The organism is Citrobacter sp. CK180 (genome assembly GCF_030333655.1).
Taxonomy (GTDB): Bacteria; Pseudomonadota; Gammaproteobacteria; order Enterobacterales; family Enterobacteriaceae; genus Citrobacter_B; species Citrobacter_B koseri.
Genome location: NZ_JAOWFM010000040.1, coordinates 1 through 57671 on the forward strand (window position 1 = coordinate 1; position 57671 = coordinate 57671).

Sequence of the window (57671 nt, forward strand, 5' to 3'; positions counted from 1 at the left end):
ACTCTTCAATTTAAGTTTGATGCTCGTGAATTAAACTTCGTAATGAATTACGTGTTCACTCAGAGACTTGGTATTCATTTATTGTCCGAAGACATTAAGAATCCATGTCACTTTGAGTGCCCACACAGATTGTCTGATAAATTGTTAAAGAGCAGTTGCAACGCGGCTTTCAGCTCACCGTTGCGAGGTGACGTATAATACGTTTTCCTCATTCAGAGTCAAGTGCTTATTTTCACTTTTCTCTGCCGGCGTTCATCGCTGAACCCCGCTGACCCGGCGGCCTGTGTGCCGTTGTTCCGTGTCAGTGGAGGCGCATTATAGGGAGTTATTCCGGCCTGACAAGGGGAAATTTAAAATTATTTTCCGACTGCTTTCTTTTTAAGCAAAACCACCTCAAACCGCCAGTTTTTCGAGCGTTTCGAAACCGTAACGCTGTAAAACGGGTATTAATTGCTCGGTCTCTGGCGTCATTGCCATGCAGAAAGCAATATTAGCCTCCGCTGATTTGGCATCCGGCGCTTCATGCTCTAACAACCAGGCTGTGCGACGCGCAATCGCCGCCCCGGAATCCACCAGCCTTGTCCCTTCAGGAAGGACCTGCAACAGTTCTTCCTGTAATAGAGGGAAATGGGTACATCCCAGAACAACCGTGTCGGGCGGTTCCGGCATCCGCAGCCAGGGTCTCAGGATACGGCGTAGTTCTTCCAGCGATACGGGTTCACCGTGCAGTTTGGCTTCCGCCAGCTCCACCAGTTCTGCCGATCCCAACATCGCTATCTGACATTCATTCGCAAATCGCGCTATCAACTCATGGGTATAAGGGCGTTTTACCGTGCCACGCGTTGCCAGCAACCCGACGATGCCGTTGGCGGTCAGCCTCGCTGCGGGTTTAATCGCAGGTACGACGCCCACAACCGGGAACGCGAATTTTTCACGCAATGCAGGAAGAGAAACCGTGCTGGCCGTATTACAGGCGATTACCGCAAGTGAGAGAGGATAACGCTGCTGCACTGCGGTAACGATCTCGACGACGCGCTCGACAATAAACGCTTCGCTCTTTTCCCCGTAAGGAAACGCGACGTTATCGAAAGCATATATATAGTGGAGATTCGGCAGGAGATGCCGAATCTCATCGTAGACCGACAACCCACCGACGCCGGAATCAAACACCAGCACGGTGGGACGTGGATCAGAAGGTGTAGCTGCCAGACAAGTAGTACTCTCGTCCTGCAGTTTGGTAGCCATAAGCTGTCTCGTAATCTTTATCGAACAGGTTGGCGATTTTACCACGAACTGTCAGGCGATCGGTGATCGGATACGATGCAGAAACATCAACAGTGCTATAGCTCGGCAAGATTTGCTGGGTGTTATTGTACTGGGAGGTGTTGTTATCGTAGCGCTTGCCGTAATACTGCCACGATACATCCATATCGACGTTAAACATCGTCCAGTCCAGTTGATACTTCGCCTGGCGCTTCGAGCGTCGGGCTAACACTTCACCGTTGTCGTCATTACGCGGATCGACATATTGCAACGTAACACGATGGCTAAAGATGCCGGTATCAAAGCTGCCCGTCCATTCCACGCCTTTAATGGTTGCCGCATCAATATTGTCATACTCACCCTGGTAGGTGTTTGGATCAAAGTAGTAAGTGATCAGGTTAGTAATCTTGTAATGGTAGGCAGACAGGCGCCAGTCCAGCGGACCAGTGAGCCCTTCCAGCCCGGCCTCCCACTGTTTAGACTCTTCCGGTTTCAGGTTAGGATTCGCGTTGATGCCAAAACGGGTAGAACCAAACTGCTGCCCCAGAGATGGAGACAGGAACCCGGTACCATAGCCGATAGTTACTCGATAGTTGTCGATAAACTCCCATCCAGCCGTCGTCTGCCAGGTGCCATGCCAGCCAAACTGTTTATCATGATCTTCACGCCCTGAAGCCTCCAGCGTTACATCGCCGAATTGTTGCTGACCGGTCAGGTATAAACCGGTGTTATCGCGTTTATATGTGTCCGACATCACGGTATCGGATGAGGTCAAACGCTGCTGCTGCCAGTCTACGCCCGCGCTAACGGAACCGTGCCCCACGATAAGGTTATTACCCCATTGCAGGTTACGCTGGGTCATGCGATCGAGCGTCGTACCGTCATGATAGCGACCATAAATACTGCTGTAGTTATAGTCCTTCACCTTCTGGTAGCTGGCGAGAAGTTGTGAAGAGTAAATCCCGGAGTTGAATTTCAGACCTGCGTCCCAGCTCTGATTGTAGAGTTGCGATTCATCAGCACTGTAGGCCGGAATAGACGGCGGGCTTCCCAGATCGTAATCAGAGTTGTTGGTATAACTGTGACCACGGAAAAAACCATCGAAATTATCATTAAATTTATGTTCGAGGCTGCCCCAGAATGCCTTGCTGCGAAAACCATCGCGGTCGCGATCGTGATCCCAGGTTGAGCCGGGCTGTACGTTAAAGCCTTTATTGCCCTCATAAGAACCCGCTACCGTGGCGACAGTGTCGCCAAAGCGATGGCGCAACGTACCGTCATATTGCTGATAACCTTTTGAACCAACACCCGCAGTAATTTTTGACTGTTCTTGATCGGAGTGCGTAATAACGTTAATGACCCCACCCATTGCGCCGGAACCATAAATCGCGGAACGTGGTCCACGAATGTATTCCACGCGTTGCACCAGCGATATTGGAATCTGATTCAGATCGGGGTTATTCGTAATGCCAGGGCGGGTCATGGGAACACCATCGACCAGAACCAATACCTGTTTGGCTTCCGTACCACGAATAAACAAAGAAGAAGACTGCCCCATGCCGCCGTTTTGATTGATATCAACGCCCGGCAGGCGGCGCATCACATCATTCAAATTCTTCGCTTGCCAGCGGTCGATATCCTCACGCGTCACAACATCAGCAGGCGCCAGTACGGTATTAACAGGTTGTTGAAAACGATTTGCGGTGACGATCAGGGTGTCTGGGTTAGTATCCTGCGCCCAGCCAGAAAATGCCGTGACGGAGAGCGCCGTCAGCAGCGAAGATTTTTTAATCATTGTAAAGCATCCACAATATAAGAAGGATGCCGCAGGCTTCATCGATAGTACGCGATGATGAACACCAGATGCGACGTTAGCCGGCAGGTCTTCGGGCTTGGAAGGTTATCCTCAGGATACAAGAGATGATGACTTCCCGCCGGGTGGCAGTGTCTGCTTATGCTCTCATCTCACCTTTCCTTACCGCTGCGCGTCAGCTCCAGATTCGCACTGGATTCCCTATTAACTCACAGGACCGGCTCACGGATGCTACATTCTGTAACAATCTACGTCCAGACCGCATATCACAATATCGGAAATCATCAATGACTGGACATCTGATGAGCAATCCCTACAATCCCCGCGTACTTTTATTTTTCAGGATGCATCATGACCCCCGAACACCTTCCGACAGAACAGTATGACGCGCAGCTAGCCGAAAAAGTGGTGCGCTTGCAGAGTATGATGGCGCCGTTTTCTGACCTGGTCCCGGAAGTGTTTCGCTCGCCAGTCAGCCATTATCGGATGCGCGCCGAATTTCGCCTGTGGCATGACGGCGACGACCTGTATCACATCATTTTTGATCAGCAGACGAAAAGCCGTATCCGCGTCGACAGCTTCCCGGCGGCCAGCGAGCTGATTAACCAGCTGATGACGGCGATGATTGAAGGCGTGCGCCATAATCGCGTCCTGCGCCATAAGCTGTTCCAGATTGATTACCTCACCACGATGAGCAATCAGGCGGTGGTTTCGCTGCTGTACCATAAAAAGCTGGATGATGAGTGGCGCCAGGAAGCGGAAACGCTGCGGGATGCGCTGCGAGCGCAAAACCTGAATGTGCATCTGATTGGCCGGGCGACCAAAACCAAAATCGAGCTGGATCAGGATTACATTGACGAACGTCTGCCCGTGGCGGGAAAAGAGATGATCTACCGTCAGGTAGAGAACAGCTTCACGCAGCCCAATGCCGCAATGAATATTCAGATGCTGGAGTGGGCGCTGGATGCAACCAAAGCGTCGAAAGGCGACCTGCTTGAACTGTACTGCGGCAACGGCAACTTCTCATTGGCTCTGGCGCGTAACTTCGACCGGGTGCTGGCAACGGAAATCGCCAAACCGTCAGTCGCCGCAGCGCAGTACAACATTGCCGCTAACCATATTGATAACGTGCAGATTATCCGTATGGCCGCCGAAGAGTTTACGCAGGCGATGAACGGAGTACGCGAGTTTAACCGTTTGCAGGGCATCGACCTGAAGAGCTATCAGTGTGAAACGATTTTTGTCGATCCGCCGCGTAGCGGGCTGGACAGTGAAACCGAGAAAATGGTGCAGGCATATCCGCGTATTTTGTACATCTCCTGCAACCCGGAGACGCTGTGTAAGAACCTGGAAACATTAAGCCAGACGCACAATGTGTCACGTCTGGCTCTGTTCGATCAGTTCCCGTATACGCACCATATGGAATGCGGCGTGTTACTCACTGCCAGGTAAAACGTAGGCCGGATAAAGTGGTTACGCCGCCATCCGGCGATATGCCCGGTGGCGCTGCGCTTGCCGGGCCTACAAATCATCGTAGGCAGGATAAGGCGTTTACGCCGCCATCCGGCGATATGCCCGGTGGCGCTGCGCTTACCGGGCCTACAAATCATCGTAGGCCGGATAAGGCGTTTACGCCGCCATCCGGCATTATTCCGCGACTTCCTGCTTGCGGTTACGCATCTTAAAGCCAATCCAGAACACAAGAATCACCGACAGCACCGCCGGGAAGAAGTTAGAACCGATATCCGGGTATTCCGCACGTACCACGGTGCTGTACAACAACACGCCGAGGATAAAACAGGCGGCAGCCAGCCCCGGCAAGCCGACAGGCATAGTGCGGTTTTGATAACGTTGATGCAGGCAATAAACCGCCAGCACCAGCGCGATAATCGGGAATACAGAAAACGGCACGATGGAGCTAAACAGCGCCGCGAATGTGCCATTGATCGATAAGCCAGCGACCAGCGCCAGCAACAGCGTACCTTTATCTTGACCTGACTGTTTCATTGCTCGTCCTTCACATTACTCGGAGTGATGTGCCATCTTCTCTTGTTCACGGCGGTACCAGTAATATGCCCCTTTCGCAATCATGCGCAGTTGCAGTACCAGCCGCTCTTCCAGCTGTCGGCGTTGTTCCGCACCAACATCCAGCGCCTCGGCACCTGCACTAAACACAATCGTCACCATCGCTTCGGCTTGCGCTTCAGTGAACGCGCGCGGCATATGGTTTTCGAGTTCCAGATAGTCCGCAAGTTCCGCGATGAAATGCTGAATCTCACGCGCGACTGCGGCGCGAAACGCGGCCGAGGTGCCGGAACGTTCACGCAATAATAAACGGAAGGCGTTAGGATTGTTGCCGATGAACTCCATAAATGTGGAGACCGAGGTACGGATCACACTGCCGCCTTTGGCAATACGCTGACGCGCCTGGCGCATCAGTTGGCGCAGCATTAAACCGCTCTCATCCACCATCGTCAGGCCAAGCTCATCCACATCGCGGAAATGGCGATAAAATGAGGTTGGCGCAATGCCCGCTTCACGCGCTACTTCGCGTAAACTGAGACTGGCGAAACTCCGTTCGGCGCTCAGTTGACTGAATGCGGCTTCTACCAGCGAACGCCGGGTTTTTTCTTTTTGTTGCGCTCTAACGCCCATCACGATGTCTGAATCCTTCCATATGCCTTATCTGGCACTATACCAGAGAACAAACTTAATCTGTTTGTTCAGCTTTGTGAATGATTGTTTACAGGCTGTTTGTGCTCCAGCTCCACAAAAAAGCACAACGATAATTGGGTTAAAGGCGCGCGAATGTTATCATCGTGTTTATTTTATGTATAAAAACAGGTGAGTAATACCATGCCACATTCCTGGGATTATGATGCAATCGTCATAGGTTCAGGCCCCGGCGGCGAAGGCGCTGCAATGGGTCTGGTTAAGCAAGGAGCGCGCGTCGCCGTTATTGAGCGTTATCACAACGTTGGCGGCGGTTGTACCCACTGGGGCACCATCCCGTCGAAAGCGCTCCGCCATGCCGTCAGCCGTATCATCGAATTCAACCAGAACCCCCTCTACAGCGACCACTCCCGACTACTTCGTTCTTCCTTTGCCGATATTCTCAACCATGCCGATAACGTCATTAATCAACAAACGCGCATGCGGCAGGGCTTTTATGAGCGCAACCACTGTGAAATATTGCAGGGTAATGCGCATTTTGTTGACGAAAACACCCTCGCGCTGGAGTGCCACGACGGCACGGTCGAAACCCTGACGGCGGAGAAATTCGTGATTGCCTGCGGGTCGCGTCCTTATCACCCGGCCGACGTTGATTTCGCGCATCCACGTATTTACGACAGCGACTCAATCCTTAGCCTGCATCACGAACCTCGTCACGTCATCATCTATGGCGCCGGGGTGATCGGCTGCGAATATGCGTCAATCTTCCGGGGAATGGATGTCAAGGTCGATTTGATTAACACCCGCGACCGTCTGCTGGCGTTTCTTGATCAGGAGATGTCCGACTCTCTCTCTTACCACTTCTGGAACAGCGGCGTGGTTATTCGCCATAACGAAGAGTACGAGAAGATTGAAGGCTGCGACGACGGCGTCATTATGCACCTGAAATCCGGTAAAAAGCTGAAGGCCGACTGTCTGCTGTACGCCAACGGACGCACCGGTAACACCGATTCACTGGCGCTGGGAAATATCGGTCTGGAAACCGACAGCCGTGGGCAACTCAAGGTCAACAGCATGTACCAGACCGCACTGCCGCACATTTACGCAGTGGGCGATGTGATTGGCTATCCGAGTCTGGCTTCCGCCGCTTACGACCAGGGTCGAATTGCCGCGCAGGCGCTGGTGAAAGGCGAAGCGACCGCCCATCTTATTGAAGATATCCCTACCGGGATTTACACCATCCCGGAAATCAGCTCCGTCGGCAAAACCGAGCAGCAATTGACGGCGATGAAAGTGCCTTACGAAGTCGGACGTGCGCAGTTTAAGCACCTGGCGCGCGCGCAAATCGTCGGGATGAACGTGGGAACGCTGAAGATCCTGTTCCATCGGGAAACAAAAGAGATTCTGGGGATTCACTGCTTTGGCGAACGCGCGGCCGAAATTATTCACATCGGCCAGGCGATTATGGAACAGAAAGGCGGCGGTAACACCATTGAGTACTTCGTTAACACCACCTTTAACTACCCGACAATGGCGGAAGCCTATCGGGTAGCGGCGCTAAACGGCTTAAACCGCCTGTTTTAACGCTTTGTCGAAATGGCCATCCATCTCCGCACGGATGGCCTCCGCCAGTTGCTCATAGCGACTGCGCAGCGGCGATCCCGGACGATAAACCAACCCAACCGTACGCTTAGGCTCCGGCTTAATGCACGGCAGGTAGACTACGCCATCACGCTTACGCTCCTGCGGAACCGCCAGCGCAGGCAGTAAGGTAATACCGCTCCCCGCCGCAACCATGTTGCGCAGCGTTTCCAGACTGGTCGCCCGGAAATGGGTGTCTTCATCCGCGCCCGCCTCGAAGCAGAAGCCCATCGCCTGATCGCGCAGGCAGTGCCCGTCTTCCAGCATCAGCAGTTTTTCACCCGCCAGATCGGACATCGGCACACGATCGCGATTCGCCCACGGGTGATCCTCATAGATCGCCAGCATCATGGGTTCATCAAACAGCGGCACTTCGATAAACGCCTCGCTCTCTTTCACCAGCGCCAGGATCACGCAGTCAAGCTTGCCGCTGTCCAGTTGCGCCAGCAGCTGGTGCGTCTGCGCTTCATGCAGATACATTTCCAGCTTCGGGAAGGTCTGATGCAGCATCGGAATAATATGCGGCAGCAGGTAAGGGCCAACCGTTGGGATCAGGCCGATATGCAATGGGCCAGACATCGTCTCACCTTGCTGGCTTGCCATCTCCTTGAGCACTTTGACCTCACGCAGCACGGTGCGCGCCTGATCCACCAGCAGTAAACCCGCTTGGGTGAACAGAACTTTACGACTCGTACGCTCCAGCAGCATTACGCCCAGTTCATCTTCCAGCTTACGGATTTGCCCGCTGAGCGTCGGCTGGCTGACGTGACAGGAGTCCGCCGCACGCCGGAAATGGCGGTGTTCGGCTAATGCCACCAGGTATTCAAGATCACGAATATTCATTATTCATCCTCCGTCGCCACGATAGTTCATGGCGATAGGTAGCATAGCAACGAACGATTATCCCTATCAAGCTTTCTGTCTAATAATACATCACAGAAACGGAGCGGTACCTCTTTAACCCTTGAAGTCACCGCCCGTTCAAAGAGTTTTTCTCAACTCGAAATAACTAAAGCCAACGTGAACTTTTGCGGACCCTATGGTCCGCTTTTTTTTGCATAAATAAGCCCGACGTAATGCCAGGCTCTGATGACTGTTGCCGGATGGCGACGGTTCACAATTTTTTGTAGGCCGGATAAGGCGTCATCCGGCACAACGCCAGTTACGCCAGACGCGCCTTCGCGTAGTCGATCGCCTGCGCAACCTGCTGCGGTGAAACACCGCCTTTCGCCGCACGTTTATCCAGGCATGATTGCAGCGACAGAATCGGATACACATCATCGCCAATCACAACGCTAAATTTTTGCAGGTCAGCCAGCGACAGATCTTCCAGCGGTTTTCCCTGTCGAATCGCTTCCACCACCGTTTCGCCCACAATATGGTGCGCTTCACGGAACGGCACGCCTTTGGCAACCAGATAATCCGCCAGCTCAGTCGCATTCGCATAGCCCTGCTGCGCCGCTTCCTGGCAGCGCGGACGTTTTACCTGAATGCCATCCAGCACCAGCGCCGCCATGTGCAGGCAGTCCAGCCAGGTATCGAGCGCATCAAACAGCCCTTCTTTGTCTTCCTGCATGTCTTTGTTGTACGCCAGCGGCAGGCCTTTCAGCGTCATCATCATCGCCGTTAACGCCCCCTGCACACGGCCGCACTTGCCACGGATCAGTTCCAGCGCATCCGGGTTTTTCTTCTGCGGCATCAGCGATGAACCTGACGTCACGCGATCGGAGAGTTCCACGAAGCCCGCTTCACCGGTATTAAAGAAAATCAGATCTTCCGCAAAGCGCGACAGGTGAACCATGCCGATAGACGCGTCGGACAGCAGTTCCAGCACATGGTCACGATCGGACACGCTGTCCAGACTGTTACGCGTCGCCGAGGCAAAGCCCAGCCAGCCTGCCAGCTGTTCACGGTCGATTTCATACGCCGTACCCGCCAGCGCGCCGCAGCCTAACGGGCTGACGTCCAGACGCTTGAGCGCATCCTGCAAGCGGCTCTCATCACGCGCCAGCATTTCCACATACGCCAGGCACCAGTGGGCAAACGTCACCGGCTGCGCGCGTTGCAGATGGGTGTACCCTGGCATGACGGCATCCTGATTATTCTGCGCCGTCTCTACCAGCGCGCTTTGTAACTGACGGTTAGCAGACAGCAGCTCGGTGACCGTATCTTTGCACCATAGCTTCAGGTCGGTCGCAACCTGGTCGTTACGACTGCGCCCGGTGTGCAGCTTTTTACCCAACTGGCCGACTTTATCGATCAGTTTGCCTTCCACCCAGCTGTGAATATCTTCCGCGTCGCTTTCCAGAATCTGCTGCGGATTCACCCGAACCTCTTCCAGCAGCGCGCTCAGCGCCTCTTCCAGTTGCAGTTGCTCATCCGCAGTCAACACCCCAACCGTGACCAGAGCTTTGGACCAGGCCACAGAGCCGACGATATCCTGCTCGGCCAGGCGGTAATCAAAGCGCAATGAGTCATTAAACTGTTTGAACCGTTGATCCGCTGCCTGTGTAAAACGCCCACCCCAAAGTGCCATAACATGCTTCCTTAATATCTTGAATTTCAATGCCGGATGGCGCTTAGCTTATCCGGCCTACAGGTTCGGTTCACCCAGGCCCGATAAGGCGTGGCCGCCATCGGGCACAAAATAGTTTAAGCCAGAATACGCGTACCGATCGGCGTACCGTTAAACAACGCCGGAAGCTGCTCGGCATGACGCCAGGAGGCGATATCCACCGGGCGCCCCAGCGTGCGGGCGGCGTCCAGCGCCGCGTTCACCTTCACAATCATGCCGTCGGTAATGATACCTTGATCGATCAGCTGTTCCGCTTTGGCCGCCGTCATCTCGGCAATGCGCTGACCTTTGCCATCCAGAATACCGCTTACATCAGAAAGCAGGATCAGATCCGCCCCCAGCGTTGCCGCCAGCGCCGTCGCCGCCTGATCGGCATTGACGTTCATCAGTTGCCCTTCTTCGGTCACGCCAATGGAACTGACCACCGGCAAGAAGCCGCCTTCCAGCAGCGTGTTAATCAGCTTAGGCGAACCCGGCTGCGCCAGTCCAACGTGGCCCAGCTCTTCATCGAGTTGAGTCACTTTTACGCTATCGCCGTCGCCGAGATACAGGCCAACGGACGCGATATGGTGTTTTTTCGCCCACGCCAGCAAGGTTTTATTGGCGGTTCCCGCCAGCGCGCCGGTGATGATGTCGATCTGATCGGCGGGCGTCACGCGCAGGCCATTTTTCTTTTTCACCGGCAAATTTAACTGTTTCATCAGCTCATCCACAACGCAGCCGCCGCCGTGCACGATAATCAGCGGACGCTGATGCGACTCGCGGTAATTGACCAGCGCAGTAAACAGACGCTCCAGCGCCTCTTCGCTATCCAGTAATACGCCGCCCAGCTTGATAATTAATGGATTCATCATTGCACCCTTAAATAAGAGACTGCGTTTCAGCAAAGCCGAAACGGATATTTGCGCACTGCACTGCCTGCGCCGCTGCGCCTTTCAACAGGTTATCTTCGGTCGCCACCACGATCAGGTGCTCGCCCTGAACGGCAAAACCAATATCGCAGAACGGCAGCCCGACCACATTCTTCAGCGCCGGAACGCCCTTGTCATATAGCCGCACCAGCGGCTTGTCGCCATACGCCTGCTGCAACGCTTGCGCCACCTGAGTATGGGTAACGCCAGCTTTCAGGCGGCAGGTGATCGTTTCCAGAATTCCGCGCGGGAAGTTCCCCAGATGCGGCGTGAAAATAACCTCTGCCCCCAGATGGGTGGCGATTTCCGGCTGATGACGATGGGTAAAGACGCCATACGGTTGCAGGCTGACTTCACAGAAACTGTTCGAAAGCGCCGCCTTACGCCCGGCGCCGCTCACGCCGCTGGTTGCGTTAATGACCGGCCACTGGTTGAGATCCAGCAGGCCTGCGTCAATCAGCGGTTTTAACGACAATTGCGCCGCCGTCGGATAGCATCCCGGCACCGCAATCAGATTCGCTTCTTTTAGCTTGCCCGCGCTCCACTCCGCCAGGCCATACACCGCCTGTTCCAGCAGCTCAGGGTGCTGATGGGTAAAGCCATAATATTTTTCGTAGAAGGCGCTATCATTAACCCGAAACGCACCGGAGAGATCAAACACAACGCAGCCCGCATTCAGGAACTGCGGGGCCAGGTCGTGGCTCACTTCATGCGCGGTGGCGAGAAACACCACATCCACCCCGCCGCTGAACTCGCTAATATCAGACATTGGCTGCAATGGCAGATCGACAATGCCTTTTAACTGCGGATGTAAATCAGAGATTAGCTTTCCTGCATCATTGCTTTGCGCTGAGACGGTTAAAGCGGTTATGGTCATATCAGGATGACGATTTACATAGGTCACAAGCTCTGCGCCAGCGTAACCGCTGGCACCCACAATCAGCGTATTCAACATCGGGGCTGTTCACCTTCTTATGTCTGGTTGCCTGGTTAAGCCGTAACAACTTCACCTTACAGTTGGTGGGTTTTCTTACGCTCAACGTTAATGTATTTTTATTCACAAATAATGCATGAATATTGATACTATCATGACCCGAGGTGTGTCAACAATGAAAAACACTTTACCGCCATTTATCGAGATTTACCGCGCTCTGATTGCCACACCGTCGATTAGCGCTACCGAAGAAGCGCTCGATCAAAGTAATGCGTCTTTAATCACTCTGCTGGCAGACTGGTTTAAAGATCTGGGCTTCAAGGTTGAGGTTCAGGCAGTCCCCGGTACGCGCAATAAATTCAATATGCTGGCAAGCACCGGACAGGGTGCTGGCGGTTTGTTGCTGGCGGGCCATACCGATACCGTTCCCTTTGACGACGGACGCTGGACGCGCGATCCGTTCACGCTGACCGAGCACGATAACAAGCTCTACGGGCTGGGTACGGCGGATATGAAAGGCTTCTTTGCTTTTATCCTCGATGCCCTGCGTGACGTGGATGTGACGACGCTGAAAAAACCGCTGTATATTCTGGCTACCGCTGATGAAGAGACCAGCATGGCGGGCGCGCGCTATTTTGCTGAAACCACCGCCCTGCGCCCGGACTGCGCGATCATCGGTGAACCAACGTCCCTGCAACCGGTGCGCGCGCACAAAGGCCACATTTCAAACGCCATCCGCATTCTGGGGCAATCGGGCCACTCCAGCGATCCGGCGCGCGGGGTTAACGCCATTGAGCTGATGCACGACGCCATTGGCCGCATCATGCAGCTGCGCGATGACCTGAAAGAACGTTATCACTACGCGGCGTTTACCGTTCCTTATCCGACATTAAACCTGGGCCACATTCACGGTGGCGACGCCGCGAACCGTATCTGCGCCTGTTGCGAGTTGCATATGGATATTCGCCCGCTGCCGGGCATGACGCTGAACGATCTCAACGGATTGCTCAACGATGCGCTGGCGCCCGTGAGCGAACGCTGGCCGGGCCGTCTGACGGTGTCCGAACTGCATCCGCCGATTCCCGGCTACGAATGTCCGCCTGACCATCAACTGGTGGAAGTGGTCGAGAAACTGCTGGGCGCGCAAACCGAAGTGGTGAACTACTGCACCGAAGCGCCGTTTATCCAGACCTTGTGCCCGACGCTGGTGCTTGGCCCGGGTTCGATTAATCAGGCGCACCAGCCGGATGAATATCTGGAAACGCGTTTTATCAAGCCAACCCGCGAGCTGATTACGCAGGTTGTCCATCATTTCTGCTGGCATTAACTGCTTATCACCTCGCTAACCCTTTAGTGGTAAGCGAGGTGATTTATTAACATTTCCATAAGCAACGCTTATTTGATTCGATGTGAATTAAATTACGTAAATTCCCGTCATTTATTCGTTTGCTGAACCGATTTCGCAGCAATTGACGTCAGGTGTTTTACGTGGCTTTATAAAGATAAGAAGTGATGTAAAAAATTAAAGTCCGAAAGATTTCACGTTGCAGCCAACGCCGCTGTGACGCGAAAGATACAGGACATATTCAAAACAGATGGGGTGTCTGGGATCATATGAACGAACAATATTCCGCGTTGCGTAGTAATGTCAGTATGCTCGGCAAAGTGCTGGGAGAAACCATCAAGGATGCGCTGGGAGAGAACATTCTTGATCGCGTAGAAACAATCCGTAAGCTGTCTAAATCATCTCGCGCTGGCAATGAAGCGAATCGCCAGGAGTTGCTCACCACGCTACAGAATCTGTCCAACGACGAGCTGCTGCCTGTTGCCCGCGCGTTTAGTCAGTTCCTGAACCTGGCCAATACCGCCGAGCAGTACCACAGCATTTCGCCGCAGGGCGAAGCTGCCAGCAACCCGGAAGTGATTGCCCGCACCCTGCGTAAACTGAAAGATCAACCCAATCTCGACGAAGCCACCATCAAAAACGCGGTGGAGTCGTTATCTCTGGAACTGGTACTGACCGCACACCCTACCGAGATCACTCGCCGCACGCTGATTCACAAAATGGGCGAAGTCAACGCCTGTCTGAAGCAGCTCGATAACAAAGAGATCGCGGATTACGAACGTAATCAGCTCATGCGCCGTCTGCGCCAGCTGATCGCCCAGTCCTGGCATACGGATGAAATCCGTAAAAACCGCCCAAGTCCGGTCGACGAAGCCAAATGGGGCTTTGCGGTGGTTGAAAACAGCCTGTGGGAAGGGGTGCCAAATTATCTACGTGAGTTGAACGAACAACTGGAAGAGCATCTGGGCTACAAACTGCCGGTGGATTTTGTTCCGGTGCGTTTCACCTCCTGGATGGGCGGCGACCGTGACGGCAACCCGAACGTAACGGCTGATGTCACCCGCCACGTTCTCCTGTTGAGCCGCTGGAAAGCCACCGATCTGTTCCTGAAAGATATTCAGGTTCTGATTTCTGAGCTGTCGATGGTTGACGCCACGCCGGAACTGCTGGCGCTGGTCGGCGAAGAAGGCGCATCAGAACCTTACCGCTACCTGATGAAAAGCCTGCGTTCCCGCCTGATGGCAACGCAAGCCTGGCTGGAAGCGCGTCTGAAAGGCGAGAAACTGCCGAAACCCGCTGGCCTGCTGACGCAAAACGAGCAGTTGTGGGAGCCGCTGTACGCCTGTTATCAGTCTCTGCAAGCGTGCGGCATGGGCATCATCGCCAATGGCGAACTGCTTGATACCCTGCGCCGGGTGAAATGCTTTGGCGTGCCGCTGGTGCGCATCGATATTCGCCAGGAGAGCACCCGCCATACCGAAGCGCTAGGCGAGCTGACGCGTTATCTGGGCATCGGCGATTATGAAAGCTGGTCCGAAGCCGATAAACAGGCTTTCCTGATCCGCGAACTCAACTCCAAGCGTCCGCTGCTGCCTCGTCAGTGGGAACCGAGCGACGACACCCGCGAAGTGCTTGAGACCTGTCAAGTGATTGCCGAAGCGCCGCTGGGTTCCATCGCCGCTTACGTTATCTCTATGGCGAAAACGCCGTCCGACGTGCTGGCCGTGCATCTGTTGTTGAAAGAAGCCGGAATTAGCTTTGCCATGCCGGTTGCGCCGCTGTTCGAAACGCTGGACGACCTGAACAACGCCGACGCGGTAATGACCCAGTTGCTGAATATCGACTGGTATCGCGGCTTTATTCAGGGCAAACAGATGGTCATGATTGGCTACTCTGACTCGGCGAAAGACGCAGGCGTAATGGCCGCCTCCTGGGCGCAGTATCAGGCTCAGGACGCGCTGATCAAAACCTGTGAAAAAGCCGGAATTGAACTGACGCTGTTCCACGGTCGCGGCGGTTCCATTGGCCGTGGCGGCGCGCCTGCTCATGCGGCACTGCTTTCCCAACCGCCGGGCAGTCTGAAAGGCGGCCTGCGCGTGACCGAACAGGGTGAGATGATCCGCTTTAAGTACGGCCTGCCTGAAGTCACCATCAGCAGCCTGTCTCTGTACACCGGCGCGATTCTGGAAGCCAACCTGCTGCCGCCGCCGGAGCCGAAAAATTCGTGGCGTCATATCATGGACGAGCTGTCCGTGATCTCCTGCGACCTGTATCGCGGCTATGTCCGTGAGAATAAAGACTTCGTCCCGTACTTCCGTTCCGCAACGCCAGAACAGGAACTGGGCAAATTGCCGCTCGGTTCGCGCCCGGCAAAACGTCGCCCGACAGGTGGGGTTGAATCCCTGCGCGCCATTCCCTGGATCTTCGCCTGGACGCAAAACCGCCTGATGCTCCCGGCCTGGCTGGGTGCGGGCACCGCGCTGCAAAAAGTTGTTGAAGATGGCAAGCAAAGCGAACTGGAGGCTATGTGCCGCGACTGGCCGTTCTTCTCCACGCGCCTCGGCATGCTGGAGATGGTGTTCTCTAAAGCCGACCTGTGGCTGGCGGAATACTACGATCAACGCCTGGTCAAAAAAGCGCTGTGGCCACTGGGTGAAGAGTTACGCAACCTGCTGGCAGAGGACATCAAAGTGGTGCTGGCGATTGCCAACGATTCCCATCTGATGGCCGACCTGCCGTGGATTGCCGAGTCTATCCAGTTAAGGAATGTGTATACCGACCCGCTGAACGTATTGCAGGCGGAGCTTTTACACCGTTCCCGTCTTGCAGAAGAGCAAGGTAAAGATCCAGACCCGCGCGTCGAACAGGCGCTGATGGTCACGATTGCGGGCGTGGCTGCGGGGATGCGTAATACCGGCTAACCCACACGCATCGTCATATCCCCTCTCGCCCGCCCGGGCGAGAGGGCTTTGAAATATTTCTGTAATAATCGCCTGTTTTTCAATATATTCCTGCCTGCGTTTTGTTCACTCTGCTGAATACGCCATCAACAAGAATAGGTCACTGGCATCGCCATACTTAAGGTTCTCTTAATGATTTGTCGCTACGTTGGCGACTCGAATAAAAACAGGCTTCATATATGTTCTTCACACACACATCTGCTAAACCTTCGTTTAGCTGGAAAGCCCTTGGCTGGGCGCTACTCTATTTTTGGTTCTTCTCTACATTACTTCAGGCCGTTATTTGCATCAGCGGCTATAGCGGCACCAACGGGCTGCGTGATTCACTGCTTTTCAGTTCGCTCTGGCTGATCCCGGTATTTTTATTTCCCCGTCATACCCGCGCGATTGCCGCCGCTATTGGCGTTGTACTCTGGGCCTCTTCGCTGGCGGCGCTCAGTTATTATGTCATTTACGGGCAGGAATTCTCGCAAAGCGTTCTGTATGTCATGTTTGAAACAAACGCGAACGAAGCCAGCGAGTACTTGAGCCAGTATTTCAGTCTGAAGATTATCCTTATCGCCCTGGCCTATACCGCCGTGGCAATCCTGCTGTGGACGCGTTTAAAGCCAATATATATTCCCGCGCCGTGGCGCTGGTTAGTCTCCTTTGCATTGTTATACGGCCTTATTCTGCATCCGATCGCCGTCGGGACGTTTATCAAGCATAAGCCGTTTGAGCAGACATTAGGCGGCCTCGCCTCGCGTATGGAACCCGCTGCGCCGTGGCAGTTTATCAATGGCTATTATCAATATAATCAGCAACTCACGTCGCTGAATAGCCTGCTTAACGAGAACAACGCGCTGCCTCCGTTAACGAATTTTAAAGATAACTCCGGTGATGCGCCGCGTACGTTAGTGCTGGTTATCGGCGAGTCAACCCAGCGTGGTCGCATGAGTCTGTACGGTTATCCGCGTGAAACCACGCCAGAGCTGGACGCGTTGCATAAAAGCGATCCGGGTCTGACCGTATTCAATAACGTCGTCACCTCCCGGCCATACACGATTGAAATTCTGCAACAGGCGCTGACCTTCGCCAATGAAAAGAACCCGGATCTGTATCTGACGAAACCGTCGCTGATGAACATGATGAAACAGGCAGGTTATAAGACGTTCTGGATCACCAATCAGCAGACGATGACCGCGCGTAATACGATGCTGACCGTATTCTCGAAACAGACCGACAAGCAGTTTTATATGAATCAACAACGTACTCAAAGCGCGCGGGAATATGACACCAACGTTCTGGCGCCCTTTAAAGACGTAATGGCCGACCCGGCACCGAAGAAATTTATTATCGTTCACCTGCTGGGAACACATATCAAATACAAATTCCGCTACCCGGAGAATCAGGGAAAATTTGACGGTCAAACCGATCATATCCCTGCGGGCGTGAGCGAAGACGAACAGGATATTTATAACGATTACGATAACGCGAATCTGTATAACGACCATGTCGTCGCCAGCCTGATTAAGGACTATAAAGCGACTGACCCGAACGGTTTTCTGCTCTACTTCTCCGATCACGGTGAAGAAGTGTATGACACGCCGCCGCACAAAACGCAGGGACGTAACGAAGACAACCCTACGCGTCATATGTATACGGTGCCGTTCCTGTTATGGACGTCAGAAAAGTGGCAGGCCGCACACCCGCGCGATCTCTCGGCGTATGTTGACCGCAAGTACAGCAGCTCTGAACTTATCCATACCTGGTCCGACTTAGCGGGGCTGACCTACGACGGGTTCGACCCGACGCGCTCCATCACCAGCCCGCAGTTTAAGGCGATCACGCGCTGGATTAGCAACCCGTATAAGAAAAACGCGTTGATTGATTACGATACCCTGCCTTACGGGGATCATGTCGGGAATCAGTAACGGCATCGCCGGATGGCGCTGACGCTTATCCGGCCTGCAAAATGCATAACCCGCGTACCGCCATCCGGCAATTATCGCTTGAGGCGGTTTACGTTCAACGTTACTGTTTCCTCTGTCTGCGCTCTGCAAGGTATCAACATGTATCACGACGTCAGCCACCTTCTCTCCCGTCTGATTAACGGCCCTATGGCGCTGCGGCAGGTTTTTTTCGCCAATACCAGCGGTACGGCGCCCGAACTGGCGTATCAGGTTGATTTTCCACGCCTGGAGATGGTGCTGGAGGGAGAGTTCACCGATACAGGCATCCCGGCCGCGCCCGTGACACTCATCGCTGGCGACGTTCTGTATGTTCCGGCAGGCAGCTGGAACTTCCCGCAGTGGCAAACGCCCGTCACCACGCTCAGCATCCTGTTCGGCAAGCAGCAATTAGGTTTCAGCGTTGTTCACTGGGACGGCAAACAATATCAGAATCTTGCAAAGCAGCATGTCGCACGTCGAGGTCCACGTATTGGCTCCTTCCTGCTGCAAACGCTCAATGAAATGCAGATGCAGCCGCAGGAACAGCAGACGGCCCGATTAATTGTCGCCAGCCTGTTGAGCCACTGCCGCGACCTGCTGGGTAGCCAAATCCAGACGGCGTCACGGAGTCAGGCGCTTTTTGAAGCGATTCGCAGCTATATCGATGAGCGTTACGCTTCCCCGCTCACCCGCGAATCGGTGGCGCAGGCGTTTTATATTTCGCCAAACTACCTTTCTCATCTGTTTCAAAAAACAGGCGCTATCGGCTTTAACGAATATCTGAATCACACTCGGCTGGAACACGCGAAAACGCTGCTGAAGGGTTACGATCTGAAAGTCAAAGAAGTGGCTCACACCTGTGGATTTGTCGACAGCAACTATTTCTGCCGCCTGTTTCGTAAAAATACGGAGCGTTCGCCGTCAGAATATCGTCGGCAGTACCACAGCCAGTTGACGGAAAAGAAGGCTACTCCAGAATAAGATGCGTATGCTGCGGCGCAGTGAGCAGTTTACGCACGGCGCTCATCACCCGCTGAGGTTCGCGAAGAAAGGCGTTAATTCCTGACTGAACATACCGACTCTGAACAAAACGCTCCGCGCCCGCCAGTTCAATATCCGTAATCAGCAACACAACATCTGCCCGGTTGATATCCTCCTCCGTTAAGCGATTTTCCGTGCCCAGCGCCCCCTGGGTTTCAATTTTAATGTTCCATTTTTCCTGCTGGCAGAGCTTCTCCAGGCGTTCGGCAGCCATATAGGTATGCGCCACGCCGCTGACGCAGGCGGTAACGGCAACCAGATAGCGTACAGTTGAGACTGTCATATTAACCTCCCACAGTGACCAGAAACCCGGCTCGCTCTGCCAACGCCTGCATTTCCGCCACCTCTTGCGGCGAGGGTACAGGCACATCTTTCATTGCCCACGCCTGCCCAAGCAGACGGTATTTCGCTTCACCATACTGATGAAACGGTAGCAGGTGCACCTGATTAATCCCTGACGATAGCAACACTGCCAACGCACGCTGCATATTCTCAACGTTGAGCGTGTAGCCCGGAATCAACGGCAAACGGGGGATGACCGTAATCCCCTCGTTTACCAGTAAACGCAGGTTATCCAGCACGCGTGGTAAATTCATTTTGACCACCTCATGCGCCCGGCGCGGCTCCATAATCTTTAAATCAAACAGCACTTCATCACACGCTTTAGCCAGCGGTAGCAACCGACTGGCAGGCGCATCGCCTGCGGTTTCAATCGCGCAGGAAATGCCGAAACGTCGCAGACGTTGCAAAAACCGTGTGGCAAACGCCGCCTGCATTAATACTTCACCGCCAGAAAGCGTGACGCCGCCGCCGGAGGTGCGAAAAAAGAGTTCGTCTTTCATCACCTCGCGTTCCAGTTCATCCAGCGTAATATCGCGCCCGATACGTTCAAACGCCCCGGAAGGGCATTCATCCGCATCACGCAAGCAGGGCAAGCAATGCAGACATTTACTCTCCCGCCGCACCGTTTCGATGCGTGGCGAAATAGACTCTGGATTGGCGCACCACGGACAGGTATGCGGGCAGCCTTTAAAAAAGACCACCGTACGAATTCCCTGCCCGTCATTCAACGAATAACGCTGAATGTTGAAAATACGTGCGACATCATCAGCGCTCGTTTCCAGATTCTTACAGCTGATGCGCGGTGCGGCGAATGATGTCATCCTGGATCTCCTTCGACAGCTCGACAAAGAAGGCACTGTAACCCGCCACGCGCACCACCAGCCCGGCGAAATCCTGCGGGCGCAATTGCGCTTCACGCAACGTATCCGCATTCAACACGTTAAACTGAATATGCTGTAGCTTAAGCTGGGTAAAGGCGCGCAGAAAATCCGCCAGTTTGCGCAAGCCGGCCTCACCTTCCAGCGTCGCGGGCGTAAACTTCACGTTGAGCAGCGTACCGTTAGAAAGCAGCGTGTTATCCAGTTTACTTACTGATTTCAGCACCGCCGTCGGCCCCTGCATATCCTGGCCGAGCATTGGCGACAACCCGCCGTCTGCCAGCTGTTCCCCGGCAAAACGGCCATCCGGCGTCGCCCCCACCACCGAACCCAGCGGCACATGCGCGGAGACGGTGTATGAACCCGGTGTAAATTGCCCACCGCGCGGGTTCTGGTATTTCTCCACCTCTTTACAGTAATGGCGCAGCAGTTCAGCGCTGATGTTATCCACATCATCAATATCATTACCGTATTTCTCGAAGCGGTTAATCAGCCGGGCACGAATTCGCTCACCTTCCGGCGTCGCAAAGTTCGCCTTTAACACCGCCAGCAGCTCATCGAAACGTAAACGTTGCTGATCAAATACCAGCCCTTTTAACGCGTGCAGGGAGTCGCTCAGATTAGCAATGCCAATCCCCTGTACGCCAGAGAAGTTATAACGCGCGCCGCCATCGGTAATATCACGGCCTTTATCCAGGCAGTCGCTGATAAACGAGGAAAGCAGCGGTACCGGCGCCCAGTCACGGTGGCCGATATCGCAAATATTACTGCCTTCCACCATCAGCGTAATGTAATGGCTGATTTTGGCGCGAATATGCGCCAACAGATCTTCGTACGTCAGCGTGCGGTTTCCTTCATTCTCATACAGGCTGATTTCCATCACTTTCAGCAGGTTGAACATGGCGATGTCATGCAGGCCGTAGGTTCTGCCCGGAATCGACAGCTCCACACACCCCACTACCGCGTAATCACGGGCGTCCTCCAGCGAAACACCCCGGTTCAGGAACGCGGGCACAACCACTTCATCATTAAAGATCTGCGGAATACCGGTGCCGAGGCGAATCGTCTCCGCCGTTTTCATCAGGAAGGGCGTGTCAATCAGCGCATTGGTACGCACGCCAAGGTTCGGCTGCGGCAGTTGCACATTCTGGTACGCATCAAGACAGAGAAAAGAGAGCACGTTCACCGCACTGCGTCCGTTCTCCGTCAATCCCCCAAGCAATGCGGTGTAACCGGTCGGGAATCCGGCGAAATAGCGTGCGCTGCTGGTCGAGCGTAACAGCACGATGTCGTTACATTTTACCCACAGCGATTCGAGGAGTTCTTTTAAAAATGCCGGGTCTTCGCCCTGGGTCAGCGATGCCTGATAAAACGGCAGCATATACTGGTCAAAACGCCCCAGCGAGAGCGAGCTGGCGTTAGACTCATATTGCAGAATGATGTTCATGTACCAGAACAGCTGGCACGCCTGCCAGAAGGTTTGCGGCTTGTGCTGCATATTATGTCGGGAGTTCGCGGCAATGGTGAGCAACTCCTGACGCCGACGCGCATCCAGGCAGCTTTCCGCCATTTTCTCCGCCAGCATCGCGTAACGCAGAATGTGGCCTTGCGAAGCCTCCAGCAGCAGCAACGCCGCCTGGTAAAAGTGATTGTCCGGCTGCTGCTGGCAGTGTTGCCGCACTTGCGCCACCAGTTCACCCAGACCGTGATTCAACAGCCGCGGGTAATCAATAATAATGTGCCCCTGCCCTTTATCCGTCTGGTTAACGCTAAAAATCTGCGTGCTGACGGCGGCTTTCACGTCATCGGTCATCTGGCCGTTGATGAAATCCTTCATCGACCGTTTTTCCCAGTACGGGAACAGCACCTCGCGGTAGAGGCGCTTATCGTCCTCGCTGATGTCAAAACGGTCCTGCGGACGCGTCGGGAACTGATCTAACTCGTTAAGTAACCAGTACGGGTCCATTTCCGGCGACATAATCCCCGCCCGCGGTTTCACCGTGCGGTTCCCGGCAATCAACTCCTCATCACGAATCGAAATTTCAACATGCTCAAGGATATACGCCGTCGCTTTAGCACGACGCAATATGACCGGCTCTCCCTCTGTCTGCTGATAGCTGGTGGTATACAGCTGCGCGCGCTCAAGCGAAATTTCACGGTTATTCTGGAAAAGTGCGGCTTTAAGGCGCTGGGTACGATTCGTCATGAGGAACTCCTGTAGGCAAGCTTGTTGCCGGATGGCGGCGTGAGCGCCTTATCCGGCCTACGGGGATTAACATCGTAGGCCCGATAAGCTTGCGCCATCGGGCATTCTAACGTTAAGCGATTTGCGAAAGATGCGCGTCAATTTTGTTCATAATGGCATCGGCGCGTTTTACCGCATCGCTGATGTTGACGCGAACAATGGTTTTACCCGCAAAGCGTTCCTCGAACTTGATGCCGATATCTTTGGTCAGAATCACCATATCCGCATCCGCCACATCCGCCGCAGTCAGTTCGTTTTCCAGACCAATCGAGCCCTGGGTCTCAACTTTGACTTCCCAACCTTTTGCTTTGGCCGCGCTTTCCAGCGCTTCGGCCGCCATATAGGTGTGTGCGACACCAGAAGGACATGCTGTTACTGCGATAATCTTCGTCATGGCTCATTCCTCACTTAATTCATCTCAAACTCTAAATCCAGGTCGTCTTCTTTCTCATCAACCTGAGACACTTTCTTACGCGCCAGACTTTTCAGCACGTTAACGCAGATTGCCGTCACTACCGCCCCGACAGCGACTGCCGCGATATAACCCAGTTTCCCTTCCACAACCGGCAGAACAATCAGCCCGCCCCAGCCGGCATAACACTGCGCGCCAAACAGCGCAGCCGTTACCGCGCCACAGGCAGAGCCAACCATAATGGACGGGATCACTCGCAACGGATCGGCGGCGGCGAAGGGTATCGCGCCTTCTGTGACCCCAACGCAGCCCATTACCAGCGCGGCTTTACCGGCTTCACGTTCTTCAGAAGAGAAGTTTTTACGACCAACCAGCGTTGCCAGGCCCAGACCCAGCGGCGGAACGCAGATACCCACCGCAGCAATCGCCACCACGCTGTATACGCCCTGCGCCACGCAAATCAGCATGAAGGCGTAGGCCACTTTGTTAATCGGGCCGCCCATATCGAAGGCCAGCATCAGCCCCATGATGACCGCCAGCAGCACGATGCTGCCCTGCTGCATTCCTTGCAGCCATTGGGTCAGGCTGGTGGTTAACGCGCCAACCGGTTCGCCCAGCCCCCACATCATGATGCCTGCGGTAATGAAGGTGCCGACGATAGGGATAACGAAGATAGGCATCACCGAGCGCAATACCTTATGCACCGGGATTTTCTTCAGATAATGCACGACGATACCGCCGATAATCCCGGCGATGAGCGCGCCAAAGAACCCGGCGCCAAAGCTGTTGCCCACCCAGGCGCCGATCGCGCAAGGCGCCAGCGCGGAACGTTCAGCAATGGAGTAACCGATATAGGCGGCGAGAAAAGGCACCATCAGCGTCAGCCCTGCGACGCCAATATCAAAAAGCTTCTTGAGATTAGGATCGGTCGCGGCATCGGGAACAGCGCCTTTGCCATACAGCATGACGGAAACCGCCAGCAAGATCCCACCCGCTACGACGAAGGGGATCATATGCGAAACACCGGTCATCAGATGTTGACGGGTGTTTTTCAGGATCTGCACCAACTCTTTCATAAGTCGCTCCCGGGCCGCTTCAGGCCCCTATCCATAACGTTGTTGTGGCAAACAATAGGCAATCCAACGCGGCGCAGACAGTGGATAAAAAGGCCATTTACTGGATTTTTGTAATATCAGTACAAAAATGCGATCCGCCTCATAACTTATCAAACCTCAGAAATAAGATGCCGTATTCCGACTTGTGAAGTGTCTCGCAATTTGACGTGTATGTTACATTTGTCCAGCGTTTGGCAGTTTTGTCACATGGCACTATGCGGCAACGCCCTTTTATCCTGTAGCCAGAGAATCGTTATGGGAGAAAGGCAATGGCCCTGATTGTGGAATTTACCTGTGAGCTGCCCAATGGCGTACACGCCCGCCCGGCAAGCCACGTTGAGACGCTGTGCAACACCTTTACCTCACACATTGAGTGGCATAACCTGCGCACCGACCGTAAAGGCAACGCCAAAAGCGCGCTGGCGCTGATTGGCACCGACACGCTGGCAGGCGACGCCTGTCAGTTATTGATTTCAGGTACGGACGAACAGGATGCCCACCAGCGCCTGAGCCAATGGCTGCGCGATGAATTCCCCCTTTGCGATGCGCCTCTGGCGGAGATCAAAAACAGTGAGCTGGAGCCGCTTCCGGCATCGCTGACAAACCTGAACCCGCTGTTTTTTCGCGCCCGCGCCGTCTGCACCGGCAGCGCGGGCGGCGTTCTGACGCAGCTCTCCTCGCTGGATCTCAATACGCTCGGCGAACTTCCTGCTGCCAGTGATATAGAGACCGAGCAATCTGCGCTGGATAACGGCTTAACGCTGCTGATAAAGAATATTGCGTTCCGCCAGCTCGGCAGCGACGGCGCCACCAGCGCGATTCTGGAAGCCCACCGTTCGCTGGCAGGCGACACCTCCCTGCGCCAACATTTGCTGGCAGGCGTTGCGCGCGGTTTAAGCTGTGCGCAGGCGATAGTCGAAAGCGCCGGACACTTTTGTGATGAGTTTGCCCGTTCCAGCAGCCGCTATTTACAGGAACGCGCGCTGGACGTACGCGACGTCTGCTTCCAGCTCCTGCAACAAATTTATGGCGAACAACGCTTCCCGGCGCCAGGCAAACTGACCCAACCCACCGTCTGTATGGCCGATGAACTCACCCCAAGCCAGTTCCTCGAACTGGACAAAACGTTCCTCAAAGGCTTGTTGTTAAAAAGCGGCGGTACGACTTCGCACACGGTTATTCTTGCCCGCTCATTCAACATTCCCACGCTGGTTGGCGTGGATATTGAGGCGCTAACGCCGTGGCTGCACCAGACGGTCTATATCGACGGCAACGCCGGTGCGATTGTCGTTGCGCCAGATGAACCCGTCACCCGTTACTACCAACAGGAAGCCCGTGTGCAGGACGCTTTACGCGAGCAACAGCGTATCTGGCTGACCCAACAAGCGCGCACTGCCGACGGTATCCGTATGGAAGTGGCCGCCAACATTGCGCACTCCGTCGAAGCGCAAGCGGCATTCGGCAACGGCGCGGAAGCGGTTGGTCTGTTCCGTACAGAAATGCTGTATATGGACAGAACCAGCGCACCTTGCGAGAACGAGCTGTACAACATTTTTTGCCAGGCGCTGGAGTCCGCACAGGGCCGTAGCATTATTGTGCGCACGATGGATATCGGCGGTGACAAGCCCGTTGATTATCTGAACATTCCTGCGGAAGCCAACCCGTTCCTCGGCTATCGCGCCGTACGTATTTATGAAGAGTACGCCACGCTGTTTACCACGCAGCTGCGATCGATCCTCCGCGCTTCCGCACACGGCAGCCTGAAAATCATGATCCCGATGATCTCCTCAATGGAAGAGATCCTGTGGGTCAAAGAGAAGCTGGCGGAGGCTAAACAGCAGTTACGCAACGAGCACGTCCCGTTTGATGAGAAGATCCCCCTCGGCATCATGCTGGAAGTGCCATCGGTGATGTTCATCATCGACCAGTGCTGTGAAGAGATTGATTTCTTCAGTATTGGCAGCAATGACCTGACGCAATATCTGCTGGCGGTCGATCGCGACAACGCCAAAGTCACCCGTCACTACAACAGCCTGAATCCGGCCTTCCTGCGCGCGCTGGATTTCGCCGTACAGGCGGTACATCGTCAGGGGAAATGGATTGGCCTGTGCGGCGAACTCGGCGCGAAAGGGTCAGTGTTGCCGCTGCTGGTCGGTCTGGGGCTGGACGAGATCAGCATGAGCGCCCCGTCAATTCCTGCCGCTAAAGCGCGGATGGCGCAGCTCGACAGTCGTGCCTGCCGCCAGTTGCTGAATCAGGCGATGGCCTGTCGCACCTCGCTGGAAGTGGAACATCTGCTGGCGCAATTCCGCATGTCCCAACAGGACGCACCGCTGGTCACCGCCCAGTGCATCACGCTTGATAGCGACTGGCGCAGCAAAGAAGAGGTGATCAAGGGGATGACCGACAACCTGCTGCTGGCAAGCCGCTGTCGCTACCCGCGCAAGCTGGAGGCCGACCTGTGGGCGCGTGAAGCCGTGTTCTCCACCGGGTTAGGGTTTAGCTTCGCCATTCCACACAGCAAATCTGAACACATTGAGCAGTCCACCATCAGCGTAGCGCGTCTGAAAGCGCCGGTACGCTGGGGCGATGACGATGCGCAGTTCATCATCATGCTGACACTCAACAAACACGCCGCAGGCGACCAGCATATGCGCATTTTCTCACGCCTGGCCCGCCGCATTATGCACGAAGAATTCCGCAACGCGCTGGTCAACGCCGCATCTGCCGAGGCAATTGCCAGCCTGTTGCAACATGAACTTGAACTCTAAGAGGGAGCAAAATGGAACTCTATCTGGATACCGCGAACGTCGCGGAAGTCGAACGTCTGGCGCGCATCTTCCCTGTTGCTGGCGTCACCACCAACCCAAGCATTGTGGCGGCGAGTAAAGAATCCATCTGGGATGTACTGCCTCGCCTGCAAAAAGCCATCGGCGAAGAGGGAACGCTATTTGCCCAGACGATGAGCCGCGATGCGCAAGGAATGGTGGAAGAAGCCAAACGCCTGAGCAATGCCATTCCCGGTATTGTGGTGAAGATTCCGGTCACTGCCGAAGGTCTGGCGGCGATCAAACAGCTCAAAAAAGAAGGTATTACGACGCTGGGAACGGCTGTCTACAGCGCAGCGCAGGGCTTGCTGGCGGCGCTGGCAGGCGCAAAATACGTCGCCCCGTATGTCAATCGGGTTGATGCCCAGGGCGGCGACGGCATCCGTATGGTGCAGGAACTGCAAACCTTGCTGGAGATGCATGCGCCGGGCAGCATAGTACTGGCCGCCAGCTTTAAAACGCCGCGTCAGGCGCTGGATTGCTTACTCGCAGGATGCGAAGCAATCACCCTTCCTTTAGATGTAGCTCAACAAATGCTCAATACCCCTGCGGTAGAGTCAGCTATAGGGAAGTTTGAGCAAGACTGGAATAACGCATTTGGCCACATCAACCTGTGAGGGAAATAAAGTATGGACCACATTATTCAATCTCCTGGTAAATACATCCAGGGTGCAGATGTCATCACACGTCTTGGAGAATATCTCAAACCCCTGGCCGAACGCTGGCTGGTGGTCGGAGACAAGTTTGTCTTAAATTTTGCCCAGTCCGCGCTGGAGAAAAGCTTCCAGGATGCCGGACTGGCTCTGGAAATCGCGCCATTTGGCGGCGAATGTTCGCAAAATGAAATCGATCGTCTGCGTATCGTCGCAGATAAAGCGCAGTGCGGCGCCGTTCTCGGCATCGGCGGCGGCAAAACGCTGGATACCGCGAAAGCGCTGGCCCACTTTATGGATGTCCCGGTCGCTATCGCGCCGACCATCGCCTCTACCGATGCCCCCTGTAGCGCGCTTTCCGTGATCTACACCGATGCAGGCGAGTTTGAACGCTATCTGATGCTGCCGCGTAACCCGAATATGGTGATTGTTGATACCAAAATCGTCGCGGGCGCGCCCGCGCGTCTGCTGGCTGCCGGTATCGGCGATGCGCTGGCGACCTGGTTTGAAGCGCGCGCCTGTTCACGCAGCGGCGCGACCACGATGGCGGGCGGCAAGTGTACACAGGCGGCGCTCGCGCTGGCGGAGTTGTGCTATAACACGCTGATCGAAGAGGGTGAAAAGGCCATGCTGGCGGCTGAGCAGCATGTCGTCACGCCGGCGCTGGAACGCGTGATTGAAGCCAACACTTACCTGAGCGGCGTCGGTTTTGAAAGCGGCGGTCTGGCGGCGGCGCATGCCATACATAACGGCCTGACGGCGATTCCAGACGCGCATCACTACTATCACGGTGAGAAAGTGGCGTTCGGCACGCTGACGCAACTGGTACTGGAAAACGCGCCGGTTGAAGAGATCGAAACCGCTGCGGCGTTGTGCCATTCCGTTGGCCTGCCGATCACGCTGGCGCAACTGGATATTAAGCAGGACATTCCGGCGAAGATGCGCACGGTGGCGGAAGCCTCCTGCGCAGAAGGCGAAACCATTCACAACATGCCTGGCGGCGCCACGCCGGATCAGGTTTACGCCGCCCTGCTGGTTGCCGACCAGTACGGTCAGCGTTTCCTGCAAGAGTGGGAATAACGGTCAGGAGAGACAAAAAGCCCGCAGATCGTGCGGGCTTTTTTTATTTGCCGGATGGCGCTGACGCTTATCCGGCCTACACATTTTACTGAGATGGCTTACAGCAAATCGAAACGATCCAGGTTCATCACTTTCACCCATGCTGCGACGAAATCCTTCACAAATTTCTCACGCGCATCGCTGCTGGCGTAAACTTCTGCCAGGGCACGCAGTACCGAGTTAGAACCGAATACCAGGTCTGCGCGGGTAGCCGTGAATTTCACCTCACCACTCAGGCGATCGCGGCCTTCGAACAGCTCTTTCGATTCGTCCGCCGCTTTCCACTCGTTACGCATATCCAGCAGATTCACAAAGAAATCATTGCTGAGTACGCCCGGACGGTCGGTAAACACGCCATTCTGGCTGCCATCAAAGTTAGCGCCCAGAACGCGCATCCCACCCACCAGCGCCGTCATCTCCGGCGCGGTCAGCGTCAGTTGCTGCGCTTTATCAATCAGCAGTGACTCGGTGGTCGACACATCAAGCCGTGCGCGATAGTTACGGAAGCCGTCTGCGATCGGTTCGAGAAGCTCAAACATCTCGATATCCGTCTGATCCTGACGTGCATCCACACGGCCCGGCGCGAACGGCACACTGATGCTGACGCCCGCCGCACTTGCTGCCTGCTCCACACCGACGACGCCCGCAAGGACGATGATATCGGCCAGAGATGCCTTCCCGGACGATTTCTGAATCTCTTCCAGAACCGGCAGAACGCGCGCCGCAGCGGCGTTCACATCCCAGTCTCGCTGCGGCGCTAAAGCCAGGCGAGCGCCGTTGGCGCCGCCACGTTTATCGCCGCCACGGAAGGTTGACGCAGATGCCCATGCAACCGACACCAGTTCGCTGACGGAAAGCCCGGACGCGGCAATCGCGGCCTTCAGGTTGACGATGTCTTCCTGGCTCGGATTAAATACCGGCTGCGGCAGCGGGTCCTGCCAAATCAGATCTTCTTTCGGTACTTCCGGCCCGATATAGCGCGCTTTTGGCCCCATATCCCTGTGCGTCAGTTTGAACCATGCGCGGGCGAATGCTTCGTTAAACGCCTGCGGATCGTTGAGGAAACGACGGGAAATTTTCTCGAATTCTGGATCGAAACGCAGCGTCAGGTCAGTCACCAGCATGGTGGGTTTACGTTTCTTCGACGGATCGAACGGATCGGGAATGATTTCTGGCGCATCAACCGCTTCGAACTGGATCGCGCCCGCCGGGCTGCGCGTCTGCACCCACTCGTATTTGAACAGGTTTTCGAAGAAGTAATTACTCCACTGGGTCGGCGTCTGCGACCAGACCACTTCCAGGCCCGAGGTAATCGCATCGCCGCCTACGCCGCTGCCGTAGTCACTGCTCCAGCCCAGCCCCTGCAATTCAATCGGCGCGGCTTCTGGATCAACGCCAACATGGGACGCCGCCGCCGCACCGTGGGTTTTACCCAGCGTGTGACCGCCGCCAATCAGCGCCACGGTTTCTTCGTCGTTCATGCCCATATTGCCGAACGTCGCGCGGATAGCCGCAGCGGCGGAAAGCGGTTCACCGCTGTGATCCGGCCCTTCCGGGTTAACGTAGATAAGCCCCATTTCGGTAGCGCCTAACGGCGCTTTCGCCAGCGCTTCGGGATGACGGTGCGTCAGCCAGGCTTTCTCATCCCCCCAGTTCACATCAAGATCCGGTTCCCACACATCTTCACGCCCGGCACCAAAACCGAACGTACGGAAACCGGAGTTCTCCAGCGCTACGTTACCCGCCAGAATAAACAGGTCGGCCCAGGAGATTTTCTGGCCATATTTCTGCTTGACAGGCCACAGCAGACGACGCGCCTTATCCAGGCTGACGTTGTCCGGCCAGGAGTTCAGCGGTGCAAAACGCTGCTGCCCGCGTCCGGCGCCGCCGCGCCCGTCGACGGAACGATAAGTGCCCGCACCATGCCATGCCATACGAATAAACAGACCGGCATAGCTGCCCCAGTCCGCAGGCCACCACGGCTGAGAATCGGACAGGAGAGCTTTAAGATCCCCTTTCAGGGCGGAATAGTCGAGTTTGCTAAATTCTTTGCGGTAGTCGAAGTCCTCACCCAGCGGGTTCGAACGGTTGGAGTGCTGATTCAAAAGATCTACACGGAGTTGGTTAGGCCACCAGTCGTGGCTGCTGGTGCCAGCACCCGCGCTACGGTCGTGGCTGCCCTGATGGAAAGGGCACTTCCCGGTAGACAATGAATTATGGGTATCGTCAGACATGCTCATCTATATGCTCCCTCTACAGTGTTATCGTTACGATATACATCACCAACGATAAGATATAGTTGAAATAACCCACAGATTCGATAGCTAATATCTTTTAAATTTATGTATCAGGCGTCAGATCAAAATGTGCATAAAAAAGCCCTCCGAAGAGGGCTAATCATGTTACAGGCCGGGCCGCACACCCAACGTGTGGCAAATGGCGTAACTCATTTCAGCGCGGTTCAGGGTGTAGAAGTGGAAATCTTTCACGCCTTCACGGCTTAAGATCTTCACCATGTCCATCGCGATATTCGCCCCAACCAGCTTGCGGGTTTCCGCATCGTCATCCAGGCCGTCAAACATCTGTGACATCCACGCCGGAATGCGCACGTTAGTCATATCAGCGAATTTCTTCGCCTGCTTAAAGTTGGAGACCGGCAGAATGCCCGGAATAATTTCGACATCAATACCCGCAGAGACGCAGCGATCGCGAAAACGCAGGTAGCTTTCCACATCGAAGAAAAACTGGGTAATTGCGCGGTTAGCGCCAGCATCGACTTTGCGTTTCAGGTTGAGCAGATCCGCCTGCGCGCTTTTCGCTTCCGGGTGGACTTCCGGGTAAGCGGCGACGGAGATATCAAAATCGGCAACCTCTTTCAGTAAGCTGACCAGGTCAGCGGCATACATATCCGGCTTGCCGCTCCCCGGCGGCAGGTCGCCGCGCAGGGCAACAATATGGCGGATACCGTTATTCCAGTAATCCTGGGCAATGGTACGCAGTTCATCGCGGGTGGCGTCGATGCAGGTCAGGTGCGGCGCGGCTTCCAGGCCCGTACGCTCTTTAATGCCTTTGATGATGCTGTGCGTACGGTCGCGCTCACCGGAGTTGGCACCGTAGGTCACGGAGACAAACTTCGGTTTCAGGCTGCTCAGTCGATCGATAGAGTTCCACAGGGTTTGCTCCATTTCACTGGTGCGCGGCGGGAAAAACTCGAACGAAACATTAATCTGACCCTGAACTTCCGCCAGGCTCTGATTCAGGGCTTCCCGCTGGTTGGCGTGAAAAAAGCTCATACCTTACCTCATCAATCGCATGTCATTATATGTTGTGTTGTGAACATCTATCCGTTTAGACGTCTGGATGTAAAAATGACCGAAAAGTGGGATGCCGTCAACAGAAAAATCACTGTTAAAGGTGAGGAATACTCAGACAACGTGAAAAAAATTCAAATCAGTCCGAAATAATGAAGGATTGCATCGCAAGTGTATTTAACCACCGCAACCGTACAGCGTTCTCAGGCAGCATCACCAGCCCGGCACGAATACGTAATTCAGTGTCGCTAAGTGCACGGAATATCACGCCCTGGCGCTGAATAGCGGCAAACGAGCCCGGGAGCAAACTCAGGCCATCACCGTGGGCGATTCGCGCGAGCAGCACATCATGTTCCAGCGGTTCTTCAAGGCAGGAGGGGGCGTAACCAGCGCGACGGAAAATGTGCCGGGTGTAGTCAAAAAAGGCCGGATTACGTTCCCGTTTGAACCAGAACAGCGGGCGGTGGTTAAGCGCAGCTAAGGAGAGCGACGTCAGGCTCGCTTCCGGCCAGACGGAGGGTAATGCGGCAATCAACGGTTCTTGCCAGTCGAGCGGCGTGACGGTTAACCCTGTGGCCTCAAGCGGCAGCGCCACCAGCGCCGCATCCAGTTTCCCCCGACGTACCTGACGTACCAGTTCAGGCGAACCATGACGCACAATATGCAGCCTCTCCACACGCGTATTCAGCTGCGCCTCCAGGGGGGCAAAAATCCCCTGCTCAAACGCGGTGCTCAGCCCTAAACGCAGCGATTGCGCGCCGGTTTGCGCCAGTTGATTCAGCGCAGCATACGTTTTGTCCTGCTGCGCCAGCAGCGGGCGGACGATTTCCAGCGCGCGCAGACCCTCATCCGTCAGCGTGAGTCCACGAGTATGACGGACAAAAAGCGTCACCCCCAGACGTTCTTCAAGCTGGCGAATATGGCGGCTCAGCGGCGGTTGCGACATAAACAGTCGCTGTGCCGCGCGGCTCATATTGTTCTCTTCCGCCACCACGGCAAAGTAGCGTAGCAGGCGGATATCCAGAGAGTGCAGAGGGGATGTTGTCATACCGAAAAGGTATCACGGAAACGGTATTATCCAAATCATTCCGCGCCCCCTATCCTCACGCCACAGACTCCAGACAAACGAGGAATACACTATGCATTCAGAACGCTTTATTACCGGTCAGAAAATGCTGCAACAGGTGGATGGCAAGGGTGGCGATGCGGTGATCGAAAGTTTGCAAGACGTTGCGCCAGATTTTGCCCGCTATCTGATCGAATTTCCGTTTGGCGATATCTATTCCCGGCCAGGGCTGGATTTACGCAGTCGGGAAATCGCAACCGTCGCCGCGTTAACCGCGCTGGGCAACGCCACGCCGCAGTTGAAGGTACATATTGCCGCCGCGCGACATGTGGGGTTAACGCAGGAGGAAATTATCGAAGTGATAATGCAGATGGCGGTTTATGCCGGTTTCCCGGCTGCGCTGAACGGTCTGTTCGCCGCAAAAGAGGTGTTTGCAACTCGGTGAAGCACCGGGTGGCGGCGTTGCCTTATCCGGCCTACATATTCCGTAGACCAGATAAACGCAGCGCCATCCGGCAACAAACACTACAGCAGCTGCGCCAGGCGGTTGATATCCGACTGAATCGCCCCGGCGGTGACGTCACGACCGGCTCCCGGCCCGCGGATCACCAGCGGATTGTCGCGATACCAGCGGCTTTCGATGGCAAAGACGTTATCGCACGGCAGCAGCGCCGCCAGCGGATGTTCCGGGCGCACCGCTTCAACGCCAACGCGCGCTTTACCGTTGGCGTCGAAACGCGCCACGTAGCGCAGCACCAGCCCCATTTCACGAGCGGCTTCCAGACGCTGTACCATCTGCTCATTCAGCTCATCGCCATTTTCAAAGAAGTGATCGACAGATCCCTCTTCGCAGTGTGTGGGCACCAGCGATTCAACGCGCACCTGGTCCGGTTCGATGTCGTAACCCGCTTCACGCGCCAGAATCACCAGCTTGCGCATCACATCTTTACCAGAAAGGTCAACACGCGGGTCCGGCTCGGTCAGCCCCTGCTGCCAGGCCTGATCCACCAGATCGGTAAACGGTATGGAACCGTCAAATTGCAGGAACAGCCACGACAGCGTGCCGGAGAAGATCCCGCTGATCGACAGAATGGCATCGCCGCTGTCAATCAGATCGCGCACCGTATAGTTGATCGGCAGGCCCGCGCCGACGGTCGCGTTATACAGCCAGTGACGCCCGGTTTTTTCGAACGCGTCGTGGATCTGGCGATATTTATCGCTGGTGCTCGCCCCCGCCAGTTTATTGGCGCTGATGACGTGGAAACCGTGGCTGGCGAAATCAAGATACTGATCGGCCAGTTGCTCGCTGGCGGTGACATCCAGCACCACCAGATCGTCATACGGGTGAGCGCGCATCCACAGGAACAGCGACTCTTCATCCTGCTCAATCGCTTCGTCATTGAAGAACGCCAGCGCACGGCTGGCATCCAGCCCTTCGTAGTTCAGCAGGCTGCGACGGCTATCCACCACGCCCGCCAGGACAAATTCAAACCCGGTACGCGCGGAGAGCGTGCTCTGCTCGCGGGCAAACAGTTCCAGCCAGCGGGAACCGATGTTGCCTTTGCCGAACAGCACCAGGCCGATGCGTTTTTCCGCGCGGAAAATAGACTGGTGCAGCCCCTGAATCAGGCTTTCGGTCGGGCCGGTGCGCAGTACGGCCACCAGGCTAATCCCCTCTTCCGACTGCCAGGTAAATTCAACCGGCTGGCCTTTCAGCTGTTGCCAGAAGCGGTGGCAGTGCAGCGGGTTACGGGTGACGCCAGCGCCAACCATCGCGACCAGCGCCAGCCCCTGACGCAGGCGCAATTCGCCCGGCAGCCCCGCTTCATCAAGAATTTTTAATGCGCTATCAGCGACTTCAGAGGTGTAGCAGAATTGCAGCAGATGGCGATCGTTATGCACGCCAACCGCCAGCGGACGCACCTGCGCCCGTTTCAGAATCTGGTCGACGTCTCTCCAGGCCAGTTTAAAGTCCTGGCTGGCGGGCACCTGAAACTCAATCAGGCAAACGTCATCATGGCTGGTGACGATACGCGCCCCGGTGCCGGACGCCAGCACGCGTTCAATGCGCGTGGACCCCTGATCCGGCGTGTAGCTACAGCGCAACTGCAAATCGATATCGCTGCCGGAAACCGGCTGTAGGGTACGGGCATGCAGAACCGGCGCGGCCAGACGCGCCAGCTCGCTGGCTTCATCCAGACGCAGCAGCGGCAGCAGGCAGGCATCTTTCACTTTACGCGGGTCGGCGCTGTAAACCCCGGCCACATCGCTCCAGATGGTGACGCGGGAAACCCCCGCCAGCGCGCCAATTTGCGTGGCGGAATAGTCAGAACCGTTACGGCCCAGCAGCACCGTCTCGCCCGCATTGCTGCGACTGATAAAACCGGTAACGACCAGACGTTTGCCTGGATGCTGCACCAGCAACTGTTGCAGTAACGGGTAAGAGAGACCTTCATCTACCTGCGGCTGCGCGGCGCGTTCAGCGCGTAAAAACTCACGCGCGTCCAGCCATGCCGACGCCAGTCCTTGCTCATTCAGCACTGCGGACATCAGACGCGCAGACCAGATTTCACCATGCCCGACGACTTCGGCATAAACGGCATCGGTCACGCCGCTGTCGAGCAGCGCGGCAAGACGCTCCAGATCGCTAATGAAAGCGCTGATCAGGCCATCCGCAACGTCAGCGGGAAGCAGCCCGCTGATCAGATCGCTCTGATAGCGGCGTAACGTCTGTTGCACCTGATGCGCGGAGAGGCGGTCGGTCTGGCTTAACTTCAGCCAGCTAATCAACTGGTTGGTGGTACTACCGGCGGCGGAAACAACCATCATATCGTCAGGCTGCGAGTACTCCGCCATAATGCCTGCGACACGCAGATAACATTTCACGTCTGCCAGACTACTGCCACCAAATTTATGCAGTTGACGACCCTTCGCCCCTGCCTGCGCAATCACACTCATGTTTACCCCTTGTTTGCAGCCCGGAAGCCATTTTCCAGGTCGGCAATTAAATCTTCGCCATCTTCAATACCGGTGGAGATACGCAGCAGCGTCTCTGAAATTCCGGCGGCAGCACGCGCTTCTGGCGACATGCCTGCATGTGTCATCGTTGCGGCGTGGGAGATCAGGCTTTCAACACCCCCTAAGGATTCCGCCAGCGTAAACAATGACAGCCCGCCCAGGAAACGACGCAGCGTCTGCTCATCGCCATCCAGTTCAAAACTCAACATTGCGCCAAAGCCTTTTTGCTGGCGCGCGGCAATCTCGTGCCCTTGATTATCCGGCAGCGACGGATGGTACAGTTTTTTCACCAGCGGCTGGGTTTGCAGATAGTCCACAATGGCCTGGGCATTGCGCTGAGCCACGTCCATTCGCGGCACCAGAGTACGCAGCCCACGTAGCAGCAGATAGCTATCAAACGCGCCGCCGGTGACGCCAATATTATTGGCCCACCATGCCAGTTCGGTGACAATCTCTGGATCTTTCGCAATCACCACGCCAGCCACCACATCCGAATGGCCGTTTAAATATTTCGTGCATGAATGCAACACCAGATCGGCGCCCAACGCCAGCGGATTTTGCAGCGCAGGGCTTAAAAACGTGTTGTCCACAACGCTCACCGCGCCCGCTTCTCGCGACAGCTGGCAGATTTTCGCAATATCCACCACGCGTAACAACGGATTACTGGGGCTTTCCACCAGCACCAGCTTCGGTTTTTCCGCCAGCGCCGCTTTCAGCGCCTGCTCATCGCCTTGATCGACAAACAGCACGCGATAACAGCCCCGCTTCGCCAGGCTGTCAAACAGGCGATAGCTACCGCCGTAGCAGTCGTGCGGCGCCACCAGCAGATCGCCCGGCTTCAGGAACACGGTCGTCACCAGCAGAATGGCCGACATCCCGGTATTGGTCAGCACCGCGCCCGTACCGCCCTCCAGCTCCGCCAGCGCGCGCTGAACCACATCACGCGTCGGATTTCCACGTCGCGAATAGTCATGGGCGCGAGGTTCATTAAAACCGGTGAAGTTATAGGTGCTGGAAAGGTGAATCGGCGGGACAACGCAACCGTACTGCTCGTCGTCATTTAACCCGCTACGCACTGCGATGGTGGCCTGTTTACGCGTCATGTTGAGAAGTTCCTGGGCTGAATCGGTGAAAAGTCAGGCACCAGAGTAAACATTGTTACAATAGACGTCAATACATCTGGACATCTAAACTTCTTTGCGTATAGATTGAGCAAACTGGAAATAGCCGTTAAAATTATATGCATTAGCGCACATCTACAGACGCTTAACCCGTGTCACGATATCGCCTGTACGGTAAACTATGCGGGATTACGGCCAGGCACGACGATTCTGGCCCTTAACTAATGACGAGAAGATTAAAGGTATCTCATGGCTGAATGGAGCGGCGAATATATCAGCCCATACGCTGAGCACGGTAAGAAGAGTGAGCAAGTCAAAAAGATTACGGTTTCCATTCCTCTGAAGGTGTTAAAAATCCTCACCGATGAACGCACGCGTCGTCAGGTGAACAACCTGCGTCACGCCACCAACAGCGAACTGCTGTGTGAAGCGTTTCTGCATGCCTTTACCGGGCAACCATTGCCGAACGATGAAGACTTGCGTAAAGAGCGCAGTGATGAAATACCGGAAGAGGCCAAAATCATCATGCGTGAACTGGGGATCGACCCGGATACGTGGGAGTATTGATTTTTTTGCCGGATAGCGGCGGAAGGATTCAGTACCGCAGGTACTGATAAGCGTCAACGCCATCAGGCAAAGACAAAAAAAGCGCCTTTCGGCGCTTTTTTCTTTGACAGCAATAACTTATTTGCTGCCCGGGATGCTGAAACGCTTGTTGAAGCGGTCAACACGGCCACCGGTAGCAACATCACGCTGTTTGCCAGTGTAGAACGGGTGGCATTTACCGCACACGTCCAGGTTCAGGTCGTGACCTGCAGTAGAGCGGATTTTGATGACATTACCGCAAGAGCAGTTTGCAGTAATTTCTTCGTATTTCGGGTGAATATCTTTTTTCATGGGGAAACCTCGGTTTAAGGCCGCGTCGCTCTTCCAGCCCTAACGCCAGACACCACGCGATGTTGATAGTATAGGTCGATGATACAAATGTGTATCAAAGGCGGCGAATCATACAGAATTTGACCAGCGTATGCAAACTGATCCGCGCTCCCTCATCACAATGTGTATACTAACCCGCCAGAATTCAAGTCAGCCAGGATGATTACATGCCCGTCGCGCACGTTGCCTTGCCCGTTCCGCTACCCCGCACCTTTGACTATCTCTTGCCAGAAGGCATGACCGTCAAAGCCGGGTGTCGGGTGCGCGTGCCGTTTGGCAAACAGCAGGAACGCGTCGGGATTGTGGTGTCGGTCAGCGAGCAAAGCGAACTGCCGCTTAACGAACTGAAAGCGGTCGTTGAGGTACTGGACAGCGAGCCGGTCTTTTCACCCTCCGTCTGGCGTTTGCTGCTTTGGGCGGCGGATTACTACCACCATCCAATGGGTGACGTTCTGTTTCACGCTCTGCCGATTTTGCTGCGCCAGGGGAAACCCGCCAGCAACGCGCCGATGTGGTACTGGTTTGCCACCGAAGACGGCCACGCTATCGATCTCAATAGCCTGAAGCGTTCGCCTAAACAGCAACAGGCGCTGGCCGCGCTGCGGCAGGGGAAAATCTGGCGCGACCAGGTGGCGGATCTTGAATTTAATGACGCGGCGCTCCAGGCGCTGCGTAAAAAAGGACTGTGCGAGCTGGCGAGCGAAACGCCCGGCTTTAGCGACTGGCGCACCCATTACGCCGTCTGTGGCGATCGGCTGCGTCTCAATACCGAACAGGCCACCGCCGTTGGCGCCATCCACAGCGCGTCGGACAGCTTTTCTGCCTGGCTGCTGGCAGGCGTTACGGGTTCCGGTAAAACAGAGGTCTATCTCAGCGTACTGGAAAACGTCCTCGCTCAGGGCAAACAGGCGCTGGTGATGGTGCCGGAAATTGGCCTGACGCCGCAAACCATCGCCCGCTTTCGCGAGCGCTTCAACGCCCCCGTCGAAGTTCTGCACTCCGGGTTAAATGACAGCGAACGTCTCTCAGCCTGGCTGAAAGCCAAAAACGGCGAGGCGGCGATTGTCATCGGCACCCGCTCATCGTTGTTTACGCCGTTTAAAAACCTCGGCGTCATTGTGATCGACGAAGAGCATGACAGCTCCTATAAGCAGCAGGAAGGCTGGCGTTACCACGCCCGCGACCTGGCGGTATACCGCGCTCACAGCGAACAAATCCCGATTATTCTCGGCTCGGCAACACCGGCGCTGGAGACGTTATGCAACGTGCGACAAAAAAAGTACCGCATGCTGCGCCTGACGCGCCGGGCAGGCAACGCACGCCCTGCCCTCCAGCATGTGCTGGATTTAAAAGGCCAGAAGATCCAGGCCGGGCTGGCTCCCGCGCTTATCGCCCGTATGCGTCAGCACCTGCAGGCAGATAACCAGGTCATTCTCTTCCTTAACCGCCGGGGATTTGCTCCTGCGCTGTTATGCCACGACTGCGGCTGGATTGCCGAATGTCCGCGCTGCGATCACTACTACACGTTGCACCAGGCGCAACACCACCTGCGCTGTCACCATTGCGACAGCCAGCGCCCGATACCGCGTCAGTGCCCTTCCTGCGGCTCCACGCATATGGTGCCGGTTGGGTTAGGGACAGAACAGCTTGAGCAGGCGTTGGCGCCCTTCTTTCCCGGCGTGCCGGTCTCGCGCATCGACCGCGACACCACCAGCCGTAAAGGCGCGCTGGAGCAGCATCTGGCGGAAGTCCATCGCGGCGGCGCGCGCATTTTGATCGGCACGCAAATGCTGGCGAAAGGGCACCATTTCCCGGACGTCACCCTGGTAGCGCTGCTGGACGTTGACGGCGCGCTGTTCTCAGCGGATTTCCGTTCGGCGGAACGTTTTGCCCAGCTTTACACTCAGGTTTCCGGCCGCGCCGGACGCGCCGGAAAACAGGGCGAGGTGGTATTGCAGACCCACCATCCAGAGCACCCTTTGCTGCAAACCTTGCTGCACAAAGGCTATGACGCTTTTGCTGAACAGGCGCTGGCCGAGCGGCAAACGCTGCAACTTCCGCCGTGGACCAGCCATGTGATTGTGCGGGCGGAAGATCATAACAACCAGCAGGCGCCGGTGTTCCTGCAACAGTTGCGTAATCTGATTCAGGCCAGCCCGCTTGCGGATGACAAGCTCTGGGTATTAGGCCCGGTGCCTGCGCTCGCGCCAAAACGCGGCGGCCGCTACCGTTGGCAAATTTTGTTGCAGCATCCGTCGCGAATTCGTCTGCAACATATCGTCAGCGGCACGCTGGCGCTCATCAATACGCTACCCGAATCCCGCAAGGTTAAATGGGTGCTGGATGTCGATCCCATTGAGGGATAACGGGTCACGATGCGAGGCGGATCGTAAAATTAAATATCCATCACACTTTTTATGAAAATTCTGTAACCGCTTCCATTAACTATCTGATAAAAATGTTTTCGATGTGAGTTAAACAAGGATAGTTCTGCGCCTGATTTCCCAGGCGAGGAGAGAGTGTGAAACCGAAGAAACAGGTTGCTGCCGCTACAATGAAAGATGTTGCTATGAAGGCGAAAGTCTCAACAGCAACCGTGTCCCGTGCGTTAATGAACCCGGATAAAGTCTCCCAGTCGACCCGTAACCGGGTTGAACAGGCGGCGATGGAGGTGGGATATTTACCGCAATCAATGGGGCGAAATAGCAAACGGAATGAATCACGCACCATCCTGGTGATCGTCCCGGATATTTGTGATCCCTTTTTCAGTGAAATCATCCGGGGCATTGAGGTTACCGCCGCAAGCCACGGATATCTGGTGTTGATTGGTGACTGCGCGCACCAGAATCAGCAAGAAAAGACCTTTATCAATTTGATCATCACCAAACAAATTGATGGCATGTTATTGCTCGGTTCACGCCTGCCGTTCGACGCCAGCATTGAAGAACAACGAAATCTGCCGCCGATGGTGATGGCCAACGAATTCGCGCCGGAGCTGGAGCTGCCTACCGTTCATATTGATAACCTGACTGCGGCCTTTAACGCCGTGAATTATCTGCATGAACAGGGGCACCAGCGTATCGGATGCATTGCCGGGCCAGAGGAGATGCCGCTGTGCCACTACCGTCTGCAAGGCTATGTGCAGGCGCTGCGTCGCTGCGGCATTACCGTCGACCCGCATTATATCGCCCGGGGCGATTTCACCTACGAGGCGGGCGGTCACGCGCTGCAACAGCTGCTTGCGCTTCCGCAGCCTCCGACCGCCGTGTTCTGTCACAGCGACGTTATGGCGCTCGGCGCGCTCTCCTGGGCCAAACGTCATGGTCTGAAAGTCCCTGACGATCTGTCCATCATTGGCTTTGATAACATTGCGCTGGCGGAATTTTGCGACCCGCCTCTGACGACGGTTTCACAGCCGCGCTTCGATATCGGGCGCGAAGCAATGCTGCTCTTGCTCGACCAGTTACAGGGGCAAAATGTCAGCAGCGGCTCGCGCTTGCTGGACTGCGAGTTAATTATTCGTGGTTCGACGCGAGCCTTAACTTAAACCTTTAAGACTCACCTATCTGGTCAAAAGCCCGCCGCTTAAGTAACATGGCGGGCTGACGAACGAATAAATACAGCGAAACGATAGTGGCACAACGAGATTATGTACGTCGCGGTCAACCGGCACCTTCGCGGCGCAAAAAGAGCACCTCACGGAAAAAGCAACGCAACACGCCTGCGGTTTCACCCGCAATGGTCGCTATTGCGGCGGCTGTCCTTGTGGCCTTTATCGGGGGTCTGTACTTCATTACTCATCACAAAAAAGAAGAGTCCGAAACGCTGCAAAGCCAGAAAGTGACCGGCAACGGGCTGCCGCCGAAGCCGGAAGAGCGCTGGCGCTACATTAAAGAGCTGGAAAGCCGCCAGCCGGGCGTGCGTGCGCCAACCGAGCCTTCTGCGGGCGGCGAAGTGATGAACCCGGAGCAGCTCACCAGCGAGCAGCGTCAGCTACTGGCGCAAATGCAGGCGGATATGCGCCAGCAACCGACCCAGCTTAACGAAGTGCCGTGGAACGAACAGACGCCTGAACAGCGTCAGCAGACATTGCAGCGCCAGCGTCAGGCACAGCAGCAGTGGGCTAACACCCAGCCGGTTCAACAGCCGCGTACGCAGCCACGCGTGACGGAGCAACCGTACCAACAGCCACAGCAGCAACCGCGTACGGCGCAGACTGCGCCTGCACAGCAGCCACGCCAGACGCAGCAGCCGAAACAGACGACATCCCAGCAGCCTTATCAGGACCTGTTGCAGACGCCTGCGCACACCACGACTTCTCAGCCTAAAACGCAGCAGGCCGCGCCGATCGCGCGTGAACCTGAAGCGCCAAAACAGACAGCAGAGAAAAAAGATGAACGTCGCTGGATGGTGCAATGCGGCTCCTTCAAAGGCGCCGAGCAAGCGGAAACCGTGCGCGCCCAGTTGGCTTTTGAAGGCTTTGACTCCAAAATCACCACCAACAACGGGTGGAATCGTGTGGTCATCGGCCCAGTCAAAGGCAAAGAGAATGCAGACAGCACCCTTAACCGCCTGAAGATGGCGGGTCACACAAACTGCATTCGACTCGCCTCCGGGGGTTGAAACCCCCAAAATCCCCCCCATTTATATTTGCATTATGCCCCGTACCGCGTGCGGGGCCTGTATTCTGCATTTGTAACCAAGGGGTCTGCTCGTGACAACAATAGTAAGCGTACGCCGTAACGGCCATGTGGTAATCGCCGGTGATGGTCAGGCCACACTGGGCAATACCGTAATGAAAGGCAACGTGAAGAAAGTTCGCCGTCTGTACAACGATAAAGTCATTGCGGGCTTTGCAGGGGGAACGGCAGACGCATTCACGCTGTTCGAACTGTTTGAGCGTAAACTGGAAATGCATCAGGGCCACCTGGTCAAAGCCGCCGTTGAACTGGCGAAAGACTGGCGTACTGACCGTATGCTACGCAAGCTCGAAGCGCTGCTGGCCGTCGCAGATGAAACCGCTTCACTGATCATCACGGGTAATGGCGATGTCATACAGCCGGAAAATGATCTGATTGCTATCGGCTCCGGTGGTCCCTACGCCCAGGCTGCGGCACGCGCACTGCTAGAAAATACCGAACTGGGCGCCCGCGAAATTGCTGAAAAGGCGTTGGATATTGCAGGCGATATCTGCATTTACACCAACCACTTCCACACCATTGAAGAATTACCGTCTAAAGCGTAAGGATCTCCCATGTCTGAAATGACCCCACGCGAAATCGTCAGCGAACTGAACAAGCACATCATTGGCCAGGACAACGCCAAGCGTTCCGTGGCGATTGCACTGCGTAACCGCTGGCGCCGCATGCAGCTCAACGAAGAGCTGCGCCATGAAGTGACGCCAAAAAATATTCTGATGATCGGCCCGACCGGCGTAGGTAAAACCGAAATCGCGCGTCGCCTGGCAAAACTGGCCAACGCGCCGTTCATCAAAGTTGAAGCGACAAAATTCACCGAAGTCGGTTATGTGGGTAAAGAAGTGGATTCCATTATCCGCGACCTGACCGACTCCGCGATCAAAATGGTGCGCGTTCAGTCTATTGAGAAAAACCGCTACCGCGCAGAAGAAATGGCGGAAGAGCGTATTCTCGACGCGCTGATCCCTCCGGCGAAAAATAACTGGGGTCAGGCTGAGCAACAGCAAGAGCCGTCCGCCGCGCGCCAGGCATTCCGCAAAAAACTGCGTGAAGGCCAGCTCGACGATAAAGAAATTGAGATCAATCTCGCAGCCGCACCGATGGGCGTTGAAATTATGGCGCCTCCGGGAATGGAAGAGATGACCAGCCAGTTGCAGTCCATGTTCCAGAACCTGGGCGGCCAGAAACAAAAACCGCGTAAGCTGAAAATCAAAGACGCGATGAAGCTGCTGATTGAAGAAGAAGCGGCCAAACTGGTAAACCCGGAAGAGCTGAAACAGGAAGCTATCGACGCCGTTGAACAGCACGGAATCGTGTTTATCGACGAAATCGACAAAATCTGTAAACGCGGCGAATCCTCTGGCCCGGACGTTTCCCGCGAAGGCGTACAGCGCGACCTGCTGCCGCTGGTAGAAGGCTGCACCGTCTCTACCAAGCACGGTATGGTGAAAACCGACCACATCCTGTTTATCGCCTCCGGCGCGTTCCAGGTGGCGAAACCGTCTGATCTGATCCCCGAGTTGCAGGGGCGTCTGCCGATTCGCGTTGAGCTGAAAGCGCTGACGACGGAAGATTTCGAACGCATTCTCACCGAGCCGAACGCGTCCGTTACCGTTCAGTACAAAGCGCTGATGGCGACTGAAGGCGTGGACATCGAGTTTACCGAATCCGGCATCAAACGCATTGCCGAAGCGGCATGGCAGGTAAACGAAACCACCGAAAACATCGGTGCGCGTCGTCTGCATACCGTTCTGGAACGTCTGATGGAAGATATCTCCTATGACGCCAGCGATCTGAATGGTCAGAGCATAACAATTGATGCGGAATATGTGAGCAAACATCTGGATGCGCTGGTCGCAGATGAAGATCTGAGTCGTTTTATCCTATAATCGCGTTCAATGCATTTTCATCACTGTTGATGGGGCTGAAAAGCCCCATTTTTATTGGCGCTAAATATGACTGAACAACAACAAATTAGCCGCTCCCAGGCCTGGCTGGAAAGTTTACGACCGAAAACGCTGCCGCTCGCGTTTGCGGCAATCATCGTCGGTACAGCGCTGGCATGGTGGCAAGGGTACTTCGATCCCCTGGTTGCGCTGCTGGCGTTGATCACCGCCGGGCTGCTGCAAATTTTATCGAACCTTGCCAACGATTATGGCGACGCCGTCAAAGGCAGTGATAAGCCTGACCGCATCGGGCCGCTGCGCGGGATGCAAAAAGGGGTGATCACCCGGCAGGAGATGAAGCGGGCGCTGATCATTACCGTGGCGCTGATTTGCCTCTCCGGTCTGGCGCTGGTGGCTGTTGCATGTCATACGCTGGCGGATTTTGTCGGATTCCTGGTGCTGGGCGGCCTGTCGATTATCGCCGCGATTACCTACACCGTCGGGAACCGTCCTTACGGCTATATTGGTCTGGGCGACATTTCCGTGCTGGTGTTCTTTGGCTGGCTCAGCGTAATGGGCAGCTGGTATCTACAGGCGCATACGCTCATTCCTGCGCTTATCTTACCTGCTACCGCCTGCGGACTGCTGGCGACCGCCGTGCTCAACATCAACAATCTGCGCGATATCAACAGCGATAAAGAAAACGGTAAAAACACGCTGGTGGTACGTTTAGGCGCGGTTAACGCACGTCGTTATCACGCCTGCCTGTTGATGGGGTCACTGGTCTGCCTGGCGCTGTTTAACCTGATTTCACTGCAAAGCCTGTGGGGATGGCTGTTCATCCTGGCCGCACCGTTACTGATTAAACAGGCGCGTTATGTGATGCGCGAAATGGAACCCGCTGCGATGCGTCCGATGCTGGAACGTACCGTTAAAGCCGCGCTGTTGACTAACCTGCTGTTTGTCGTCGGGATTTTCTTAAGCCAGTGGGCGGTTTAACTGACAAATATCAATGAACAATTGATGATTTTGCAAACAGTACGCATAGCGCGATATACTAAAAATTCTCGCAGCAACTGAACGTTAAGCCTATGAAATACGATACTTCCGAGCTTTGTGACATCTACCAGGAAGATGTCAACGTCGTGGAACCACTGTTCTCTAACTTTGGAGGGCGGTCGTCGTTTGGCGGACAAATCATCACGGTAAAATGTTTCGAGGACAACGGGTTGCTCTACGATCTGCTCGAACAGAATGGCCGTGGTCGCATTCTGCTGGTCGATGGCGGTGGTTCTGTCCGTCGCGCGCTGGTCGACGCCGAACTGGCGCGTCTGGCTACGCAGAATGAATGGGAAGGGCTGGTCATCTACGGCGCGGTGCGTCAGGTAGACGACCTGGAAGAGCTGGATATCGGCATCCAGGCGCTTGCCGCGATTCCGGTAGGCGCCGCAGGTGAAGGAATCGGGGAAAGCGACGTCCGCGTCAATTTTGGCGGCGTGACCTTCTTCTCCGGCGATCATCTCTACGCCGACAATACCGGGATAATCCTCTCCGAAGACCCGCTTGATATCGAGTGATCAAAAAAGGCACCGTAAGGTGCCTTTTTTATTGCGTTGCCGCTCATAAACGATGCCGACTGTAGGCCTGATAAGCGTAGCGCCATCAGGCGATATTGCAGTGCCGGATGGCGGCTTACGCCTTATCCGGCCTACAACGCTGAGCGCAGCCAACACCGCTACGGCTCAGACTTCTTCCATACGACCCAGCAGCGCCTGCAAACGATCCTGCCACCCGCTCTGCTGTTCTTTCAGGTGGCTGTTCTCACGCTCCAGTTCTTCACGCTGATGCTGAGCAGACTGTACATCCTGCGCCAGGCTGTTGTTCTTTTCTTTCAGCTCTTCGATTTCCATCTGCAAAAGCGTAATGGTATCAATCGCCTGCTGTACTTTTGCTTCCAGTTTCTCAAACACTTCTAATGACATGGCCATACCTCTCCTGAATTGCAAGGCGACGCTTCACGTAAACGCGCACAATATATAGTGCCGATTGTATGAAGCCGCGCCATCCCTGTCCAGCGACATACCGCGTAGATTGCGGTTTGCAACACTTTTCATCCTTGTCCTGGTGACATAACTCATATAACTCTAAAGTGTTAACATATTGGTTAATGAAATGATTCAGCTCACACTCCTGGTTTGTCGTAAAACGCGCTTCATGGCGCGATAACGCTCATTTTATTGACGCAGTACACACATTTTGATTTCGATATTTCTCGTTTTTGCTCGTTAACGATAAATTAACAGTATGCCTACAGGCATCGAAGGCGTCAGTGACCTCTTCGCAAACAATAAACATTAAACTCTCTTCAGGATCCGATTATGAGTCAAACATCAACCTTAAAAGGCCAGTGCATTGCTGAATTTCTCGGTACTGGGTTGTTGATTTTCTTCGGTGTGGGTTGTGTCGCTGCTCTTAAAGTAGCAGGTGCTACTTTCGGTCAGTGGGAAATCAGTATCATCTGGGGTCTGGGGGTGGCGATGGCTATCTACCTGACAGCAGGTGTCTCCGGCGCACATTTAAATCCAGCCGTAACAATCGCACTGTGGCTGTTTGCCTGTTTCGACAAACGCAAAGTTGTTCCTTTTATCATTTCTCAAGTTGCCGGCGCGTTTTGCGCAGCGGCATTAGTTTACGGGCTTTACTACAATCTTTTCGCTGATTTTGAACAAACGCACCACATCGTCCGTGGCAGTATCGAAAGTGTTGATCTGGCTGGCACTTTCTCAACATATCCAAATCCACATATCAATTTTGTGCAAGCCTTCGCGGTTGAGATGGTAATTACCGCTATTCTGATGGGGCTTATTCTGGCGCTGACCGATGATGGTAACGGCGTGCCGCGCGGCCCACTGGCTCCTCTGCTCATTGGTTTACTGATCGCAGTAATTGGCGCTTCTATGGGGCCGCTGACCGGGTTTGCGATGAACCCGGCGCGTGACTTCGGCCCGAAACTGTTCGCCTGGCTCGCTGGCTGGGGGAACGTTGCCTTGACTGGCGGTAAGGATATTCCTTACTTCCTGGTGCCGATGTTCGGCCCGATTGCGGGCGCCATTCTGGGCGCATTCGCCTATCGTAAACTGATTGGCCGCCATTTGCCGTGTGATACTTGCGTGGTTGAAGAGAAGGACACCACCACTACCGCACAACAAAAAGCTTCGCTGTAATGTGACTACGGGACAAAAAATTATGACTGAGAAAAAATATATCGTTGCGCTCGACCAGGGCACCACCAGCTCCCGCGCCGTCGTGATGGATCACGATGCGAATATCGTTAGCGTGTCGCAACGTGAATTTGAGCAAATCTACCCGAAAGCAGGCTGGGTAGAACACGACCCAATGGAAATCTGGGCCACCCAAAGCTCAACGCTGGTTGAAGTGCTGGCGAAAGCAGACATCAGTTCCGATCAGATCGCAGCAATCGGTATTACTAACCAGCGTGAAACCACCATCGTCTGGGAACGTGAAACCGGCAAACCGATTTATAACGCGATTGTCTGGCAGTGCCGCCGTACCGCCGAAATCTGCGAACGCCTGAAGCGTGACGGCATGGAAGATTACATCCGCAACAACACCGGTCTGGTGATTGACCCGTACTTCTCCGGCACCAAAGTGAAGTGGATTCTCGATCACGTAGAAGGCTCCCGTGAGCGCGCACGTCGCGGTGAACTGCTGTTCGGTACGGTGGATACCTGGCTTATCTGGAAAATGACGCAGGGACGCGTACACGTCACGGATTACACCAACGCTTCACGTACCATGCTGTTCAACATCCATACCCTGGACTGGGATGACAAAATGCTGGATGCGCTGGATATCCCGCGCGCTATGCTGCCGGAAGTGCGTCGTTCTTCAGAAGTGTACGGCCAGACGAACATCGGGGGTAAAGGCGGCACGCGTATTCCAATCGCCGGGATCGCCGGTGACCAGCAGGCGGCGCTGTTCGGCCAGCTGTGCGTCAAAGAGGGGATGGCGAAAAACACTTACGGCACCGGCTGCTTTATGCTGATGAACACCGGCGAGAAAGCGGTTAAGTCCGAAAACGGACTTTTGACTACCATCGCCTGCGGCCCGACCGGCGAAGTGAACTACGCGCTGGAAGGGGCGGTGTTTATGGCTGGCGCATCCATTCAGTGGCTGCGTGATGAGATGAAACTCATCAGCGACGCATTCGACTCTGAATATTTCGCTACCAAAGTGAAAGACACCAACGGCGTATATGTTGTTCCGGCCTTTACCGGTCTGGGCGCGCCGTACTGGGACCCGTATGCGCGCGGCGCCATCTTCGGTCTGACCCGTGGCGTAAACTCCAACCACATCATCCGTGCAACGCTGGAATCGATCGCTTACCAGACGCGCGACGTGCTGGAAGCGATGCAGGCGGACTCCGGTATTCGCCTGCACGCCCTGCGCGTTGACGGCGGCGCGGTTGCCAACAACTTCCTGATGCAGTTCCAGTCAGACATTCTTGGTACGCGCGTTGAGCGCCCGGAAGTGCGCGAAGTGACGGCGCTGGGTGCGGCGTATCTGGCAGGTCTGGCGGTGGGTTACTGGCAGAACCTGGATGAGTTGCAGGAAAAAGCGGTCATCGAGCGTGAATTCCGTCCAGGCATCGAAACCACCGAGCGTAACTTCCGTTACAGCGGCTGGAAAAAAGCGGTCAAACGCGCCCTGGCGTGGGAAGACCACGAAGAGTAATACTGACCTGCCGGATGGCGGCTTCGCTTATCCGGCCTACAGGCTACATGCTTGTGTAGGCCGGGTAAGGCAACGCCGCCACCCGGCAAGTTATCTACCCCCGAGCATATCAATTATTCCCACCCTCCCCTGTGCTACACTTCGCGCCATTCCTTTCTGCTACGAGTTTGCTATGAGACGAGAACTTGCCATCGAATTTTCCCGCGTAACGGAAGCGGCAGCGCTGGCTGGCTATAAATGGCTGGGACGCGGCGACAAAAATACCGCTGACGGCGCGGCGGTAAACGCCATGCGTATTATGCTCAACCAGGTCAATATTGACGGCACCATTGTCATCGGCGAAGGCGAGATTGATGAAGCGCCCATGCTGTTTATCGGTGAGAAAGTCGGCACCGGCCGTGGCGATGCGGTAGATATCGCCGTCGACCCTATCGAAGGCACCCGTATGACGGCGATGGGCCAGGCGAACGCGCTGGCGGTTCTGGCGGTCGGCGATAAAGGCTGTTTCCTCAACGCGCCGGATATGTACATGGAAAAGCTGATCGTCGGGCCGGGCGCTAAAGGATCTATCGACCTGAATCTGCCGCTGGCGGACAACCTGCGCAACATCGCAGCCGCCCTCAGCAAACCACTCAGCGAACTGACGGTTACGATTCTGGCCAAACCGCGTCATGACGCGGTGATTGCAGAGATGCAGCAGCTTGGCGTGCGCGTATTCGCCATTCCTGATGGCGACGTGGCGGCCTCTATTCTGACCTGTATGCCGGACAGTGAAGTGGATGTGCTGTACGGCATTGGCGGCGCGCCGGAAGGCGTTGTCTCCGCAGCGGTGATTCGTGCGCTGGATGGCGACATGCAGGGCCGTCTGCTGGCGCGTCACGACGTCAAAGGCGACAGCGAAGAGAACCGTCGCATTGGCGAGCAGGAGCTGGCACGCTGTAAAGCTATGGGCATTGACGCAGGTAAAGCGCTGCGTCTGGACGAAATGGCGCGCAGCGATAACGTCATCTTCTCCGCCACCGGGATCACCAAAGGCGATCTGCTGGAGGGGATTAGCCGCAAAGGCAATATCGCTACCACCGAAACGCTGCTGATTCGCGGCAAATCGCGCACTATCCGCCGTATTCAGTCCATCCACTATCTGGATCGCAAAGACCCGGATGTGCAGGCGCATATCCTGTAACTGATTTGTTCGATTGAGCCTTCCGGCCCTTCGGGGCTGGAAATCTTTCGTTCAACGAACGAAGATAAGGGTATTGCAGCAGACAGGAGAAGATCATGGCAGATTGGGTAACAGGAAAAGTCACGAAGGTACAGTACTGGACCGACGCCCTGTTTAGTCTGACCGTTCACGCCCCCGTTCATCCCTTCACCGCAGGCCAGTTTACCAAGCTCGGACTGGAGATCGATGGCGAACGCGTACAACGCGCCTATTCCTATGTGAATGCGCCCGATAATCCCGATTTAGAGTTTTACCTGGTGACGGTTCCCGAAGGCAAACTCAGCCCACGTCTGGCGGCACTTAAACCTGGCGATGAAGTACAGGTGGTGAGTGAAGCGGCGGGGTTCTTTGTTCTGGATGAAGTGCCTGACTGCGACACCTTGTGGATGCTGGCGACCGGAACGGCCATTGGCCCTTATTTGTCGATTCTGCAACTCGGTAAGGACCTGGAGCGCTTTAACAACCTGGTACTGGTGCATGCCGCGCGTTACGCCGCTGATTTAAGTTACCTGCCGTTAATGCTGGAATTGCAAAAACGCTACGAAGGCAAGCTGCGCATTCAAACTGTCGTCAGTCGGGAAACCATCGCTGGCTCGCTTACCGGGCGCGTCCCCGCGCTGATTGAAAGCGGCGCGCTGGAAGCGGCGGTCGGTTTACCGATGGACACCGAGACCAGCCATGTGATGCTGTGCGGAAATCCGCAGATGGTGCGCGATACGCAACAGCTGCTGAAGGAGACCCGGCACATGACCAAACACCTGCGTCGTCGTCCTGGGCACATGACCGCTGAGCACTACTGGTAAGCACGGTTGCAGGCCCGGTAAGCGCCAGCGCCACCGGGCAATCTGCCGGATAGCGGCATAAACGCCTTATCCGGCCTACGGTTTATCGCCTGCCTGAGGCTCTGCTTTAAACTTCACATCCTGCGTTTCTTTGCCGAACTTATTCTCGCCCTGAGTGCCGACAAACGCCCCCAGATCGATAAACATCATGACCAGAATGAGCGTCGGGACAAAGCACCCCACGACCCACTGCCACATTCCCGGCAACATCACCCAATTTCCGGCCAGCAGCATCCACGCCAGAATCATCAATAACGCCCACAGGCCGGAGCGCCCCCGGTCATGCAAACGCTTAACCATGACCGCCGCCGTGGGCCAGAGCAGACACACCAGACAAAATGCCGCCGTCTGGATATCGAGTAAGTTCTTGCTCGCCAGCGAAAACAGCACCAGCATGCCGACAAACCAGAAACCGAGCCAGATCCAGAAATCACGGCGTCCAATACGCCCTTTAAATGAGAATAACCACTGCTGTATGGTCATGTAAGTTCCTTTATTATTGCCTTCGCTGTCAGTTTACCCTTTTGACAAGCCCGACAGTTATCGTTTTAATCGTGAGCAGTCCTAACGAAAGGTAAGATTGATGAAGCCAGGGTGTACACTGTTTTTATTATTGTTTTCCGCCATAACTGCGAGCACAACGGTGCTGGCGGAGGCATCGCCGTCTGCGACGACCGCGCCCTACCTGCTGGCTGGCGCGCCGACGTTTGATCTCTCCATCAGCCAGTTTCGCGAAAACTTTAATCAGCAAAATCCCCGGCTTCCACTGAACGAATTTCGTGCTATCGACAGCAGCCGCGACAGGGCGAACCTGACCCGCGCCGCCAGCAAGATCAATGAAAATCTGTACGCCTCAACGGCGCTGGAGCGCGGTACGTTAAAAATCAAAAGTATGCAGATTACCTGGCTTCCCATTCAGGGGCCCGAGCAAAAAGCCGCCAAAGCCAAAGCACAAGAGTACATGGCGGCGGTGATCCGCACCGTCGCCCCGCTTCTGACAAAAGAGCAAAGCCAGCAAAAACTGCAAAAATTACTCACAGCGGGCAAGAATAAGCACTACTACGCCGAAACGGAAGGCGCGATTCGCTATGTTGTCGCAGACAACGGGGAAAAAGGGCTGACCTTCGCTGTTGAACCGATTAAGCTAGCGCTATCGGAGAATCTGGAAGGGCTGAATTAAGTGACAAAAAGCAAAGCCTTTCGAGGGAGGGATCTCTATACTGTTTCACAGACCATGCCGCCCCTGAAGGGCGGCCATCTTCCTTAATTCGCTGACAAAGCGTGGAGAAATGAAATGCGACATCCTTTAGTGATGGGTAACTGGAAACTGAACGGCAGCCGCCACATGGTAAACGAGCTGGTGGCTAACCTGCGTAAAGAACTGGCTGGCGTTGCTGGCTGTGCAGTTGCGATTGCACCGCCGGAAATGTATATCGACATGGCGAAACACGCCGCTGCCGGTAGCCACATCATTCTGGGCGCGCAGAACGTTGACCTGAACCTGTCTGGCGCATTCACCGGTGAAACTTCTGCTGAAATGCTGAAGGATATCGGCGCGCAGTACATCATCATCGGCCACTCTGAGCGTCGTACTTACCACAAAGAGTCTGACGAGCTGATCGCGAAGAAATTCGCCGTGCTGAAAGAGCAGGGTCTGACTCCGGTTCTGTGCATCGGTGAAACCGAAGCAGAAAACGAAGCCGGCAAAACCGAAGAAGTCTGTGCTCGTCAGATCGACGCGGTACTGAAAACTCAGGGCGCTGCGGCGTTTGAAGGCGTGGTTATCGCTTACGAACCTGTATGGGCGATCGGTACTGGCAAATCCGCCACTCCGGCGCAGGCGCAGGCTGTTCACAAATTCATCCGTGACCACATCGCCAAAGCTGACGCGAAAATCGCTGAGCAAGTGATCATCCAGTACGGCGGTTCCGTAAACGCAGCTAACGCGGCAGAACTGTTCGCTCAGCCGGACATCGACGGCGCGCTGGTTGGCGGTGCTTCCCTGAAAGCTGACGCGTTCGCGGTGATCGTTAAAGCAGCGGAAGCGGCTAAACAAGCTTAATGCTGTTGTGGCGGGTGGCGCGTGCGCTTACCCGCCACACAAAATCACAGGCCCGGTAAGCGTTAACGCCACCGGGCTTTTTTTACAAACGCCCCAGTAAACTAAACCACACGTAATCCAGCGGCAACAGCACCAGATACGTTGCCAGCGCCAGTGCCAGACACAGCGTCATACCTGGTTTTGCCGGGACTTTCCCTAATGCCATCGCCACCACAATCGGCGACGCCTGATACGGCAGCAGCGGCGTGGAGTATCCCAATACCTGAATCATAATCACCGACAGCAGCGGAAAACCGGTTGCGTCGGAAAAACTCTGCGCCAGCGTGGTATACAGCGCCGGAACGCCGTTCGCCGTCATAATAAAATTCAGCGCGGTGGTAATGCCGGTCAGCGCCAGGAAACTGGTGAAGGGCTTTTCCGGGTCCAGCGGCATGACATGCAGCAGCGCCTCGCCCACCGCATTGCCAATACCGGTTTGCGTCACGGTGATCGCCAGCCCCAGAATGCCTGCCACATAAATACAGGTGCGGATATTCACGCCGCTGGAAAACTCTTCCCCGTTGATAAACCCCACGCGTGGCAACAGCGTGATCACCGCCGCCGCCAGCCCGGTCCACGCCGGGCCAATACCGTGCCAGCTTTCGCTGACCCACATCGCCAGCACCACCGCCAGCATCCACGCCAGCCGTTTCTCCGCACGGCTCATCGGCGCAGGCGGCGTCAGGTCGCGAGGCGCATGCGGTTTACCGGGAAACAGCCAACAAATCAGGACGATTAACAGCGCACCTTTCAACCAGCCCAGAACAGGCGTATGCAGCAGAAGATACGGCAGATAGTTCAGGTGGATGCCATACGAACCTTCCGCCGCCCCGCTCATCACCAGGTTAGGTACATTAGCAGGCAGGATGGTCGCGGAGAGCTGGAAGGTTCCAAAGCCCACCGCAAGCGCCAGTCCGTACCAGGCGCGCGTGCCATCGGCAATCCCGGCACGTTTCGCCATCGCCGCGACAATGGGCATCAGCAGCGCGATACGCCCCATATTGGACGGCATCACAAACGCCAGCGCATAACTGAGCAGCACCACGCTTGCCACCATCAGCGGCCATGAGTCAGTCAGTCTGGCGGATAAGGCGCGCGCCGCCCTGTCTGCCAGCCCTGTTTTGCGGATCGCCACCCCCAGCACAAAACCGCTAAAAACCAGCCAGAAAGCCGACGAGGCAAAACCGCCAAAAATGACGTCCGGCGGCGCGATCTTCGCCACCATCGCCACGGTAAAGAACAGCAGCGCGGTAATAAACTCCGGCAACAGCGAGGTTGCCCAGAGCAGAATGGTCACGCCGACCACCAGCGAAGGAATGAACAGAGGGTGTGTAAGCCAGAGCGACATGCCTGTCTCCTGTTGTTTTTTTCAACAAGAATACGGAGACAGGCAGGTGGAGTAAACGCCAGATTAGGTGGGGTTACTGCAAAATCTCACATTGATGATCCTGAATTTCCTCAGAGGAAGCGAGGTTAAACGCCAGCAGGTTGCGCTGCGTCGCCAGCAAAACAAAAGAGTCGTCGCTCTGGCGCACCACCGCCAGCGCATAGCTGCCCATGTGCTCACGCGCATCCGGCACCTCTTCCGCCAGCATCATGAACGGGCTGCGTTGCGCCAGCTCGCTTTCCGTCACCCGACGCGCCAGATATTCATTCCCGCGCAATCCGCCCGGCAGTGGCAGCCAGCGGGTACTCACTTTCGCCAGATTATCATCCAGTTGCGCTCGCACATCAGGGCGCAGGCAGGAGATGTGGATATGAAAGTGGTTTTGCGTCCGCCCGGAGCGTGAGTTAATCGCCAGCGAAATGGCGCTGTCTGGAATATCTTTGCCGTACTTTTGGCTCATAAAGCTGCGCGCCTGCCAGGCTAGCCAGAAGAAGTTCGGCGTGTAGGGCTCCACCAGCAGCGGGCTTTCCGTACCGTTGATGCGGTACGTCGGCATCAGCAGATACTGCAACGGGCCATTACGATCTTTAAACACGACATACCCGGCATCCGGTTTCACTTCGGCGCATGGCGCAGGATTTTGCTGTTGCAGTTGGTTCGGTACGCATTGTTGCAGAACAATATCCCGCAATGCGTTCGGATTAGCGGCCAGCTTCCAGTAGCCAATGCCCGCGACGGCGGCAACAATCACAACCGCCAGCAAAAAATAACCTGTTTTTTTCATTACTCATTCCCTGTCTCTTATTGACGTGCAAGAGTAACGCAAAATGATGACAAATAAAAAAGCCCGGTCGCACGATGCCACCGGGCTGGAAAAGCAATTTACATTAGCGTTTGCTGATTTGGTCGAACGTACCGCCATTAGAGAAATGCTCTTTCTGCGCTTTCGTCCACCCGCCAAACTCCTCGTCAATGGTGAAGAGTTTCAGCTTCGGAAATGCATTTTCATATTTCTTCGCCACTTCAGGGTCGCGTGGGCGATAGAAGTTTTTCGCCGCAATTTCCTGCCCTTCCGGCGAGTAGAGATACTTCAGATAGGCTTCCGCCACGGCTTGCGTCCCTTTTTTCTCCACGACTTTATCCACCACGGAGACGGTCGGTTCTGCAAGAATCGATTCGCTCGGCGTCACGATTTCGAATTTATCTTTGCCCAGTTCGTTCGTCGCCAACAGCGCTTCGTTCTCCCAAGCGATCAGCACGTCGCCAATCCCACGCTCAACAAAGGTGTTGGTTGAACCGCGCGCGCCAGAATCCAGCACTTCCACGTTCTTAAATAACGCTTTTACGAAGTCCTGCGCTTTGGCCTGATCGTTGTTATTGTGGTGCAGGGCGTATCCCCACGCAGCCAGATAGTTCCAGCGTGCGCCGCCAGAGCTTTTCGGGTTCGGCGTAATCACCGACACGCCCGGTTTTACCAGGTCGTTCCAGTCATGGATTTGCTTCGGATTGCCTTTACGCACCAGGAAGACGATGGTGGACGTGTACGGCGCGGAGTTGTCCGGCAGACGTTTGATCCAGTTTTTGTCGATACGGCCGCGCTCTGCAATGGCATCAACGTCATAAGCCAGCGCCAGCGTCACCACATCGGCCTCAATACCGTTAATGACTGACGTCGCCTGCTTACCGGAACCGCCATGTGACTGACGGATCACCACGTTGTCGCCCGTTTCTTGTTTCCAGTGCGCGCTAAACGCTTTGTTGTACTGATCGTACAGCTCGCGCGTTGGATCGTAAGACACGTTAAGTAACTGAATATCCTTCGCCAGAACGCTGGTCGATGCCAGCAATAATGTTAACCCCACGCCCCATTTATTCATCGCCCAGCTCTCTTATGTAGTGTTGTGATGAGTAAAGCGTGCCAGAAAGGAATCCAAACATTAAAGAATAAAAAAAGATTGGCTATAACTTGAGGGAATAAATGAAGGATATTGCCGGATGCTGGCTAACGCCTTATCCGGCCTACAGGCCGTACTGTTGTAGGCCGGGTAAGGCGAAGTCGCCACCCGGCACAATACACACAACGATCAGTACAGCTTTTTAGCGCAATCCAGCCAGTCACCTTTGAACGGACGCTTCATGTTTTCGATAGCGTCGATGATGTCATGGTGAACCAGTTGTTCGTTCTGGATGCCCACACAACGTCCGCCAAAACCTTCCAGCAGCAGTTCAATGGCATATGAGCCCATACGGGAAGCCAGAATACGGTCGTAAGGCACCGGAGAGCCGCCACGCTGGATGTGACCCAGTACGGTCGCACGCGTTTCACGGCCAGTCTCTTTCTCGATGTAGTGCGCCAGTTCATCAACGTCACACATATGTTCGGTGATCGCGACAATCGCGTGTTTTTTACCTTTCGCGATGCCCGCTTTGATTTCCGCAACCAGATCGTCACGGCTGAATTCCACTTCCGGCACCACAACAAACTCACAGCCCCCTGCGATAGCCGCCGCCAGGGTCAGGTCGCCGCAGTAACGCCCCATCACTTCAACGATGGAAATACGCTGGTGAGAGGAAGAGGTGTCACGCAGACGGTCAATCGCTTCCACTACCGTACCCAGCGCGGTGAAATAACCGATGGTGTAGTCAGTGC

49 protein-coding genes and 1 riboswitch (1 of these 50 running past the window's edge) are annotated in these 57671 nt (G+C 55.3%); of the genes, 24 read left to right on the forward strand and 25 right to left on the reverse strand.

The genetic code is table 11. The features are described 5' to 3' along the window. Positions 1-393 precede the first annotated feature (393 nt). Positions 394-1245 (reverse strand): glutamate racemase, encoded by an 852-nt coding sequence (murI, locus tag OGV50_RS06850; protein WP_024130654.1) that lies wholly within the window; start codon positions 1243-1245, stop codon positions 394-396. After that, positions 1190-3058, reverse strand: a complete 1869-nt coding sequence (gene btuB, locus OGV50_RS06855; protein ID WP_286488406.1) for a TonB-dependent vitamin B12 receptor BtuB — start codon at positions 3056-3058, stop codon at positions 1190-1192. Before btuB ends, murI begins: the two co-directional genes overlap by 56 nt. Before the next feature lie 65 nt (positions 3059-3123). Beyond that, positions 3124-3313: riboswitch (cobalamin riboswitch) on the reverse strand. A gap of 114 nt (positions 3314-3427) precedes the next feature. On the opposite strand from btuB, the gene trmA reads away from it, so the two are divergent. Continuing rightward, the gene (trmA, locus tag OGV50_RS06860; RefSeq protein WP_047459762.1) at positions 3428-4528 is read left to right on the forward strand and encodes a tRNA (uridine(54)-C5)-methyltransferase TrmA; all 1101 of its coding nucleotides are present in this window, start codon (positions 3428-3430) and stop codon (positions 4526-4528) included. A 195-nt stretch (positions 4529-4723) separates the two neighbouring features. Here the strand turns inward: trmA and OGV50_RS06865 are convergent, their stop codons facing one another. Together OGV50_RS06865 and fabR are read right to left on the reverse strand one after the other, a co-directional pair. Next, complete coding sequence (locus OGV50_RS06865) at positions 4724-5083, reverse strand: YijD family membrane protein (protein WP_012133827.1); 360 nt, start codon at positions 5081-5083, stop codon at positions 4724-4726. Between the two features lie 15 nt (positions 5084-5098). Beyond that, positions 5099-5734 (reverse strand): HTH-type transcriptional repressor FabR, encoded by a 636-nt coding sequence (fabR, locus tag OGV50_RS06870; RefSeq protein WP_047459767.1) that lies wholly within the window; start codon positions 5732-5734, stop codon positions 5099-5101. A 198-nt stretch (positions 5735-5932) separates the two neighbouring features. Here fabR and sthA point away from each other — a divergent pair, with 198 nt between their 5' ends. Further along, on the forward strand, positions 5933-7333 hold the full coding sequence (gene sthA / locus OGV50_RS06875; RefSeq protein WP_012133830.1) for a Si-specific NAD(P)(+) transhydrogenase: 1401 nt from the start codon (positions 5933-5935) through the stop codon (positions 7331-7333). Here the strand turns inward: sthA and oxyR are convergent. The 4 genes from oxyR to argC all read right to left on the reverse strand — a co-directional run bounded on the left by oxyR (position 7316) and on the right by argC (position 11831). Then, complete coding sequence (gene oxyR / locus OGV50_RS06880) at positions 7316-8233, reverse strand: DNA-binding transcriptional regulator OxyR (protein ID WP_012133831.1); 918 nt, start codon at positions 8231-8233, stop codon at positions 7316-7318. The genes sthA and oxyR overlap by 18 nt on opposite strands. Positions 8234-8552: 319 nt before the next feature. Next, entirely contained in the window at positions 8553-9926 is a 1374-nt protein-coding gene (argH, locus tag OGV50_RS06885) for an argininosuccinate lyase (protein WP_112001502.1), read from the reverse strand. Positions 9927-10042: 116 nt separating this feature from the next. Continuing rightward, a complete protein-coding gene (gene argB, locus OGV50_RS06890) occupies positions 10043-10819 on the reverse strand; it encodes an acetylglutamate kinase (RefSeq protein WP_012133833.1) in 777 nt (258 codons plus the stop codon). Between the two features lie 7 nt (positions 10820-10826). Next, positions 10827-11831: an N-acetyl-gamma-glutamyl-phosphate reductase gene (gene argC / locus OGV50_RS06895; protein ID WP_112001501.1), complete on the reverse strand. Its 1005-nt coding sequence runs from the start codon at positions 11829-11831 to the stop codon at positions 10827-10829. 154 nt (positions 11832-11985) lie between these two features. Here argC and argE point away from each other — a divergent pair, with 154 nt between their 5' ends. From argE to OGV50_RS06915, 4 genes are all read left to right on the forward strand, one after another. After that, complete coding sequence (gene argE, locus OGV50_RS06900) at positions 11986-13137, forward strand: acetylornithine deacetylase (RefSeq protein WP_024130656.1); 1152 nt, start codon at positions 11986-11988, stop codon at positions 13135-13137. A 287-nt stretch (positions 13138-13424) separates the two neighbouring features. Then, on the forward strand, positions 13425-16076 hold the full coding sequence (gene ppc, locus OGV50_RS06905) for a phosphoenolpyruvate carboxylase (RefSeq protein ID WP_012133836.1): 2652 nt from the start codon (positions 13425-13427) through the stop codon (positions 16074-16076). A 218-nt stretch (positions 16077-16294) separates the two neighbouring features. Beyond that, the gene (locus tag OGV50_RS06910) at positions 16295-18028 is read left to right on the forward strand and encodes a phosphoethanolamine transferase CptA (RefSeq protein WP_286488407.1); all 1734 of its coding nucleotides are present in this window, start codon (positions 16295-16297) and stop codon (positions 18026-18028) included. Between the two features lie 138 nt (positions 18029-18166). Then, positions 18167-19027 (forward strand): AraC family transcriptional regulator, encoded by an 861-nt coding sequence (locus OGV50_RS06915; RefSeq protein WP_049008124.1) that lies wholly within the window; start codon positions 18167-18169, stop codon positions 19025-19027. Here OGV50_RS06915 and OGV50_RS06920 read toward each other — a convergent pair. The 5 genes from OGV50_RS06920 to OGV50_RS06940 form a co-directional block, all read right to left on the reverse strand. After that, positions 19014-19370 carry a PTS fructose-like transporter subunit IIB gene (locus OGV50_RS06920; protein ID WP_112001499.1) on the reverse strand — a complete coding sequence of 119 codons (357 nt, stop codon included), beginning with the start codon at positions 19368-19370 and terminating at the stop codon, positions 19014-19016. The two genes, OGV50_RS06915 and OGV50_RS06920, sit on opposite strands and share 14 nt — an antisense overlap. A gap of 1 nt (position 19371) precedes the next feature. Continuing rightward, the gene (locus tag OGV50_RS06925) at positions 19372-20250 is read right to left on the reverse strand and encodes a [formate-C-acetyltransferase]-activating enzyme (protein ID WP_286488408.1); all 879 of its coding nucleotides are present in this window, start codon (positions 20248-20250) and stop codon (positions 19372-19374) included. After that, positions 20216-22513: a formate C-acetyltransferase gene (locus tag OGV50_RS06930; protein ID WP_200093290.1), complete on the reverse strand. Its 2298-nt coding sequence runs from the start codon at positions 22511-22513 to the stop codon at positions 20216-20218. The genes OGV50_RS06925 and OGV50_RS06930 overlap by 35 nt, the downstream gene beginning before the upstream one ends. 112 nt (positions 22514-22625) lie before the next feature. Beyond that, complete coding sequence (locus OGV50_RS06935; protein ID WP_024130658.1) at positions 22626-22946, reverse strand: PTS fructose-like transporter subunit IIB; 321 nt, start codon at positions 22944-22946, stop codon at positions 22626-22628. Positions 22947-22960: 14 nt separating this feature from the next. Continuing rightward, positions 22961-24040, reverse strand: a complete 1080-nt coding sequence (locus OGV50_RS06940; protein ID WP_012133843.1) for a PTS fructose transporter subunit EIIC — start codon at positions 24038-24040, stop codon at positions 22961-22963. Between the two features lie 308 nt (positions 24041-24348). Between OGV50_RS06940 and ptsP the strand changes: the two genes are divergently transcribed. Genes ptsP through gldA form a run of 3 tightly spaced genes read left to right on the forward strand, consistent with a single transcriptional unit; the run spans position 24349 to position 28640 of the window. After that, positions 24349-26850: a phosphoenolpyruvate--protein phosphotransferase gene (gene ptsP / locus OGV50_RS06945; protein WP_286488409.1), complete on the forward strand. Its 2502-nt coding sequence runs from the start codon at positions 24349-24351 to the stop codon at positions 26848-26850. Positions 26851-26861: 11 nt separating this feature from the next. Next, the gene (gene fsa, locus OGV50_RS06950; protein ID WP_130028495.1) at positions 26862-27524 is read left to right on the forward strand and encodes a fructose-6-phosphate aldolase; all 663 of its coding nucleotides are present in this window, start codon (positions 26862-26864) and stop codon (positions 27522-27524) included. A gap of 12 nt (positions 27525-27536) precedes the next feature. Continuing rightward, positions 27537-28640: a bifunctional L-1,2-propanediol dehydrogenase/glycerol dehydrogenase gene (gene gldA, locus OGV50_RS06955; RefSeq protein WP_012133847.1), complete on the forward strand. Its 1104-nt coding sequence runs from the start codon at positions 27537-27539 to the stop codon at positions 28638-28640. Positions 28641-28738: 98 nt separating this feature from the next. Here gldA and katG read toward each other — a convergent pair whose 3' ends face one another. From katG to OGV50_RS06970, 3 genes are all read right to left on the reverse strand, one after another. Then, positions 28739-30919 (reverse strand): catalase/peroxidase HPI, encoded by a 2181-nt coding sequence (katG, locus tag OGV50_RS06960; RefSeq protein WP_115182250.1) that lies wholly within the window; start codon positions 30917-30919, stop codon positions 28739-28741. Positions 30920-31081: 162 nt separating this feature from the next. Then, complete coding sequence (gene metF, locus OGV50_RS06965) at positions 31082-31972, reverse strand: methylenetetrahydrofolate reductase (protein WP_012133849.1); 891 nt, start codon at positions 31970-31972, stop codon at positions 31082-31084. A gap of 157 nt (positions 31973-32129) precedes the next feature. After that, on the reverse strand, positions 32130-33038 hold the full coding sequence (locus OGV50_RS06970; RefSeq protein WP_134769896.1) for a LysR family transcriptional regulator: 909 nt from the start codon (positions 33036-33038) through the stop codon (positions 32130-32132). A 91-nt stretch (positions 33039-33129) separates the two neighbouring features. Here OGV50_RS06970 and OGV50_RS06975 point away from each other — a divergent pair, with 91 nt between their 5' ends. Beyond that, positions 33130-33501, forward strand: coding sequence for a carboxymuconolactone decarboxylase family protein (locus OGV50_RS06975; protein WP_115626184.1), 372 nt, complete (start codon positions 33130-33132; stop codon positions 33499-33501). Between the two features lie 80 nt (positions 33502-33581). On the opposite strand, the gene metL is transcribed toward OGV50_RS06975, so the two are convergent. Both metL and metB read right to left on the reverse strand, forming a co-directional pair. Continuing rightward, a complete protein-coding gene (metL, locus tag OGV50_RS06980) occupies positions 33582-36014 on the reverse strand; it encodes a bifunctional aspartate kinase/homoserine dehydrogenase II (RefSeq protein WP_047459806.1) in 2433 nt (810 codons plus the stop codon). Positions 36015-36016: 2 nt separating this feature from the next. Next, the gene (gene metB, locus OGV50_RS06985; RefSeq protein WP_200093302.1) at positions 36017-37177 is read right to left on the reverse strand and encodes a cystathionine gamma-synthase; all 1161 of its coding nucleotides are present in this window, start codon (positions 37175-37177) and stop codon (positions 36017-36019) included. 267 nt (positions 37178-37444) lie between these two features. Here metB and metJ point away from each other — a divergent pair, with 267 nt between their 5' ends. After that, entirely contained in the window at positions 37445-37762 is a 318-nt protein-coding gene (gene metJ, locus OGV50_RS06990; protein ID WP_012133855.1) for a met regulon transcriptional regulator MetJ, read from the forward strand. A 117-nt stretch (positions 37763-37879) separates the two neighbouring features. On the opposite strand, the gene rpmE is transcribed toward metJ, so the two are convergent. Further along, positions 37880-38092 carry a 50S ribosomal protein L31 gene (gene rpmE, locus OGV50_RS06995; RefSeq protein ID WP_024130659.1) on the reverse strand — a complete coding sequence of 71 codons (213 nt, stop codon included), beginning with the start codon at positions 38090-38092 and terminating at the stop codon, positions 37880-37882. Between the two features lie 206 nt (positions 38093-38298). On the opposite strand from rpmE, the gene priA reads away from it, so the two are divergent. The 7 genes from priA (at position 38299) to rraA (ending at position 46291) form a co-directional block, all read left to right on the forward strand. Further along, positions 38299-40497: a primosomal protein N' gene (gene priA, locus OGV50_RS07000; protein WP_115626183.1), complete on the forward strand. Its 2199-nt coding sequence runs from the start codon at positions 38299-38301 to the stop codon at positions 40495-40497. Positions 40498-40652: 155 nt separating this feature from the next. After that, entirely contained in the window at positions 40653-41678 is a 1026-nt protein-coding gene (gene cytR / locus OGV50_RS07005; protein WP_012133858.1) for a DNA-binding transcriptional regulator CytR, read from the forward strand. Positions 41679-41764: 86 nt separating this feature from the next. Beyond that, a complete protein-coding gene (gene ftsN / locus OGV50_RS07010; protein ID WP_110123638.1) occupies positions 41765-42754 on the forward strand; it encodes a cell division protein FtsN in 990 nt (329 codons plus the stop codon). Positions 42755-42845: 91 nt separating this feature from the next. After that, a complete protein-coding gene (gene hslV / locus OGV50_RS07015; RefSeq protein ID WP_012133860.1) occupies positions 42846-43376 on the forward strand; it encodes an ATP-dependent protease subunit HslV in 531 nt (176 codons plus the stop codon). 9 nt (positions 43377-43385) lie between these two features. After that, positions 43386-44717, forward strand: coding sequence for an ATP-dependent protease ATPase subunit HslU (gene hslU, locus OGV50_RS07020; RefSeq protein WP_012133861.1), 1332 nt, complete (start codon positions 43386-43388; stop codon positions 44715-44717). Between the two features lie 66 nt (positions 44718-44783). After that, positions 44784-45713 (forward strand): 1,4-dihydroxy-2-naphthoate polyprenyltransferase, encoded by a 930-nt coding sequence (gene menA, locus OGV50_RS07025; protein ID WP_047459819.1) that lies wholly within the window; start codon positions 44784-44786, stop codon positions 45711-45713. 92 nt (positions 45714-45805) lie between these two features. Beyond that, positions 45806-46291, forward strand: coding sequence for a ribonuclease E activity regulator RraA (rraA, locus tag OGV50_RS07030; RefSeq protein WP_012133864.1), 486 nt, complete (start codon positions 45806-45808; stop codon positions 46289-46291). A 165-nt stretch (positions 46292-46456) separates the two neighbouring features. On the opposite strand, the gene zapB is transcribed toward rraA, so the two are convergent. Then, positions 46457-46702, reverse strand: coding sequence for a septal ring assembly protein ZapB (zapB, locus tag OGV50_RS07035; RefSeq protein WP_104867935.1), 246 nt, complete (start codon positions 46700-46702; stop codon positions 46457-46459). Between the two features lie 390 nt (positions 46703-47092). On the opposite strand from zapB, the gene OGV50_RS07040 reads away from it, so the two are divergent. The 4 genes from OGV50_RS07040 to fpr all read left to right on the forward strand — a co-directional run bounded on the left by OGV50_RS07040 (position 47093) and on the right by fpr (position 51494). Beyond that, entirely contained in the window at positions 47093-47938 is an 846-nt protein-coding gene (locus tag OGV50_RS07040; RefSeq protein ID WP_012133869.1) for an MIP/aquaporin family protein, read from the forward strand. A 22-nt stretch (positions 47939-47960) separates the two neighbouring features. Next, positions 47961-49469, forward strand: a complete 1509-nt coding sequence (glpK, locus tag OGV50_RS07045; RefSeq protein WP_012133870.1) for a glycerol kinase GlpK — start codon at positions 47961-47963, stop codon at positions 49467-49469. Positions 49470-49641: 172 nt separating this feature from the next. After that, positions 49642-50652 (forward strand): class II fructose-bisphosphatase, encoded by a 1011-nt coding sequence (gene glpX / locus OGV50_RS07050; RefSeq protein WP_012133873.1) that lies wholly within the window; start codon positions 49642-49644, stop codon positions 50650-50652. A 95-nt stretch (positions 50653-50747) separates the two neighbouring features. After that, positions 50748-51494: a ferredoxin--NADP(+) reductase gene (gene fpr / locus OGV50_RS07055; protein ID WP_012133874.1), complete on the forward strand. Its 747-nt coding sequence runs from the start codon at positions 50748-50750 to the stop codon at positions 51492-51494. Between the two features lie 75 nt (positions 51495-51569). Here fpr and OGV50_RS07060 read toward each other — a convergent pair whose 3' ends face one another. Then, positions 51570-52016 (reverse strand): DUF805 domain-containing protein, encoded by a 447-nt coding sequence (locus tag OGV50_RS07060; RefSeq protein WP_286488410.1) that lies wholly within the window; start codon positions 52014-52016, stop codon positions 51570-51572. Positions 52017-52116: 100 nt separating this feature from the next. On the opposite strand from OGV50_RS07060, the gene OGV50_RS07065 reads away from it, so the two are divergent. Both OGV50_RS07065 and tpiA read left to right on the forward strand, forming a co-directional pair. Then, the gene (locus tag OGV50_RS07065) at positions 52117-52713 is read left to right on the forward strand and encodes a YiiQ family protein (RefSeq protein WP_047459831.1); all 597 of its coding nucleotides are present in this window, start codon (positions 52117-52119) and stop codon (positions 52711-52713) included. 114 nt (positions 52714-52827) lie between these two features. Next, positions 52828-53595: a triose-phosphate isomerase gene (tpiA, locus tag OGV50_RS07070; protein ID WP_024130662.1), complete on the forward strand. Its 768-nt coding sequence runs from the start codon at positions 52828-52830 to the stop codon at positions 53593-53595. An 82-nt stretch (positions 53596-53677) separates the two neighbouring features. Here the strand turns inward: tpiA and OGV50_RS07075 are convergent, their stop codons facing one another. From OGV50_RS07075 to pfkA, 4 genes are all read right to left on the reverse strand, one after another. Beyond that, positions 53678-54982, reverse strand: coding sequence for an SLC13 family permease (locus OGV50_RS07075; protein WP_012133878.1), 1305 nt, complete (start codon positions 54980-54982; stop codon positions 53678-53680). A gap of 73 nt (positions 54983-55055) precedes the next feature. Further along, on the reverse strand, positions 55056-55805 hold the full coding sequence (locus tag OGV50_RS07080; RefSeq protein ID WP_286488411.1) for a CDP-diacylglycerol diphosphatase: 750 nt from the start codon (positions 55803-55805) through the stop codon (positions 55056-55058). Between the two features lie 103 nt (positions 55806-55908). Further along, positions 55909-56898 carry a sulfate/thiosulfate ABC transporter substrate-binding protein Sbp gene (gene sbp / locus OGV50_RS07085; RefSeq protein WP_012133881.1) on the reverse strand — a complete coding sequence of 330 codons (990 nt, stop codon included), beginning with the start codon at positions 56896-56898 and terminating at the stop codon, positions 55909-55911. A 207-nt stretch (positions 56899-57105) separates the two neighbouring features. Continuing rightward, positions 57106-57671, reverse strand: the 3' portion of a protein-coding gene (gene pfkA / locus OGV50_RS07090) for a 6-phosphofructokinase (RefSeq protein ID WP_012133883.1). 397 nt of this gene lie beyond the right edge of the window; only the last 566 of its 963 coding nucleotides appear in the window; the start codon falls outside the window, past its right edge; the stop codon is at positions 57106-57108.

Bases quoted from the DNA above. Each gene is read 5' to 3' on its own strand.
- hslU (WP_012133861.1), top strand. From the start codon at position 43,386: ATGTCTGAAATGACCCCACGCGAAATCGTCAGCGAACTGAACAAGCAC.
- priA (WP_115626183.1), top strand. From the start codon at position 38,299: ATGCCCGTCGCGCACGTTGCCTTGCCCGTTCCGCTACCCCGCACCTTT.
- OGV50_RS06865 (WP_012133827.1), bottom strand. From the start codon at position 5,083: ATGAAACAGTCAGGTCAAGATAAAGGTACGCTGTTGCTGGCGCTGGTC.
- ptsP (WP_286488409.1), top strand. From the start codon at position 24,349: ATGGCCCTGATTGTGGAATTTACCTGTGAGCTGCCCAATGGCGTACAC.
- argC (WP_112001501.1), bottom strand. From the start codon at position 11,831: ATGTTGAATACGCTGATTGTGGGTGCCAGCGGTTACGCTGGCGCAGAG.
- metJ (WP_012133855.1), top strand. From the start codon at position 37,445: ATGGCTGAATGGAGCGGCGAATATATCAGCCCATACGCTGAGCACGGT.
- OGV50_RS06970 (WP_134769896.1), bottom strand. From the start codon at position 33,038: ATGACAACATCCCCTCTGCACTCTCTGGATATCCGCCTGCTACGCTAC.
- OGV50_RS06915 (WP_049008124.1), top strand. From the start codon at position 18,167: ATGTATCACGACGTCAGCCACCTTCTCTCCCGTCTGATTAACGGCCCT.
- btuB (WP_286488406.1), bottom strand. From the start codon at position 3,058: ATGATTAAAAAATCTTCGCTGCTGACGGCGCTCTCCGTCACGGCATTT.
- gldA (WP_012133847.1), top strand. From the start codon at position 27,537: ATGGACCACATTATTCAATCTCCTGGTAAATACATCCAGGGTGCAGAT.
- argE (WP_024130656.1), top strand. From the start codon at position 11,986: ATGAAAAACACTTTACCGCCATTTATCGAGATTTACCGCGCTCTGATT.
- metF (WP_012133849.1), bottom strand. From the start codon at position 31,972: ATGAGCTTTTTTCACGCCAACCAGCGGGAAGCCCTGAATCAGAGCCTG.
- katG (WP_115182250.1), bottom strand. From the start codon at position 30,919: ATGAGCATGTCTGACGATACCCATAATTCATTGTCTACCGGGAAGTGC.
- OGV50_RS07080 (WP_286488411.1), bottom strand. From the start codon at position 55,805: ATGAAAAAAACAGGTTATTTTTTGCTGGCGGTTGTGATTGTTGCCGCC.
- trmA (WP_047459762.1), top strand. From the start codon at position 3,428: ATGACCCCCGAACACCTTCCGACAGAACAGTATGACGCGCAGCTAGCC.
- argH (WP_112001502.1), bottom strand. From the start codon at position 9,926: ATGGCACTTTGGGGTGGGCGTTTTACACAGGCAGCGGATCAACGGTTC.
- sthA (WP_012133830.1), top strand. From the start codon at position 5,933: ATGCCACATTCCTGGGATTATGATGCAATCGTCATAGGTTCAGGCCCC.
- menA (WP_047459819.1), top strand. From the start codon at position 44,784: ATGACTGAACAACAACAAATTAGCCGCTCCCAGGCCTGGCTGGAAAGT.
- argB (WP_012133833.1), bottom strand. From the start codon at position 10,819: ATGATGAATCCATTAATTATCAAGCTGGGCGGCGTATTACTGGATAGC.
- OGV50_RS07060 (WP_286488410.1), bottom strand. From the start codon at position 52,016: ATGACCATACAGCAGTGGTTATTCTCATTTAAAGGGCGTATTGGACGC.
- OGV50_RS06920 (WP_112001499.1), bottom strand. From the start codon at position 19,370: ATGACAGTCTCAACTGTACGCTATCTGGTTGCCGTTACCGCCTGCGTC.
- tpiA (WP_024130662.1), top strand. From the start codon at position 52,828: ATGCGACATCCTTTAGTGATGGGTAACTGGAAACTGAACGGCAGCCGC.
- ppc (WP_012133836.1), top strand. From the start codon at position 13,425: ATGAACGAACAATATTCCGCGTTGCGTAGTAATGTCAGTATGCTCGGC.
- oxyR (WP_012133831.1), bottom strand. From the start codon at position 8,233: ATGAATATTCGTGATCTTGAATACCTGGTGGCATTAGCCGAACACCGC.
- OGV50_RS07065 (WP_047459831.1), top strand. From the start codon at position 52,117: ATGAAGCCAGGGTGTACACTGTTTTTATTATTGTTTTCCGCCATAACT.
- OGV50_RS07075 (WP_012133878.1), bottom strand. From the start codon at position 54,982: ATGTCGCTCTGGCTTACACACCCTCTGTTCATTCCTTCGCTGGTGGTC.
- fpr (WP_012133874.1), top strand. From the start codon at position 50,748: ATGGCAGATTGGGTAACAGGAAAAGTCACGAAGGTACAGTACTGGACC.
- OGV50_RS06930 (WP_200093290.1), bottom strand. From the start codon at position 22,513: ATGACGAATCGTACCCAGCGCCTTAAAGCCGCACTTTTCCAGAATAAC.
- rpmE (WP_024130659.1), bottom strand. From the start codon at position 38,092: ATGAAAAAAGATATTCACCCGAAATACGAAGAAATTACTGCAAACTGC.
- OGV50_RS07040 (WP_012133869.1), top strand. From the start codon at position 47,093: ATGAGTCAAACATCAACCTTAAAAGGCCAGTGCATTGCTGAATTTCTC.
- metB (WP_200093302.1), bottom strand. From the start codon at position 37,177: ATGACGCGTAAACAGGCCACCATCGCAGTGCGTAGCGGGTTAAATGAC.
- glpK (WP_012133870.1), top strand. From the start codon at position 47,961: ATGACTGAGAAAAAATATATCGTTGCGCTCGACCAGGGCACCACCAGC.
- OGV50_RS06935 (WP_024130658.1), bottom strand. From the start codon at position 22,946: ATGACGAAGATTATCGCAGTAACAGCATGTCCTTCTGGTGTCGCACAC.
- zapB (WP_104867935.1), bottom strand. From the start codon at position 46,702: ATGGCCATGTCATTAGAAGTGTTTGAGAAACTGGAAGCAAAAGTACAG.
- OGV50_RS06910 (WP_286488407.1), top strand. From the start codon at position 16,295: ATGTTCTTCACACACACATCTGCTAAACCTTCGTTTAGCTGGAAAGCC.
- OGV50_RS06940 (WP_012133843.1), bottom strand. From the start codon at position 24,040: ATGAAAGAGTTGGTGCAGATCCTGAAAAACACCCGTCAACATCTGATG.
- metL (WP_047459806.1), bottom strand. From the start codon at position 36,014: ATGAGTGTGATTGCGCAGGCAGGGGCGAAGGGTCGTCAACTGCATAAA.
- rraA (WP_012133864.1), top strand. From the start codon at position 45,806: ATGAAATACGATACTTCCGAGCTTTGTGACATCTACCAGGAAGATGTC.
- fsa (WP_130028495.1), top strand. From the start codon at position 26,862: ATGGAACTCTATCTGGATACCGCGAACGTCGCGGAAGTCGAACGTCTG.
- sbp (WP_012133881.1), bottom strand. From the start codon at position 56,898: ATGAATAAATGGGGCGTGGGGTTAACATTATTGCTGGCATCGACCAGC.
- OGV50_RS06925 (WP_286488408.1), bottom strand. From the start codon at position 20,250: ATGACATCATTCGCCGCACCGCGCATCAGCTGTAAGAATCTGGAAACG.
- murI (WP_024130654.1), bottom strand. From the start codon at position 1,245: ATGGCTACCAAACTGCAGGACGAGAGTACTACTTGTCTGGCAGCTACA.
- OGV50_RS06975 (WP_115626184.1), top strand. From the start codon at position 33,130: ATGCATTCAGAACGCTTTATTACCGGTCAGAAAATGCTGCAACAGGTG.
- glpX (WP_012133873.1), top strand. From the start codon at position 49,642: ATGAGACGAGAACTTGCCATCGAATTTTCCCGCGTAACGGAAGCGGCA.